Genomic DNA, 57,671 nt, shown 5'->3' on the forward strand with positions numbered 1-57,671 from the left:
CAAGCAGGCATCACGAAGCCCGCCACACCGCACACCCTCCGCCACTCGTTCGCGACGGCCTTGCTCCGCAGCGGTTACGACATTCGAACCGTGCAGGATCTGCTCGGCCATTCCGACGTCTCTACGACGATGATTTACACGCATGTGCTGAAAGTTGGCGGTGCCGGAGTGCGCTCACCGCTTGATGCGCTGCCGCCCCTCACTAGTGAGAGGTAGGGCAGCGCAAGTCAATCCTGGCGGATTCACTACCCCTGCGCGAAGGCCATCGGTGCCGCATCGAACGGCCGGTTGCGGAAAGTCCTCCCTGCGTCCGCTGATGGCCGGCAGCAGCCCGTCGTTGCCTGATGGATCCAACCCCTCCGCTGCTATAGTGCAGTCGGCTTCTGACGTTCAGTGCAGCCGTCTTCTGAAAACGACACAAGTTGATTGGAATTTAATCTATAAACATGTTAAAATACTTGTATAAAATTCTATGTTAAAAAAACGTACATGAATCAAAAAATTGGCTACGCTAGGGTTTCAACCGACGATCAGAACCTGCATTTGCAGAGAGATGCGTTGGCTGCTGCTGGTTGCGAGATCATTTACGAGGACAAGGCCAGTGGGAAGAATGCCGCTAGACCCGAACTTGATAACTGCTTAAAGGCTCTTAGACCTGGGGATACGTTGGTCGTTTGGAGGCTGGATAGGTTAGGCCGTAGTTTGGCAGACTTGGTGAGCGTTGTTACCCATCTGGTTGATGAGCGACGGATTGGATTTCTGAGCCTACAAGAACAGATTGAAACGAACAGTGCTTCTGGAAAGCTGGTTTTTCATGTGTTTGCTGCTTTGGCTGAATTTGAGCGAAATTTGATTAGCGAACGTACCAAGGCGGGATTGGAAGCCGCAAGAGCTCGCGGTCGCTTGGGTGGGCGGAAGCCAAAGTTACAGAAAAAGGATATCAGGGAGATTAGGGCATTACTCAAAGATGGTTCTATTCCTGTATCTGATGTTGCTAGGCGATATGGTGTATCTAGAACGACTATTTATAATCATGTAGGGGTGGTGAGTGTACAAAATTCTAGAGGGGATTAAGTGCTTAAACCCTGTCATACTACACAGACTTTATTGTATAAAATTGGTAAAGTTGCCCCGTCTTATGGAGATTGAATAATGGCTACTGCGGAACAACTAAAAGCGCTTTTAAAGAGTCACGCTGAACGTGACGATCAGCGTTTTTATTCTGTTGCCCTTCAGGTTGCTGCCAAAGAAGCTCGACAGGGGCATAATAAGCTTGCGAGCGATATTAAAAATCTTGTTGAGAAATCTCAGCGTTCTACTAATAAGCTGGGTCTAGCATCGTCTAGAACTATACCTTTTGCGCAACAGAATCAAAGTGAGTTAAAAGGTCTATTAGAGCTCACGCCACACAGCGTTCGCCTAAATGAGCTTGTTCTTTCTGATGACATACAAGAACGTATGGAGAAGGTGATATTAGAACAGCGTCAGAAGGATAAACTCAGTCAGTTTGGTTTGCAGCCGCGTAGAAAACTTCTTTTTACTGGTTCTCCTGGAACTGGTAAGACAATGTCTGCATCTATGTTGGCAACAGAGTTAAAATTACCTCTTTATACAATCGTCCTAGATAATCTTATTACTCGTTTTATGGGAGAGACTGCTGCAAAGTTGCGTTTGATCTTTGATCATATAAGGCAAACAAGAGCTGTTTATCTTTTTGACGAATTTGATGCTATAGGAACTCAACGAGGTGCACCCAATGATGTTGGGGAAATTCGTAGGGTGTTAAACTCATTTTTGTTGTTTGTAGAGCAAGATGCATCAGAGAGTATTATTGTTGCAGCTACAAACCATCCAGAGTTACTAGACCAAGCGCTTTATAGAAGATTTGATGACATCATTAAGTTTGAAAAACCAAAATTTGATCAAATATGCCTTCTTATTCAAAACCGTCTATCACTTTTCGATACCGATGATTTTGATTGGAGGATGGTTGCTGAAGCTGCAAATGGTTTGAGCTCTGCTGAGATTACCCGATCTTGTGAAGATGCAGCTAAAGAAGCTGTTTTGAATTTTAATGCAAAAATAACAAGTGAAACACTGTTAAAGGCCTTTTCTAGAAGGCAGTCAGGTAATAACAAATAAAAAGTATATAAGGGAATTATATGGTTTCTAAAAGGAAGCATTTAGATGTGGCTCGGTTTTTCATTGACGAACCTTTTAAATCTAAAAGGCCTGGTCGAAATTCAGGTGTTCCTGGTCGAGATAGAAACCAACATGGAAGTTATTTGGCTGGTTTATATCAGAATTTAATAAATGCTTACGAACAAAAAAGAAAACAACAAATTAATCCTATCACAGATGATTCTGGTATTTATGTTGAAATTATCGGAGTTGATGGATGCAAGCTCCCATTAGATAGTTTAGATAACAGAGATTTTAAACTCTGTTCTTGCCAAATGAGAGGAGATAGAGAGTTCGCGTTAATTTTTATACCTGAAGATAAACGTGATACATTCCTTAAAAAAATACAACAGTATTTAGACCCTCAGAAAGATGGAAAACCAAATAAGGAAGGCGTTTCTTTTCCTCGAAATCATACGTTAATAGATAGTATTTCCGAGATCAGGCTTGCAAATTTGGAGTCATTTTGGACAGATCCTATAGATTTATTTCCTGCAGATAGGAATCTTGATGTCTGGTGGGAATTATGGTTGAAAAGTAACACCGTAGACGACGTTAAAAAAATAGCAGAGTCTCTTGCTGAAAGAGTTGATGGTCGCTTAGGAAACACATCTCTTTCATTTTTCAATTCTTTTGTTGTTCTTATTAAAGCCTCAGTTAATAAACTTGAGAAAGCTCCTGAATTAATTTCAAATTTAGAAGAAATTCGGAAAGCGAAGGAGACACCAGTTCCCATCATTAGCTCTTCACCAAAAGAGCAACAAGAGTGGCTGAAGAGTATTTCTGATCGAGTATCTCTTTCAGATAATATAACAACCAGTGTGTCAATACTGGATACTGGTATTAATTACAATAACATGCTGTTAAGTAAAGTGTGCTGTGATGATTTTTCTGTTTCTTGGGATCCTGATTGGCCCAAATACGATCAATATCAAGCACTAGCGCCGTTTAATGAGCATGGTTCTTTGCAGGCAGGACTTGCAGCATTTGGGAATTTGATGGATGTCGTATTAGGAAATAGCGCTATCCAACTATCACATGTTATTGAGTCAGCAAGAATTTTACCTCCGCAAGGCAACAATGATCCCTTTTTATATGGGGCTATAACGGTAGGAACAGCATCCAAACTTGAAGTAGATAGGCCAGATATAAATAGAGTATATAGCCTTGCTGTTACGTCTGATCACGAAAGAGAAAGTGGCAGACCTTCTTCATGGTCTGCAGAAATTGATCAATTCACTTCTGGTATGCAAGATGGAAAGCGGAGACTTTTTGTTATTTCTGCCGGTAACAACTTAGATATTCGTCCTGACCAAGACTATTGGGATCAAGTCAATCTCGCGCAGATAGAAGATCCAGCTCAAGCATGGAATGCTATTACTGTTGGGGCATATACAGAAATGACCACAAATGATGATCCATATTTTGAAGGTTGGTCACCATTTGCAATGGCGGGTGATGTTGCTCCATCAAGTCGTTCTTCGGTGAATTGGGCGTGGAGAAAGCAAGCACCATTTAAGCCAGATGTAGTTGCCGAAGGTGGTAATCGACTTTTGTCACCTGATAAGACTGAACTCAGTAATGAAGATACTGTTGGATTATTAACAACATCAGGAAAAACTACCGGTCAGGTTTTTGAGCGGGGTAGTGATACAAGCGCTGCGTGTGCGTTAGTCTCGAGATGTGCGGCTCAGTTAACAGCCGAGTATCCTGAACTTTGGCCCGAGACTATACGAGGTTTGATAATTCACTCTGCGGAGTGGACTCCACGAATGATGGAACGATTTGGTTTATTAAGTGCAGTACATAGTCCTAAAGTAGCAAAAGAAACATTATTGCGTACGGTTGGGTATGGTGTAACAAACATTGACAGAGCTAGATATAGTGCTGACCATGCGCTTACTTTGATCGCTGAAGGCGAAATTCAGCCATTTATCAAATCCCAAGATGCTAATGCGTCATCTGATCCTAAACTAAATCAAATGAAACTTTATCAGTTACCTTGGCCTCTCGCGGAATTGCAAAATTTGCCGCCAGAGTTAGAAGTTAAACTCAAAGTTACTTTATCTTACTTCATAGAACCTAATCCTGGTAGGAGAGGTTATCGTACAAGATATAGCTATCAATCTCATGGTTTAAGGTTTGAAACTATCAGACCTGGTCAATCAATTGCTAACTTCCGTTCTTACATTAATGGTTTAGCAAATATGGATGATTACGATGGACCAGAAGGTGACAATGATGGGTGGTTTTTAGGGAGTCAACTTCGAACAAGAGGTTCAATTCATTCAGATCACTGGACTGGTAGTGCTCAAGATTTAGCTGATATGCATACTATAGCTATTTTTCCAGTAGGTGGATGGTGGAAATATAAAACTGCAGAAGAACGGTGGGAAAATAGAGTGCGGTTTAGCCTTCTTATTAGTATTGAAGTACCTGATGAGAGTGTTGACATTTACTCTGTAATAGAGAATCAGATTGAAGTTGCAATAGAAAATCAGGTCGCAATAGAAATTGTAACTTGAGTTACTAAAAGCCATTAGTTTAATTTCCCCTGTCTTATTTTAAGACAAGAAAATACTTCTAGGAGTTGAAGGCAAGGATGAAACTGCACAGTATTCGGATATCAAATTTTCAAAGTTTTGGTGCTGAACCAACAGAACTGACACTGGAAAATATTACCTATCTGATTGGCCCCAACGGGTCAGGCAAGACTGCTGCACTCCAGGCTTTGTGCCGACTGTTTGCATTTGATCCATCATTACGCCGTATTCAGCGCTCAGACTTCTATGTCCCGCACGATGAACAAGAAGCGCCCGAAGAAAGGCAGTTATGGATTGAGGCGGACTTCGTTTTTCCCGAGTTGGAGGGTGAAGAAGATAACTCAAGCGTTGCTCCCCATTTCAGTCACATGCGCCTTGATGATCCTGACGGAATTCCTCGGGTACGGTATCGCCTAAGTGCCACTATGGGCCTAGATGGAGATATTGATGAAGCTTTCGTGTATGTGCTTGAAGTTGGTCCGGACGGCTCACCTATAAATCCTGAAACAGTTCCTCGATCTGACCGAAATCACATACAAGTCCACTATCTGCCAGCCAGGAGAGATCCTACTGACCACATAGCATACGGAACGAGTGCGCTGCTTGGCCGCTTGCTACGTGCCGTGAACTGGGAAAATGAACGAGAAGAGGTCAAAGGGTTCACCGACCAGATTAGTGAGAGCCTGGCTGCTAATTCATCGGTTAATGCTTTTAGCTCCCACCTGAAGAAAATATGGGGCACCCTCCATAAAGGCAGCTACTTTACAGATCCCAAGATTACTTTTGTGGCATCTGAGATCGAGGCGTTGCTTCGTCATTTGTCCGTATCATTCTCGCCTGGACATGATGACAATCTTGTCGATTTTTCTCGACTCAGTGACGGTCAGAAGTCGATGCTCTATCTATCGTTGGTTCTCTCATCTCAAGCTGTTGGTCGTGCTGTCCTTGCCGGTGAGGACGACTCTTTTGACCCTGAAAAGTTGCGTCCGCCAGTCTTTACTTTAATAGCCCTTGAGGAACCAGAGAACAGCCTCTCACCTCACTATTTGGGAAGAATTGTTAACGCTCTTAACTCAATGACGAGTAACGAGGATGCTCAGGCCCTAGTCGCTACGCATGCTCCGTCGATGTTGCGACGTGTCGATCCGGAACATATTCGATATCTTCGACTTACTGAAACCCGGCAATCAAGAATTAAGAAAATCCAATTACCCGCTAAAACCGATGAAGCGCACAAATTTGTACGTGAGGCTGTCCAGGCATTTCCTGAGATCTACTTCTCTCGTTTGGTTGTGTTGGGTGAAGGGGATAGCGAAGAAATTGTATTACCGCGCCTTTTCCAAGCAAAGGGTGCGCCAGTTGATGAATCAGCGGTTACGATTGCTCCGCTTGGAGGTAGGCATGTAAACCATTTTTGGCGTCTGTTATCCGAACTGCAAATCCCATTTTTGACTCTTCTAGATTTAGATGTGGGCAGATATCAAGCGGGCTGGGGAAGAATAAAGTATGTAAATAACCAACTTGGTTTGTATCAACCTGAAAAGGTACTACCAACTACTTTTTCTTTATCAGATTGGAATGATGACAAAGTACCTGTTCGTACACATCATTTCTTTGAAAACGGCACTAAGAGTGTATTTTTAGAGCTGGAAACACGTGGTGTTTTTTTCTCATTTCCAATGGATTTAGATTTTTCAATGCTTCTTGCTTTCCCTAATGCGTACGGTGTTCAGCAGGAGGTTTCAGATGAGTCTACGATTAAAGCCGTTTTGGGTAAGAGCCATCATGGCTCATACCAATACAGCGGAGACGAGTTAAATCTTTTCTCTACGTATCACAAGCTTTTTAAACTGGGTAGTAAGCCCGCTGCGCATATAGATGCTCTTGCTCAACTGAGCAACGAGGAATTGCTGGCGAACATGCCAGGATCATTTGGACGACTTGCAGATGCCGTGATAGCCAAGCTTGCGGAGCTGCCCGAGTGATTGCTGTAGATGCATGGTTGCCTTCTGATGGGCTAACACTTGAACCCAATGCTCTGCTGGCTGCGAAGGAACAAGCGCGCTGTCTTGCACTGACTGCGGGGCCGGGAGCGGGCAAGACGGAAATGCTTGCACAGCGAGCTGACTTCCTCCTCCGAACCGGAACCTGCCGTTATCCGAAGAGAATACTCGCTATTTCTTTCAAAGTTGACGCCAGCAAAAACTTGAAGGAGCGAATCCAGCGACGCTGTGGACAAGAATTGGCTTCCCGTTTTGATAGCTACACATTTCATGCGTTTGCAAAGCGTATTATTGATCGCTTCCGAGTAGTGCTTACTGGTAATGATGCTCTGGATACGGATTATTCGATTGGCGAAAGAAAAGTCACAAGAAGGCAAATTACATTTCATGATCTTGTGCCGCTAGCAATTCAAATTCTCAAGGCCTCTGTTGTCGCAAGAAATGCCATACGCCAAACTTACAGCGATGTTTTCTTGGATGAATTCCAAGACTGCACGGATCAGCAATATGAACTCGTTAAGGTAGCTTTCCAAAGTACAAGCATTCGTCTTACCGCTGTCGGTGACACCAAGCAGAAAATCATGGGATGGGCAGGAGCTTTGGACGGAATTTTCCAAACGTTCGCTAAGGATTTTTCAGCCGTACCACTAAACATGTACCGAAACTTTCGTTCAAAACCACGCCTGCTTCGGATGCAGAACGAGATAATTCGTGTGCTTGATCCAGCTTCCGTTATGCCAGATCACCAACTTGCTGGTGAGGAGGGAGAGGTTTTCGCGTGGCAATTCGAGAATGCACAGGGGGAAGCTGAGTATTTGGCCGATTTGATTGCCGGGTGGATAAGAAATGAAAAGGTTCCGTTGTCCGAAATCGCCGTATTAGTGTCCAAACAACTAGATCTTTATGCCAACCACTTGATGACGGCATTGGAAGTTAGGGGAATACCGTACCGGAACGAGCAGGAGATGCAGGATATTACTGTTGAACCTGCCGCGAGGCTCGTTGTTGACTATTTGTCCTGCCTCTACGGCCAGCGAGAGCCCAAAGCTTGGGTTCGGCTTATGAATCAATTGATTCCCTTTGCTGATGATGAGGTGCAGTCTAGCGCTAGGCAAAGCTTCCAACGCTTCTTCAAGGAGCAGAGAAAAATCATCACCATGACCGAGCTGTTGGATGAGCCGTTTTCGGGATGGTGGGATTCTGTGTGTAGCTTTCTGAAGAAAATAGGAATGGAGACTCTTGTTGCTCTCTCGCCCGACTATGAGTCACATGCTAGGTTAGGTGAAGTTGTGAGAGATACCAAAGCGCGCATTGAAGAATTGCTTGAACTTACCCCCGATTTGCCTCAAGCCTTGACTCGTTTCTCTGATGATCAGGCTGTGCGTATTCTGACTATCCATAAGAGCAAAGGATTGGAGTTCGACTCAACGATAATTATGGCCGTTGAGAACGAAATATTCTTTGGGGATCAAGATGCTAATCGGTGTGCTTTCTTTGTTGGTGTATCCCGTGCCAAGCGTCGGCTTGTTGTTACATACGCAAAAGAGCGAGATAAGCCTGATAATTATTCAGGGATATGGCGAACGAATCGCTCTGCTCAGTTAGAATATTTTGGATATACATCTCCTTTTGTTAAGTGAGCCGATAGTAAGTTAGTTGAGCATCCAAACACCGCCCAAAAGGCGCTTTTTGATTATTTCCTACCACTCAAGAATCGTTCAGGTTGTAAGGTTCTATCTAAAAAGCATCAAAAAGCGACTTCTGAATATACAAGACATTTTTAAGAATGAAAACATCACCCAAAAGCCATCGAAAAGCCACTTTCTGATGAACTTGACGTTACTATCAGATTGATTAATATATGAATTGTAAACGGTAGCTGGCCCAAAACAGCATTTTTCCAAATCTAAGGCGTTTGCCTTCACTTCGTTAACCCTCAGGGGGACTGTCCCCTAGGGGCACTCCTCCGTCTAAAACCTATCTCCCCGGAGGAAAATCAGATGTTTATCATCATTGTGCTTGCAGCGTTTTGCTGCTGCCTGCGTTTGTGCATTCCGCAAGCGACCAGGCTTCCATATCGCGATCTGGCTGACAGCTATGTCGCGTTCCTGGCGCTCAATTCCGAGCGGCCAAACACAAGAGGGCCTCCCTCATCCGTCAGAACGAGTGCTGGATTTCCGGCTTACTCTATGCTCCACCCCGTCTCTGTCGCCGTAGGCGTAAACAGAGACGGGGGTAGAGCCCCCGACGGAAGCCTTGAGCCTCAAGGGCTCTAGGCTTTCGCACCGCGCACGAATGTGCGCGAATTATACCGCCTTCGGCGGTTAGCGCGCTTCGCGCTTTCCTTTCCAAAGAATGACACGACAGTACCAGCCGGATCTGCTGGCAGTTTGTTCCGTCGGAACAGACCAGCCAATGGAATGAGCAGTTCGCTCCATAGCAGTACAATTCGTAATTAATGACCGTGGACATCGGGTTTAACTGTCCTGTGTTTGGGCAAGATCCCAGCGTTGGCCTTAGCATGCAGAGCTAATTAAAAAACTGCGTTTCACTTACCACCGGATACGGACGGGCCAACAAAGTAACAATTTTGATTAACAGAGTTAGGGGGATCAATGCGTTCAGAGCGGACTAATCCGGATTCACGGAATTTTGGTCTTCGTAGTCGAGATATAAACAAGGCAGCCCTGAACGCTCTCAAGGAGGGGATGAAGAGTTTTCAGTCCATAGCCACTATTCATGACCGATGGAGCGTTTTTAGCGCTTGGATTAAGTCCGAACAGGGCATAAAGGACATGCGGGACATAGAAAAGGCTCATTTGGTCGCTTATGCGGCGCACCTTAATGATCGCTACGAGCGGGGAGAAATTGCGCCATCCACGGCGCAGAACTACCTGAGCGCAGTGAATCGGGTGATGGAGATTGCGCGTGGCGACCGACAGGTACGTGTAGATCCTGTCTCCGAGGGGGGAATTCCAAAGCGCTCAGGTATCGCCACTGGCGACCGAAGTGTTTCGGAAGCTTCCCATAATGCCGCAATGGGGGCAGCCTCCGAGCGCCTTGGGGCTTTGCTGGAACTACAGCGTAATTTCGGTCTGCGGTTCGAGGAATCGGCCAAGCTGGATGCAGCCAGAGCACTAAGAGAGGCCGATAAAACTGGCTCCGTGAGCATAAAAGATGGCACCAAAGGTGGCCGGGCGCGCACTGTTCCGATCACCAGTGATGCTCAAATTACGGCACTCCAGCGAGCCGCCGCCATACAGGATGGCCGCAGCATGATCCCCGCAGAGAAGAATTATCGTGAGTTTCGGCAAGAAGCCTACCGGGAGATCGGCCGCCATCCGGTGAACTTCCATGGCGAAAGGCACCACTACGCTCAAACGCGCTACAAAACTTTGATGCGTGCTGATTGCCCGGTAAAAGCAGGTGTTAAACATGGGCGAGAGCACTATGAATATTTAGCCAAAGAACTTGGAGTATCAATAGCTCACGCCAAAATGCTGGACAAAGAAATCAGATCTGAAGTGGCTTTGGAATTGGGTCATGGTCGCATCGATGTGACAAATAGTTATTTGGGGTAATTGATGGAAAAATGGGTAAGAGAAAGAAGCCATGTTTATGTGCGGCATGGAGGGAAGACGGCTCGGCGAGCTATGGTAAAAAGGCTAATTTCGGCTCTAAACGATATTGCCGCCAATGAAAAAGGAGTCAACGCACCATCACAAATTGGAAGAGCTCATATCCACCGGTATTACACAAGGCATCAAGGATTGAGTACCACGACATTGCGGGATCATTTTTATGCGTTCCGACTCTTGTGGGAATTACTTAACCGTCCTGGAGAGCCTCCGCGCCCAAAAAACACCGGCTCTGCTGATTAAAAGCCATCTACGCCTATGTCATATTCCTTAATAAGACCTTCCGTTCGCTGCTTTGTTTAAATGTGCCCAAAAAGGGCCAATACAGCGCGTGTCGATTCAGAAATGAGCTGTTAAATTTGAATCAACTTCAGCTCCGTGCTGAGTATGTGCGATAGCTGGTCGCCAAAAACAAACAGCATTTTATCAATTTATCCCGTAACCGGGGTTCACCGGTTATGCGGTGTAACCCCTTCAATTCCAACTAATTGGAGGTGTTTATGTACTTTTCTACGTTCGTTTTGATCATGATTGTTACCGTGGGCGTTATTGCTTTCGGGGCTACGATTGTCGCCAAACTACTAAATAAGGCTTCGATTCTGGCATATCGATCATTGATAAAAACGCGGCCTGTACGGGTCGTTAGCCCATTGGTAACTAATAGCAGTTCATTGTGTGGTGAATGGTTGAAAGCTACCTCCGGTAGCCATCAACCTAGAGTCTCCGATGCTGTCGAATGCGCTCCGCTTGAGGGGGAGCTGGTTGCAGAACGCGCTGTAATAGGTTCCACCAGGAAATTATTGTCAGCTCAAAGATGAGGGAGATTTTATGTATCGACTGATTCTGACAAACAAAAAAAAGCGAACGCGAGAGTATCAGCCTTCTGATGCTGGTTATAGGGCAGCTCTCAAAGCCACGCGCAAGTTTTTGGAACAAAATCCCCAGGGAAATGCAGTGCTTTACGGGCATGGTGTTTGTGAGTCCTTCACTATACGCAACATGCCTGAAGCCTAATCCCTAATTAAATAACCCAACCGGGTACTTTGCCCGGTTGGGCTAAGTCCCGGCTATTAAACTTTTGGAGAATTAATATGTTGGGACAAAATCAAACAGAGATCCATCAATTCGATGTGTGTGGCCGCGTGTATTATCGTGGGGTTAACTACACTGAAAAAGAAGGTGAGTTGGCTGTTGAAACAGTAGAAGCTACTTCTCATGATGAAGCTGAAGCGCTGTTTAAAAGCCTGCAGGATGAGTATGCTCGTGAGTGTAATCGGACTGTTGAGCGCATCGATATCACTTTCACTATTGACTTGACGATAGCTGAAAGCGACAACGATGAACCGTACTTAGTGATGTAATTACTAAGAAAAGCAAAGGGCCAGCTTGTCTGGCCCTTTGCTACTTCTGGTGATAGGAATCTACTGAATCGGTTTCATTATCCTGCTTGGCCGTTTGCTCATCCAAGAGGCTGAGCATCTCTGATGCCTTGCGTCTGGCCTCGGCTACAATTTCTGGCTTCTCATGCTCCAAGATCTGGTCTAGTGTTTTTGCCACTGGTAAATCTCGCTAGTTTAGTTAGACTCTAAGTATATAAGGTTTTACAAGAGAGGTTCAGTTCCGTGGATGCCTTTACTATTGCAATGTTAAGTTTGCTCGCATTTTTTACCATTGTGACGTTCGGAAGTTTGTATTTATACAACAAACACAATCAAAATCGCGCTGATCAATAAATATATGTGTATTAAACGGCTCTGTTATCTATGCTGAATAATTCAGCAACAAACTGGTATTTTTACTGTCTCAATTAGATGATCGGACATAGCGTTAATTTCCTCATCGTCTAGCTTCGGGGCAAACAGGGGCGTTCCCCAGAATTGAACCTGTGGATAGTCTGAAAGCCTAAATACTCCATGCGGCCATCGGTCCTCGTCACCCAACCACCGGCGTAAAGTCAGATCTATACCCCATCCATTCTTTAGCTCTATCCAGCAATGCGGATTGATTTGAGTCTTGCTATGCACTGTTTCAACAAACCCTACTCTGCACTGATGTGGAATGTCTGATTTGGCTAGAATGTGGCTGATCACGTAAGTCATCACATCACAACCGGCTTTTGAATCCTCCAGATTTAGCAAAGCCAGTTCCAGTTCTTCATGCCACAGACTCATTGTGCCTTCCTAAATAGCAATTGCTGGCCTTTTTCATAGATAACTGGATATGGTAAAGCTTTGCCATCCTGGAACACACTATTGGGCGGGAAATACATGACTGCCCACTCCGGCAGCGCTCGGCTCGTACTTTTGTAAAAATCGTCCATTGGAAATGATTTCACGTCGCTGACCTGGGAGAAAATCAATCGAGAATATTTGGTCGTGTTATTAGCGGCCAGATTAAAGCTATCAATATTACCACTGCCCACAAAGGCTGGTGTTTTCCAAGGATTAGGCATTGTAACGTTGTATGCAATTACGCAGTTTGAGCCATCACAGCCAAATTGTGGAGCCGTTACTGCCCACATAATTAAGGGATTTCCATCAATCTTAGGCGCTGTACTTTCCACTATTTTAGTTAAATCCAGGTTCATAGATTTCGCGGCTACCGCAACGGCATTATCAATTAGGTTTATGTAGTTGCTATAAGCATCTTCTGAGGATTTAGCCATTGATGCAGGCATCCAAGCCATCAAACTTGGCCTAGCGGATGGGTTATCCGGTGATGTAAGAATGCTTGCAGTGTTAAACATGAGAGTTTGCTGACCGTTCAATCCTCTTAATGGAGCATCAAGCGATGTGGCCAGGCTTGTGACATTTAGCGCTTTCATCAGTAGAGACTGTCTATATGAGTTCCGCCCATCTTCTGAGTCTCTCAGATCTTGGTCATAAATACCCCCAGCTCTTGCCAAGTTTAGCGCTCTGGACATCTCTGAATTATAGGATTTTGGGGTTGTAGCACAGCCTGCGAGCATAATGGCGGCGAACAAGGCTGTAGCTGAACTTACGGAAGTTGACATATTCATTTTCATTTAAAGCTCCTCTTTTAGAAATAGAGTGCCATTGGTTTGTGAAAATGCAACAAGGGTTAATTAAAACTTTTTAAAAATCATAAGTTTGTACTGACGTGACAAAGTTGCCGACATTATTCAATGATTAACTTTCACATGTGAAAGTTTTATTTGGGCTGCCCAAATTGGACAGTTTGGGAGTTCGGTTTGTACTCATTTGCTCGGTAGGCTTTCGGGTGACACGAAACCTATTGGAGCAACAGTATGAGAGTCTCTCCCCCTTACATTAGAACACTATCTGCCTCTTGTTTAATCATCTTCTCTGTCGTCGCCACTCATGCCTCGGCTGAAGGGCTTCAGTCCGAGATGGATAGACTATTCAACGAAATGAGTAATACAACTAGACCGGGTATTCATGAGACACAACGCCGTGGAGTTATTGCGGGTGGGCGTGTGACCACCAAAGCGCGTATTTTTGATGAAAACCTAGTTAGCTTTGTCCCTCCATCCTGGAAAGCTGGGTGTGGTGGCGTTGATCTATTCGGTGGTTCTTTATCGTTTGTGAATGCAGATCAGATTGTTCAACTGATGCGAGCTGTGGCAGCAAATGCAAAGGGCTATGCTTTTCAACTAGCTCTGGATAATGTTTTTCCTGATGGTGCCAAATGGATAGAAAACTTTCAGAAGAAAGTTCAGGCTTTGAACCAGCATTTAGGCAATTCTTGTCAGTTAGCTCAGGGTATTGTTAACGATTCACTAAGTGCTTTTGACACGAAACTAAAGAACGATACTCGTACAAAAGCATCGACCAAAGGTTTATTTGAAGACATGTTTTCTGCAACGCAGGAAACGGATGGACAAACGGCAATCAAGACGCTGAAAGACAACTCGCCACAGGCCTACCAAGAGATGATAGGTAATATTGTCTGGAAGCAACTCAAAAAGAATAGTGTAAGTTCATGGTTCCAGTACGGGGATAACAGCCTGCTTGAAGCCATGATGTCTATAACTGGTGCCGTTGTCATTGGTGATTTAATTAATGATCCAAATCTTGCTGGAGCAAACAACAGTACTAATCCCATCGTCACCTTACCGGGGAATCGAATTACCCTTGGAGATCTCATTTCAGGTGGCTCTGTTAAAGTTTATTCATGTGACAGTGATACGGTTAACTGTATTTCTGCTGGTTCTGAGCTGAAGAGTGTTCAGCTCAGGGGTATTGGCAATCAAATGTCAGATTTACTTCTTGGTTCTGATTCTTCACCTGGATTGATTTATAAATATGCAAACAATGTTGGGGCTTTAAGTTCTGCCGAGATAGCTTTTGTATCAAATCTCCCCAGTAGCTTTGGCTCACTTTTCCGAAATCTTTCCGCTGTTTCCAGTGATACAGCAGAGCAGTTTGCTCAGCAAGCACAGACCATCATAGCGCTAGATATAACCTACAGGTTTATTGAGGAGATATACCGGGCAACAACTATTGCGTTAGCTAACAGTGATAATGCCTATCAACAAAAAGCTGTTGATGTACTTGATGCTTCTCGGGCTGTTGTCAGACAAGAGTATGACCAATTAATTGTGAGGCACGGGAAGCTAAGTGATCTGATGGGGTATTACAACAGCTTACTTGATGTCACAAAGAAGCAGCGGCTTTTACTTGCGGCCCAAGCATCAGGGAAAAAGGAGTAACTAATGGATTTTAGTATTTATTCCGTCGGTGATGCCGCATTTCTAGAGCAAATAATGATTGCTGTAGCGATGGCTACAGGCACCGGTGATTTTGAACGAATGGTAAGTATTGGCCTTTTAATTGGCGCTCTTATCATCTCATTTCAGTCGTTATTCCAGGGAGCTAAATCCTGGGATTTACATCAAGTTTTTGCTTGTTGGCTCGTGTATGCCATTTCCTTTGGAGCCGGCGTTACGGTAACTATTGAGGACGCGTACAACGGACAAGTGCGAGTAGTGGATAACGTACCTGTTGGTCCAGCCGCCGCTGGTTCTATAATCTCAAGCGTTGGATTTGGTCTCACAAAACTCTTTGAGGTTGCATATAGCCCTGTCGCGAGTGTGACTGAATCAAAGTTCATGGATTCTTTAGAGTTATTATCAAAGCTCAGAAATCACGAAATGGAGTCAGCACTATGGACTGTCTGGAATGATTCCCTAGGAGGCGGTGCTGTTGATATGAAGAAAAGCCTGACTAACTACATATCAGAATGCACAGCAATTAAATTTTCATTAGGTGAGTCAAATGAGGATCAAATCAACACAGAGAATTGGCGTACAGCTCTCAGATTTGATTCACAAATATATGGGACCCGATTGTACCTGTCTCCATCTGGCCCGACAGATCCCAGTTGTACAGATGGCTGGATTCAGTTGAGCCAATCCTTTGAAACTGCCTTCAATTCTGGCCTTTCGCAACAAGCTCTTGGCTATTTGTTGTCTACCACTGATGCTTTGAATGCTACATCTGACGCTTTATATCGCCTGCAGGTTACGAATGTGGCCGCAGGTGATTTTATAAAAGCCAATTTTCTGCAACCTATCGTACAGCGTGGCTTTGCTCAGTACTACAGTGATATGAATGATCCGTACGCACAAATCATGCTCACTCAAGCTGAGTCTCAGCGAAATACGCAATATGCAGCCGAACAGTCTTTGTTTGTAAAATCGATTCAACCTCTTATGACCTTGGTAGAGGGGTTTGCCTATGCGATTACGCCCATAGCCGCATTTGTGATGGTGCTAGGTTCTAAAGGTTTGCTATTGGTCGGTAAGTATCTTCAAATGCTTATATGGGTACAACTTTGGTTGCCAATTATGTCGGTAATCAATCTATTCATTTACATAATGGGGCAGCAGGCGCTCGCAAAATATACCACAGGGAACTTATCCTCATTTGAAGGCGTTGCATATGCTGGGGCCGAAATTGAGCGTTGGATAGGGATAGGTGGAATGATGGCCGCAGCAACGCCAGTCCTATCGTTGATGTTAGTAACTGGCTCAGTATATGCCTTCAATAGTATTGCTCAACGAGTGGGGGCGAGTGATACAGTCAATGAAAAACTAATGTCTCCAGACTTAGTGGACCGTGGTTCTGTTTTGAGTCAACAACCACAATTTAATCAATCCCGGATTGCTGGAACAATGACCTCTGGAGGTGAGTCGTTAGTTGATAGTATTAACTTAGGGAGTACCGTAAGTAATGCACTTAGCAGTAGTTCTGCTGCTACTGCACAGGCTCAGAAAGGTTTCGCTAGCCAATTAAGTAATAGTGTGTTTTCTGGACATGGTTCAGAACAGACTTATTCACAACTACAATCATTAGGACAAACGTTGAGAGCGTCTGATTCAACTCAGGCTAAAAGTATTTTGTCCGCGGCGCAGAACTACGTTACTGATCGTGGGATAAATGCTTCTCACACGGATGCTGTGGCAGGAGCTATTGCTATGCGTGCTAGCGCTGGAGTGGATGCCGGAAAACTTGCTGCTGCTTTTACAGGACCGGTTGGTGCCGCTGTAAATGCCGCTAATCCGGTATCTATGAACGGTAGTTTAGATGTATCTGCGCAATCGCAGAGTCAGGATAGTAGACAGCAGCTTAGTTCTGATATTGACTCTTTATCTCGCGGACTCGGTTTTACAAAAGATGACAGTTCAGCATTAACGAGTGATTTGGCGCGGCAAGTGTCTACTGATAAAGGTCAACGTTTTACCCAGAGCTTAGGTGAAGAGCAGAGAAAGCAGCTCATGCAATCCAGTTCTGATCTTTTGTCTTCGCAACAAACCTACCAAGAGTTATCTCAGGCTCAGCAAACTATCGGGACTACTAGCAACAATAATATTATCGCGTTAGCTGACAAAGTTCTGAACAACTGGTCAGCCGGTAAGTCATTGTCAGATGGTGTTAGACAGTCATCGCCAGAGACAAGAGATTTTGCGCAAAGAAAAGCCCAGCATTACCAAGATTTAGGTATTGATTCCCAGAGGGCAATAGTTGGAGGGCAGTTGTTTGCTATGCTCAATTCCAACTCTCCATCTGAACAAGCAATTGCAGCCGGTGCAATAGCAAAGGCCACTGGTGGTAACAGTGGTATTGACTTTAATCAACCTGGTCATAGTGCAATGTTGGTAAAGGATGCTCCGCGCTATGTCTCGCCGGTTGAAAATTCGAGCGCACTTTCGGCACCGGAAAGAATGAGCAATGAACAAAAGCTTTTAGCTGAATCAGGCAGTATTGGATCTGAAAATTCTGTTCGTGACGCTCATGAAAAGGGTATCCAACAACTTGAGCAGAGTTATGGGACAAGCAGAAATGAATATCTTAATGACCGCTTGCCTGCGTTAAGAGCACAGATCATGGCATCCGATTTGGCCCCGTCAACATCCAGTGCTTTGTTTGCAGGTGCTGAGGGCGCAGGTCGTTTTGTACAGCAAGTTGTGGGTGGCGCAGGAGCCGCCAAAGAAGGGTTCGCAGAGAGTTTTGGGCAATCGATGTCTAAGTTAGCCCAGATGACTCCGGAACAACGAGATCAGTTTATTGAGGACACAAAGAAAGGGGACGATTACGTCAAGCAAGAGTATGGTCTTGGAGGCTTCCTGGCTGTAGGTGCTGCAAATCTGGGTAGGGATATCATTGGTGTGGGGATCAGTGGATTTGAAGCCGGTAAAGAATGGTTAACCGGTAATTCAGATCTTTCAGAGGCAGCACAGGGAATGTCTGTTAGAGAAAGAGGGATGTTTTTTGCTTCAGCATTAGCAAGTGCAAGCGAGGCTGGAGCTGGAAAGGCGGCTGAGTTTGTTCAGCAATATGGTGACGAATTCAGGCAGATAGCAATGGATACTGCAAGATATGATTATGGTTTGAATAGTCAGGCAGGAGCAGAATTGTTTGCTGCATCGTTGATGGGCGGCGATTCATCGCGCTCTGGAGAACTAAGAGAAAATCTCAGAGAAGAGGTTGGTGATAACGTATTGGCAGATAAAATGGCTGCGATTATTGAAAGTTCTGCGGGGGCAGGTAAAGACCAAGCGGGCGGATATTTAGCGCCTGTATCAAGGTATTTGTCCGTAGCCAAAGGAGGCCGTTAATGAGCAAACGAGCTAAATATAGACGCGCAATTAAAGAGCTTAAAGTGATGATATTACTGGGGGAAGGGAGATGGCTAAACGAAAAGCCAATCTCCTGTGGAAATAAAAAATTTATCGTCGATGGTTCGGTGTTGAACAATGTAATCAGAGAGCATCCGGAACTTAATAAACACATTTTGATAGGTTTTTTTTCGTCGCCTCAACGGTATCCGTTATTAAGATATAAAGATAGGCAGTTAACGTTAAGTCTATAATTAATAAAAACAAAGGCTCTCAGGAGCCTTTGTTTTTATTCAATCCATAGAAGCTTCCGGATACATCTACGTCACTTACCATTGGAGATCCTGTGGCAGGGTTGTATGTGACGTCTGCAAACAGATCTCGCCCAGATAATGTGTTCGTTTTACTCCCGGAATTACTGATTAGATAGGCTCTTCTACCAATCTTTAAAGATGCCAGCAGAGAAACTCCGACTACAAAAAATATGAGCGACCATAGGCCAAGAAGTTTGTACGAATAGAACAAACTTACGATTAAAAACAAAGAGAATAGCGCCTTTTTCATTTACGCCTCCTGATTAATATGTAACCGATTATAGATTATCGTTCAGAAATGCAAATCTTCATAGCACCATAAAATGATACTGTAAAAAAACACAGTATTTGGCGTTGCATTATCAAAAAGTCATGGTATTTATGATTGATGACAAAGTTAATCAGTGAATAAATCAGGTGTGTTATGGAGAAAGATATGAAGCATTTAGATCGTGAAACTGAAAAGCGATTAAACACAGTCGTTAAGGCAATCGGAACATTGTTTATTCTAAGCTTTCTTGCTCACTTGGTTATCTCGTCGTGGAGAGATGACCAATATGGATTTACCTTACTAGCGTTGATTGCAGGGAGCGCGTTAGTTTCAATCAATCTGGGCCGCAGAAAAAAAGGTAAGGAGGACTACTGATGTATGCCTTAGAGCCGTTAGAACGTGATGTTATTGGTAGCTTTGACAGGTTTGCCGTTCAATTGAGTGAAGAGAAGCCAGACCAAGATATTTATGAGTTCGATTTGACTCTGTGGACACTACTGAAGCTTTTATCAGCCAATGCGCCATCCCAGGTTAGCAATCATTTTTCTCTTCCAGAAGATCTTGTTAATAAATTGGCGTCAACTCCTGACAGTTATCTTTCACAATTAGCGAGTGGAGTTCTTCTGAGCTTTAAACTTGAAACAGATCAAATGGAAGTGATCGATACTCTTGCCGGTAGCTACGATTCTGTCATATGCCTTAAAAATGTTGTGGACGACTTTGACGCAGCGTACTGGCTATTGCTTAATAAGTTAGCTAGTAGAAACTTGGACATGGCGATGCAAATTTTTGGTGTATCTTCTGGTCTTGCTTCCTCAGTCGCCGCCTCCTCAAACAGCCAGTTAAGGTCGTTATCGCATAGGGTCGTTATTAGATTTTCATTGAGATTTGATATTGGCGTACTCGATCAATTCTTATCAGCATCTCTTGCCGATACAACGCCGATTTTATTAAAAAAGATTCAGCAATCTTTGGTGTGGAGATAATCATGAGTGAATGTTTTACATCTGGTTCGTTATCTCGCTGGGTAAAAGCAAGGCACATGGCATTGGCGGGTTATATCACAAAGATAATTATCCTAGAGACTGGTTTGACTTATAAGCAAGTTCGCAGGCTGTACGCTGAGCTTGAATATTGCGGATATGATGTGAAGGATAAGAAATCCAGGACATTCCGTGGTGGAGCGACGCTGATCCACAGTCAGACATCTAAAATTCAAGCATCGCTTTTAATGCAGCTCTATTCAAATCTTGGAGGGGAAAAAGTTAAGCGTTCTGTAGATATTAGCGCTCTGAATAAAGCGTTTAGGATGTATCACGCTATCCGTAAAGAAGTACCAGGTATGAAGGGAGGAAAATGGGAGCCCTTCGACATTACAGATGCCTGGTGTCTTGCCTCTGAACTGCGCAATGGAGAAGCAATGATTGAGCATTGCGAGCAATGCCAATGCACTTTTTTTACGTCAATTAATCAGCGAACATGTGTTGAATGCCCATTCTGCCGGGTCTCAAAAGCTGCCTGAATACATCCGCGTATGCCGCAAAAGGGCAAATAGCGATGCTAATTTTTATGAGAGAGCGACATAGCATTATCCAAACTAAAAAGCTGGAGAAATGCTATGTCCACTATGCCGCCCATCATGACGAGGTTTGTTGCCTCGCTCCTATGTTTAACCATCTCAGTTCTTCCGATACATTCTTATGCGGGTAATCAGGAACCTAACATCGGAGCTGTTGGTCGTGATGCCAAACAATTTGGTTTATCTATTGCGAACGGAGTTAAGCAAAACTCTGCTCAGGTTCAAGATGGTAAAATTTCTCTACCAGTCGGTAATGGTCAATCAACATCCATAAACATAAATGAACTGTTTCCTGGAGTTCAACCTGGTCAAAATACCGCAGAGTATTTCCCTGATGCAGCATCTCCAGAGGAGCTAGAACAGATATTTAGTGATGCTGATGCTATGGATCAGTTTGGTAATGAGGCAAAAGCCAATTTATTCCAAGACGCCAACAGCTCCAATCCCTCAATATCAGGTTCTGCATATCAAGTTCTCATGGATGCGGCCAATCGCTCACGCCCTGATTTCAGTAATGACCCGGTATTGAATCTAAGCAAAAAGACCTATGAGGATATGGACCTCATCGCAGGTGGCTTTGGGGATTGTTCTGCCGAAACAACCATTAATCAGAATACTATCAACGCCCACATTCCAGAGTATGAACGGTGTCAGCGTGTTGTAGATCAAAGCGCGGACTGTGAGGTTGTCCATGACTACGATGCCTCTGTGGTGAAGCACTATGATGGCCCATACAACCTCAAGTCCTGTGGTGACGGATGCACGGAGCTCTGGATTGGTAAGGTTGGGGACGATTACTGGGCTGGTAACTGTAAAATCTATGAAGAGTACACAAGAGTCCAGGTTAGTAACCCGGATGCTATCGTTTCCGCAACACTTGAATATGTTAAGTGGGATGATTACATGCAAGTGTGGGTCGGTAAGTCCGGCCAAGAAACTAAAGTGTGGTCTGGCCCAGATGGCAACTTCCCTCCAGAAACAGCCGGTAGATGTGAGCTCTCCACGAGTTGGGAGCGAAACCCTAATGTTGATGTCACTCCCTATTTTAAGAACGTGAAAGATGGTGATGTTGTTACATTCAAGATCCGTGTTTCAGTAACTGGTGAAGGTGAGGGTTTTGGCCGCATAAAACTCCGCTATGACCCATCGAAAGCCATTACCAAGGATGAGTGGGCTCCACAGAGCTGCATGGATTCAGCCAAAGGGGTTGTAGATGGTTTTGCCGAAGGCGAGATAACATGTATAGATGACCCGACTGATGCTACGGGCTGCACAGTCATCAACGGGGTCAAAGTTTGCGAATCCCAACTGAAACCGTCACCTTTCCCTGGCATTCCAAAGCTGTGCAAAAAGGTTCGAGTTAAAGCCGACTATGACTTTTATAAGGGGCAAATGGACTGCTGGACAGATCCTCAAGGTGAAACACACTGCCCTGTAAATACTGGTGGAAATCTCAACAGTTGCCAGATGTATGAGGATAATCCTCAGTGTGGATTTATTAGTTCTGAATGTATTGATGGAGCAGAGGGTTCCTCGGGTAAGTGTTATGTGTTTAAAGATACCTACGACTGCGGAACGGACATATCAATACCTACTTTAGAGAAAGAAACGACGTATCAATGTGGTGGACCCATTAGGTGTATGGGGGATGATTGTCTCGATATAACAAAGTCACAAAGCACTGATTTCGCTCGTGCATCTGCATTGTTGAATGCAGCTCAGTTCATGACTCAGGATATGAGTTGTACTGGTCAAAATTATGATGATAACCCCACTGGTGAAGAAAATGTGATGTGTTCAGCTTTTGCCGGTGAGGCTGGGGAATGCAAGATTGCTGTGGGTGGTGTCTCAGATTGTTGTGAAAAGCCGACGAATATTTCGTTTGCTGATTATCTCAATTTGATTATGGCCGTGCCTAAGCTAGACGGTGCCGTTATGGGACTCTCTGATGGCAGTGCCGTGAAAGGAGCATACCAAGTATTAAGAGACCCCGTAATGTCTGGCTGGACCGAAATAACACAGCCTTTTGCAAGTTATATAGAAAATATTAGTGGAGCGGTTGATAGTTTTCTCCAGCCTGTTCAACAGTTTGCCCAGGAGACTATTGGCGCATTAAAGGAGCAAATTACCAAGCTGACTTCTGAAGCTCTAGGAAATGCTTCTGCGACGGGAGCCGCTGGCGTACCTGCTGGGGCTCCTGAATCAATGACTGAACAAATCCTCGGCCAACAAGGTGCCGCCATGCTAAGCACCGTTATGACTGTTTACACAGTCTATGTAGTGTCGATGGTCATGATCCAAATGATTTGGAAGTGCGAGGAAAAGGAGTTCACCATGAATGCTAAAAGAGCACTAAATAGCTGCACATACGTTGGATCTTACTGCAAGTCCAAAGTACTGGGAGCATGTGTCGAGGAGCGAGAGTCCTATTGCTGTTTCAACTCGCCACTCTCTCGAATCATCCAAGAGCAAGTGCGGCCACAACTTGGCCTTAACTTTGGTGATGCGCGCACACCTCAATGCGGCGGAATTCCATTGGATCGAATAGCGGATATTGATTGGAGTAAGGTTAACCTAGACGAGTGGTTGGGTATACTTCAGCAAAATGGAAAACTTCCTGATCCCGCATCGTTAAACTTGGATGCTTTAACGGGAGCTGGAAGTGATTTTAATATTGATGGTACTCGACAAGACGCCTCAGAACGTATTATGGAGCGGCTGGAAGGGATTAATGTGGACAAAATTAGAAACGACAAAGCGCGTGAAATCTTTCCTGACTTGGATGGCAATGGTGGTTGATGTTTATCAATGAGAAACTTTCACATGTGAAAGTTTTTGTGTCGGAATAAATCGCCTAGGTGCCCAAATAGGGCACTTCCAGAGGCCATGTTTACGGGGGTTCACCCTCAAAATTTCTCCAGTAAATCAATGATGATGCTGGAGAAATTTATGCAGCAAACTTTAAATGAAAAAGATTACAGTCACCTGCAGATGATCTCTGTGTATGAGGTGACTGCCCTACTTAAAATCTCTGTGCCAACGCTTCAACGAATCCGCACAAACGACCCTTCATTTCCCAAACCATATAAAATCAGTGGCGATAAAACACTAAGATACAGGTTAGATCAGTTGGAGGCATGGCTTGATTCCCGCAGGGTAAGTAATGAAGCCATTTAGCCAACTACTTGCTCAGTATCAGGCGGATATCGAAGTAGAAAATAGTGATAAATCACAAGGCTTGAGTCGGGCTGAGTCTGAATTAATAGATGCCTCAGTAAGGATTAAATCAGATCCACCCTCGCCCAATGATTTCACTTTTATGCACTCAATCATGTGCCAAGTCGGTTTGCCTCGTTCAAGAGTAAATGGATCTGAGTTTGAGAGGCGTTGTGGTGCTGCTGGTCTATACATCCGAGCGGGTAAAATTTGGGATGGTAAGCAGTTTCTCCAACAGCCTGTTCCGTATGGTCCCATGCCAAGGCTTGTAATGGCATATCTGAATACTCAAGCGTTGCGTTCAAAATCACCCGAGATTGATGTCGGCAATAGCGCCAGTGCTTTCCTCAAACAACTGGGCAAGGAGTCATCAGGAGGAAAAAATGGGAGCTATACAAACTTCCGTAAACAGCTTTTGGCGTTATCTGCTTGTAGTATTACCCTTGGTTTTAGTACCGCTGATAAAGCGTTCACTTACGATGGTAAGCCCATCCAAAAATTTGAGGCTTGGATTGGTAACAGCGACAATCAAGGTGCTTTATGGCCTGGTGTTATTACATTTTCACACGAGTATTTTACTACGCTAAGCGAACATGCTGTACCGCTTGATTTAAGGGCTCTAAATCAGCTTAATAGCAGTGCTCTTGCGATGGATATTTATGCCATGCTTTCGGATCGTTTACATCGAATTAGCGGTAGGCCTGTCGTATTGTACTGGCGTAATTTGCGCGAGCAGTTTGGTCAAGAATATACCGGAGACGACGCTGACAGGAACTTTAAGAAGGTATTCCTTCCTGCTCTAAAGAGAGTCCTTACTGTTTATCCGGATGCAAAAGTTAAGAAAGTGACTGGCGGAATTCTGATGATGTCCAGCCCCCCACCGATTCCATACCGTAATTGACTTAATAACCGGCCAATGTGCCGGTTTTTTTATGTTATTGTTTTGCAAAGTTGTGGAAAACACTGTTGGTTTTGGATTTTATCCACGCATAATCGCCCCCCCTTTTTACGCATAATTACCCCCCCTGACTACTGACGAGCTGCGCATAATCACCCCCCACTTTCCACGCATAATTTCCCCCCCCCTAAACCTATAGGTATTGCCTTTAAAAAAATCCTATAAAGATACCTATAGTTGAACCATGTTCAGGCGTTAATAACTTTGTTCGCGCCCTAAAAGGGCAGATCCAGAGCCGAGGATTGGTAGCTGTCTCTCATAAACTAGGTCTATCAATAACTGGTGTGTAACGGGTAGGCTGATGACTGTAGACGTGAATGAAACCTTGAATGCCTTGAGAAGCGAAATTGCAGAAATGAAGCAATTACTGGCTCAGGTCGTTGAAAATACGGTGAGTGACGGCAGCAAATCAAACTTACCACCATCTGATAAAGAGTATCTTACCGTCGATGAGGCGGCGGCATACGTTGGAGCAAAACGCTCATACATCTACCGCCTGACGCATGAAAAGCGCTTATCGTTTACTAAGCCGGGTGGTAATCGGGTGCTAATTAAGCGCTCAGACCTTCAAGCATGGTTGGAAAAGAACAGAGTGAAGTCTGCTCATGAACTTCACCAAGACGTTACAAATTACATCACGAGTTTTCCTCGCGGCCGTAGGGCATCTTAAAGTGTTTTATTCAATACGGACTTTCCGCAGTGAGGACAGCAAGTTCCAGATTCTTGTACTTTATCTTCAAAAATATCTGGAAAGCCTCTCATTGCTGTTACCCGGCGACTTTCAAGGATATCAGCATAAATTTCCGTTGTTCTCAATTCTGAGTGTCCAAGAAGGCGAGAGAGAGAATAGATATCAACCCCACGGTTAAGCTGGGCCACAGCAAATGTATGTCTGCCTACGTGGAAAGTAACATGTTTTTGAACGCCTGCTAGCATTGCCCAGTGTAGCAAAGCAACGTTGGTGTAACTGCTATATTTTAACCCTTTAAATACTCGCTCCGCTTTATCTTGGCGCTCTCCCATAAGCTTGACGGCTGAGTCTGGTAGATCCAGGTAGACTAAGCTGTTTCCGGCATTCAGTAATTTAGCTTGTTTGAAAATAATTCTGTAGTGTCCATCCTGAAACTCTTCTATTTCTTTCCAAGTAAGCTTCTGAATATCGCTCCATCTCAAGCCAGTTGTGCAACTAAAAAGAAATGCTCGTTTAAGTACGTCATAGCGACATTCCGCTTTTGTCATAGCTCGAACTTCATCCAGAGTGAGGTAGGTTCGCTGGGTATTTTCTGCTTTGACACTTTTTACTCGCTGGACTGGGTTATCCCTGATGATGCCTTCCCGGAACGCTTCATTTAGTGCGGCTCTGACTTTGTTGAAGTAACTAGAGGCTGTGTTTTTCGCAAGTTTTGATTGCGATTTCGTTAGTGGTTCCTCTAAAAGGTATTTCCTAAACCCTTCTAGGAATTTTTTATCAATTTCTTCAAAAGTGAGCTCTGCTCTTCCGTGATAGCTCCGAAGATGTTTACCTGCTGAGATCCAAATAGAATAGTTTGAAGAGCTTCCAGACTCTTTACTGGCAGTTAACTTGTCGTAGTAATCGTAAAAGCTCGAAGCAAGTTTTACTCTGTCTTCCAGTTGGAACTTATTACTGTGAGATTCAACGAGCCTTGCTGACCGCGCAGCCTCAGCCTGACGCAACATTTCTTTATTGTGCTGACGCTCTGCTTGTGTCTTTGGGTTCTCGTAGAGATAGAGTTCTAAAGGTTCGTAGTCGCGCTTTGCTCGTTTTTTGCCATCCTCACCTTCAACAACTCCGTAATAGTACACTAGCCTAAGTTGCTGGAGCCCCTTCGAGTTAGGGTTACGCTTGTTTACTGATACCTTCATAATTGCTCCGCTTTGCTCCCGTTACTCCAAAATTTTAACTCGGGAGCAAATGTGGATCAATAATTAGCAAAACGGAGCAAAATCGTGAGAAGGGAAGTAAAACCTAACCATAAGAGAACTTTCTAAAATTGCCATAAATAACAATGGGTTGTTTTGATATGTTTTGAAAGGTTTTACTTCGTTTTTAATTTGATTTAGGAGATTTACTTCCCGATACAGAAACTGGAGAAAATACGGCCTAACAGGTCATCTGATGTAAATTCACCGGTGATCTCGCTCAGCTCTTGCTGTGCAAGGCGCAACTCCTCTGCAAGTAGCTCACCGGAGCGAGCAACGACCAATTGCTCATGACCTTGCGCTAAGTGCATTGCCGCTGCATCAAGGGCTTGTAGATGACGGCGACGAGCCAAAAAACCACCTTCGGTATTACTATTAAAACCCATCGTCTCTTTTAGGTGATCGCGCAACAAATCAATCCCTTTCTCTTCACGTGCAGATAGGCGAATTAATGGGTAACGAACATTTTCAACAAACTCAATTTTTTCACCTGTTTTATCCGCTTTATTGCGGATCACAGTAACAGGCAATGTTTCTGGCAGGCGTGCCATAAATTCAGGCCAAATCTCTTGAGGCTCTGTCGCATCCGTGGTGGTGCTATCAAGCATAAACAAAACTCGGTCTGCCTGTTCAATCTCTTTCCATGCTCGCTCAATACCAATACGTTCAACTTCATCACTCGCTTCACGTAAGCCCGCTGTATCAATCACGTGCAATGGCATACCATCAATATGAATATGCTCACGCAAAACATCACGTGTGGTTCCTGCAATATCAGTCACAATCGCTGCTTCACGACCTGCTAACGCATTCAATAAACTCGATTTCCCTGCATTAGGACGACCCGCAATCACCACTTTCATCCCCTCACGCAACAAGCTGCCTTGGCGAGCTTCTGAGCGCACTCGCTCTAAATCCGCTATCACGTCATCCAATTTGGCTTCAATTTTACCGTCAGAAAGAAAATCAATTTCTTCATCAGGGAAATCGATGGCAGCTTCGACATAAATACGCAATGTCGTCAATGCTTCGACCATTTGATGGATTTGTGCTGAAAATGCCCCTTGTAACGAGTTCATTGCCGAACGGGCGGCTTGCTCTGAACTTGCATCAATCAGATCTGCAATCGCCTCAGCTTGTGCTAAATCTAATTTGTCATTCAAAAATGCACGTTCAGAGAACTCACCTGGGTTAGCAATACGCACCCCATCAATCGTCAAAATACGTCTAAGTAATAAATCAAGAATGACAGGACCACCATGGCCTTGCAGTTCTAGAACATCTTCCCCTGTAAATGAGTTAGGGCCGGGGAAAAAAATGGCAATACCTTGGTCCAGTACGGTGTCATCGACGTCACGAAAAGGTAGGTAATCCGCATAACGCGGTTTTGGTAGCTTACCCAACACAGTTTGAGCAACTACAGCCGCTTTTGGGCCTGATACACGTAAAATACCGACCCCACCACGACCGGGAGGTGTTGCCTGTGCAACAATCGTATCGTTGGTTTGCATGATGTCTCTCTGTCATTCCTATAAAAAATTAAGGCGGTCATGAATGGCCGCCTTAATACTATATCCTGAAATAAGCTTCTTGCTTACCCAAGACCTCTATTATTTCTTCTCTTTTTTATCGCGGCTATGTAGACCACGTTTTTCCAGACCGCGGTAGATGATCTGCTGCTGGATAATGGTCACCAAGTTACTCACGATGTAGTACAGTACCAGACCAGAAGGGAACCACAGGAAGAAGATAGTAAAGACGACCGGCATATAGGTCATAATCTTCTGCTGCATAGGATCGGTCACGGCTGTTGGCGACATCTTCTGAATAACAAACATAGTCACACCCATCAACACTGGCAGGATGTAGTATGGGTCTTGTGCTGACAAGTCCTGAATCCAACCAAAGAATGGTGCATGACGTAGTTCAACAGAACCCATCAACATGTAATAAAGAGCAAGGAAGATTGGCATCTGGATAAGCAGCGGTAAACAACCACCTAGTGGGTTGACTTTCTCTGCTTTGTACAACGCCATCATTTCTTGGCTCATACGCTGTTTGTCATCACCAATACGCTCACGCATTGCCGCCAGTTTTGGTTGCAATAAACGCATTTTCGCCATTGAGGTGTACTGTGCTTTAGTCAGCGGGTACATAATACCACGGACAATAAAGGTAATGATGATGATAGCAATACCCCAGTTACCGACAAAACCGTGAATAAATTTCAACAGCTTGAACAGTGGCTGAGAGATAAACCATAACCAACCATAATCAACCGTTAAGTCTAAATGAGGTGCCACTTCAGCCATTTCTGACTGGATTTCAGGGCCTACCCATAGCGTCGATGAATAAGTACCAGCACCATTAGCAGCAATCGTTAATGGTTGGCTCTTATAACCGATAATCGCCTCTTTTTGACCAAGGTCGATGGTGTAGAACGTGCTATTTTCATTACTTGCAGGAACCCACGCGGTTGCAAAGTATTGTTGCAACATTGCCACCCAACCACCTTTAGTGGTGACATTGAGTTTTTTATCTTCGATATCACTAAAGCTATATTTTTTATAGTTAGATTCATCTGAAGAATAGGCTGCACCACGGTATGTATGTAATGCGAAGTTGCTGCTACCTGTATCACGTTCTTTTGGTAGTTGGATAGTTTGTTTTAACTGACCAAAGAAGGCAAGGTTCAAAGCTTGCGCTGTTGGGTTCTGAATATTGTATTCAACATCAACATTGTAGTGGCCGCGTTTCAACACATAGGTTTTTTGATAAACCACACCGTTTTTGTCGGTGAATGTCATCGGAACACGTAGCTCATCTTGGCCATCCGCAAGAATGAAACTTGATGATTCCACACTATAAACAGGGCGTTGACCATTGCTATTATCTGGGTTATCTGGACCATGTTGGCCAATCAGACCACTTTGTGCCTGATAGATAAAATCGGGTGTAGTTTCCAGTAAACGGAAGGGACTTTCCGAATGAAGGGTTGCAGGATAGGCTAACAAGTCAGCCTCATCGATATCACCACCACGAGTATTGATGCGTAAATCTAACACATCCGTTTTCACTGTGATTAGCTTACCTTGCCCACTGCTTGTAACAGCTTGGGAATCACTGCTTGGCATATCTGTTTGTTGTGTCGTTTGGACAGTTTTTAGATCCTGAGCAGCTTTATCGCTTTCCCAGGCCTGCCATACTAAGAACGAAACAAATAGCAAAGCGATGAGTAGAAGATTGCGTTGCGAATCCATCGTTATAATTCTCTATTATCATCGTTTTTTTTAGGCGGAACAGGATCGTCTCCACCAGCGTGTAAAGGGTGGCATTTTAATACGCGTTTCGCCGTTAACCAACTACCTTTTAACATTCCAAACCTGCGCAATGCCTCAATTCCATAATTTGAACAAGTTGGATTGAAACGGCAACGAGGCCCTAACAGTGGGCTAATTGCCAATTGGTATCCCCTAATCAACCCAATCAGGAGTTTTGAGCCAAGCGACAGTGTCGACGCCATAATTTACCCAATGTTTCCGTTATTTGTTGATTATCGAGATTAGCAACCCCTTTTCTTACCAATACCACAAAATCCATGGGAGGCAACTCATGTTGATGCAAACGAAAATATTCACGGGCTAATCGCTTAATACGATTTCGCTCATGAGCTCGTTTAACATTTTTTTTGGCGATGGTGAGACCGATGCGGGGATGCCCCAGCTCGTTTAGGCGACCAAGGATTGTTATCTCTGGGGAACTCGCCCTCTGCGGCTGCTTAAAGACATTATCGAAGTGCCTGGGAGTTAACAAACGTAACTCCCGGGTAAAAGCGAGCGTAACCACTTGAATAGAGGGCTAGCTTTATTACTTAGATGAAACGGTCAGACGAGCGCGGCCTTTAGCACGACGGCGAGCCAGAACCTGACGACCATTTTTAGTGGCCATACGAGCACGGAAACCGTGTGAACGGTTGCGTTTCAGTACGGACGGTTGAAAAGTGCGTTTCATAACGATTTCTACCTAACTTTAAAATTTATTACTGATTCAGTAAACGCGTTGGCAACCAGTGGAAACTGATTTACACCTGTGCCTCTATCGCAACAATATAGAAAGAGGCAGGATTGTAATAAAACATAGGGGGTCACGTCAATGAAATGACGCAATCAAACCACTTTATTTATAGCCTGGCTGACAGGTTTGCTGACATATGCTGCAACAGCGAATGAAGCGCCATTTTCATAACTTACCTCGAAATGGTCTATCGTGAAAATCACTTCAATGCAGTACACAGGGTGGAAGATTATACGGACTCCGCCTCAAAGCGCAAGGATCATCGGCCGATCTAAAAATATTTTTTGATCCTTAGAGAAAATTTTCCATAAATCGTCTAAAGTTATCCCCAGCTTTGTGGAAAAATAGCAAATGATCGAGATCAAACAAGAGGGTTCTCCTCTAATCGCGATGTCTTACCACAATTACCTGTGGATAAAAAGCATAAAAACTGTGTAAAAGAATGAAGATCTCTTGCCAATTTTACGGTATGATCTCTGGTCACGTTTCTGATCTGAGGATCGGAAAAATACGATGAGTAAAAATGAATCACTTTGACTTCTCTGGCGCTTGCATAAAAAAGCGACCAGTAAAAAATTCTTTGTTTAATCCGTACTTCTTTTGTTTCATTGATCTTGTTTAGGGGAGTCCACCGTGTCACTTTCGCTTTGGCAGCAATGTCTTGCCCGATTGCAGGATGAACTACCTGCCACAGAATTCAGTATGTGGATACGCCCTCTTCAAGCTGAATTAAACGATAATACACTGGCACTTTATGCCCCGAATCGTTTTGTCCTTGATTGGGTTAGAGATAAGTACATCAATAACATCAACGAGTTATTGAATGACTTTTGTGGTACTGATGCGCCAGCTCTGCGTTTTGAGGTGGGGAGCAAACCCATCACCGTTTCTCCTACCAATACTCAGGCTCGCCATACCCATGAAGCGCCAGCTATCGCCGTTCCGTCGGCGCCAGTGAAGCCAAGCTGGGATAACTCAACCAAAGCGCAACCTGATGTTGCCTATCGCTCCAATGTTAACCCCAAACACACCTTTGATAACTTTGTTGAAGGTAAATCAAACCAACTCGCTCGTGCTGCTGCGAGGCAAGTTGCCGAAAATCCAGGGGGAGCATACAACCCATTATTCCTTTATGGGGGAACGGGCTTAGGTAAAACACACTTATTACATGCTGTAGGCAACAGCATCATGCAGCACAAAGCCAATGCGCGTGTCGTATATATGCATTCTGAACGTTTTGTGCAAGATATGGTCAAAGCTTTACAAAACAATGCGATTGAAGAGTTTAAACGCTATTACCGCTCTGTTGATGCACTGCTGATTGATGATATCCAATTTTTTGCGAATAAAGAGCGTTCTCAAGAAGAGTTTTTCCATACCTTCAATGCGCTGTTGGAAGGCAACCAACAAATTATTTTGACTTCCGATCGCTACCCTAAAGAGATCAATGGGGTTGAAGATCGTTTAAAATCGCGTTTTGGTTGGGGTTTAACGGTCGCCATTGAACCACCTGAATTAGAAACCCGTGTAGCGATTTTGATGAAGAAAGCCGATGAAAATGAGATCCAGCTTCCGGGCGAGGTGGCTTTTTTTATCGCTAAACGCCTACGCTCCAATGTGCGTGAACTGGAAGGTGCGTTAAACCGTGTTATTGCCAATGCAAACTTTACTGGTCGCGCTATCACCATTGACTTTGTGCGTGAAGCGCTGCGAGATTTGCTAGCACTACAAGAAAAACTGGTAACTATCGATAACATTCAGAAAACTGTGGCTGAATATTACAAAATAAAAGTTGCGGATTTACTTTCTAAACGTCGTTCTCGCTCTGTCGCCCGTCCGCGCCAGATGGCGATGGCGTTGGCGAAAGAACTGACCAATCATAGTTTGCCTGAAATCGGGGATGCCTTTGGTGGCCGTGATCATACAACGGTATTGCATGCTTGCCGTAAAATTGAACAATTGCGGGAAGAAAGCCATGACATCAAAGAGGATTTTTCTAACTTAATCAGAACATTATCATCTTAATTGCTATGAAATTTACTATTGAACGCGAGCAGTTATTAAAACCGTTGCAACAGGTTAGTGGTCCATTAGGTGGGCGTCCAACGCTACCTATTTTAGGTAATCTTCTTTTACAAGTTAAAGAAGGCGCTTTGCTATTAACCGGAACCGACTTAGAAATGGAGATGATGGCCCATGTTCCTTTAACGCAGGAGCATGACGTTGGAGCAACCACCGTTCCAGCACGCAAGTTTTTTGATATCTGGCGTGGGCTTCCTGAAGGTTCTGAAATTCGTGTAGAACTCGATGATGACAGGCTGCTTGTTCGCTCAGGGCGTAGCCGTTTTTCACTATCGACATTACCAGCCACAGATTTCCCGAATTTAGATGATTGGCAAAGTGAGGTGGAGTTTTCGCTTCCACAGTCAATCCTCAAACGCTTAATCGAAGCCACTCAGTTTTCAATGGCTCATCAAGATGTCCGTTATTACCTCAACGGCATGCTATTTGAAACCGAAGGCCAGTTATTAAGAACCGTTTCAACCGATGGGCACCGCCTTGCTGTATGTGCGATGGATATCGGGCAAGATTTACCTTCACATTCGGTCATCGTGCCACGCAAAGGGGTCATTGAGTTAATGCGCCTCTTGGATGGCGGTGATACCCCTGTCCAATTGCAGATAGGCAGTAATAATATTCGTGCCCATGTGGGTGATTTTATTTTCACCTCAAAACTGGTTGATGGCAGGTTCCCTGATTATCGTCGTGTTCTGCCGAAAAACCCGGATAAGACATTAGAAGCTCGTTGTGAGCTGCTCAAGCAAGCATTTTCACGCGCGGCCATCTTATCGAATGAAAAATTCCGTGGCGTTCGCTTATATTTCAGTGAAAATCAGTTACGCATTACGGCAAACAACCCAGAGCAAGAAGAAGCGGAAGAGATTGTTGATGTGAATTATCAGGGTACTGAAATGGAAATAGGCTTTAACGTTAGCTATATCCTTGATGTGCTCAATGCCCTGAAGAGTGAAAACGTCACTCTGTTTTTAACCGATGCTGTGTCGAGTGTTCAAATTGAAGACTCCGCAAGTAGCGCGGCTGTTTACGTTGTTATGCCAATGCGTTTGTAATCGTTTTATGATCCTTTCGCGTTTATTGATCCGCGATTTTCGTAACATTGAAGATGCCGATCTCGCTTTAGCTAATGGGTTCAATTTTTTAATTGGCCCCAATGGGAGCGGCAAAACCAGTGTGCTTGAAGCGATATACACCTTGGGACATGGTCGTGCTTTTCGTAGTATCCAAGCGAACCGCGTGATCCGTCACGAACAGGCTCAATTTATCCTACATGGGAAATTAGGCCATCTGGATGCATCGCGCAAAGCATTGTCGTTAGGGTTGAGTAAAAACCGTGAGGGTGACAGTAAAGTCAGAATTGATGGCACAGACGGCCATAAAATTGCAGAACTGGCAAAATTACTGCCAATGCAATTAATTACCCCAGAAGGGTTTACCTTACTAAACGGTGGCCCTAAGTATCGACGTGCATTTATCGACTGGGGCTGTTTTCATAACGAACCGTTGTTTTTTTCCGTTTGGTCAGACTTAAAACGGTTATTAAAGCAACGCAATGCTGCATTACGGCAGGTCAGTCGCTATGAACAAATACGCCATTGGGATCAGCAATTAGCTCCGCTTGCAGAGCAAATCAGCCAATGGCGTAGTGAATATATTGCAGGTATTGCGGAAAATATTGAGCAAACCTGCCAACAATTTTTGCCTGAATTTGTATTATCGGTCTCTTTTCAACGCGGTTGGGATAAAGAAATCGATTATTCAGAGCTATTAGAACGCCAATTTGAGCGTGATAAAATGTTAACCTATACCGCCTCTGGGCCACATAAAGCTGATTTGCGGATCAGGGCGAATGGAACCCCTGTGGAAGATATGCTTTCACGCGGTCAATTGAAACTTTTAATGTGCGCATTAAGGTTAGCGCAGGGTGAGTTTTTCACCCAACAGAGCGGGCAAAGATGCCTGTATCTACTGGATGATTTTGCCTCAGAACTTGATTCGGGACGCCGTCAATTATTGGCTGCTCGGCTTAAGGCTACGCAAGCTCAAGTGTTTGTTAGTGCAATAACACCTGAGCAAGTTAAAGACATGATTGATGTAAATAGCAAGATGTTTAGCGTAGAACATGGCAAAATAGAAGTTAAACCACAGGAATAAATATAGCGGGAAACGTTGATGTCGAATACATATGACTCCTCAAGTATCAAGGTATTAAAAGGGCTGGATGCCGTGCGTAAGCGCCCAGGCATGTATATCGGTGATACCGACGATGGTACAGGTCTTCATCACATGGTCTTCGAGGTTGTCGACAACGCTATCGACGAAGCCCTCGCCGGTTTTTGTGACGACATCGTGATCACAATCCATGCTGATAACTCAGTCTCTGTTCAAGATGATGGTCGTGGTATTCCAACAGGTATCCATGAGGAAGAAGGGGTATCAGCAGCAGAAGTTATCATGACGGTACTGCATGCGGGCGGGAAATTTGACGATAACTCCTATAAAGTCTCCGGCGGTCTACACGGAGTTGGGGTTTCTGTTGTTAACGCCTTATCCGAAAAATTAGAGCTCACTATCCGCCGTGATGGTAAAGTTCATGAACAAACTTATTGCCACGGTGAGCCACAAGGCCCACTAACTGTTGTTGGTGAAACCGATCAAACCGGAACTCGCGTCCGTTTTTGGCCAAGCTTAGACACCTTCAAAGGCGTCACTGAATTTGAATACGACGTTTTAGCTAAGCGTCTGCGCGAACTGTCATTCTTAAACTCTGGTGTCTCAATCAGACTGATTGATAAACGTGATGGCAAAGAAGACCATTTCCACTATGAAGGTGGAATTAAAGCGTTCGTTGAGTATTTAAGCCGCAATAAAACCCCAATTCACCCATCTGTATTCTACTTCTCAACTGAGAAAGATGGTATTGGTGTTGAAATCGCCATGCAGTGGAACGATGGCTTCCAAGAAAACGTTTATTGCTACACCAATAATATTCCACAGCGTGATGGGGGTACTCACCTTGCAGGCTTCCGTGCCTCAATGACACGTACACTCAACAACTACATGGATAAAGAAGGCTATCAGAAAAAAGCTAAAGTCAGTGCAACCGGTGACGATGCCCGTGAAGGCTTGATTGCAGTTATCTCTGTTAAGGTGCCTGATCCTAAGTTTTCATCACAAACAAAAGAAAAACTCGTTTCTTCTGAGGTGAAAACAGCCGTTGAAACCATGATGAATGAACGGTTTGTTGAGTATCTATTAGAGAACCCAACTGACGCAAAAATTGTTGTTGGTAAAATTATTGATGCAGCGCGTGCGCGTGAGGCAGCACGTAAAGCACGTGAAATGACTCGCCGTAAAGGCGCCTTAGATCTGGCGGGTTTGCCGGGCAAACTGGCAGACTGCCAAGAGCGCGACCCAGCACTTTCTGAACTCTACCTTGTGGAAGGGGACTCCGCGGGCGGCTCTGCAAAACAAGGCCGTAACCGCAAGAACCAAGCTATTTTGCCTCTAAAAGGTAAAATTCTTAACGTTGAGAAAGCGCGTTTCGATAAGATGCTCTCCTCACAAGAGGTCGCTACGTTGATCACCGCTTTAGGCTGCGGTATTGGGCGTGATGAATATAACCCAGATAAACTGCGTTATCATAGCATTATTATCATGACGGATGCTGACGTCGATGGTTCGCATATCCGTACGCTGTTATTGACCTTCTTCTATCGCCAAATGCCTGAAATTGTTGAGCGTGGTCATGTTTATATCGCTCAGCCTCCACTGTACAAAGTGAAAAAAGGTAAGCAAGAGCAATACATCAAAGATGATGATGCGATGGATGAGTATCTCATTTCTATTGCACTTGATGGAGCCGCGCTACATCTAAGTGCTGATGCACCGGCGATGAAAGGCGAAGAGCTAGAAAAACTGGTTGTTGAATACAATGCTGCACACAAGATCATTCGTCGTCTTGAGCGTCTCTATCCGCAAGCATTACTGAATAGCTTGGTGTATCACTCTACCTTGACGGAAGAAGCACTGAAAAGCAGTGAACAAGTCGAAGAGTGGACTAAAGGCTTAGTTCAACGCTTAGAAGACAATGAGCAGCTTGGTAGTACTTACAGCTATACCATCAAGGAAAATCGCGAACGTCAGCTATTTGAACCGACCATTCGTATCCGTACTCATGGCGTCGATACTGACTACAATCTCGACTTTGATTTTGTTCACGGTAGCGAATACCGCCGCATCACCCATTTAGGTGACATGATTGCCGACCTAATTGAAGAAGGTGCTTATATCGAACGTGGTGAACGCCGCCAGAATATCAAAAACTTCGAGGAAGCGCTGGCGTGGTTAAGCCGTGAGTCACGTCGTGGCCTATCGGTACAACGTTATAAAGGTCTTGGTGAGATGAACCCTGAGCAACTTTGGGAAACCACTATGAACCCTGATACACGTCGTATGATGCGCGTCACCGTAAAAGATGCTATCGCAACCGACTTGCTGTTCACCACTTTGATGGGTGATGCCGTTGAACCTCGTCGTGCCTTTATCGAAGAGAATGCTCTGAAAGCGGCAAATATTGATATCTAATTTGCGGCGAGAAAAAACCGTTATCAGCTTGAAAACCCTGTGTGAAAACATAGGGTTTTCTTTTATCCATGACTTAACATAACGCTAGTTTACAGTTTTTTACCCCTTGTATATTGATTAAACTCTCTTTTTTTATGTTATAAACGCTTAATACATACCTAATTAACTTAATTAAAAATAATACCCAATTAAATCTTTAAATTAGATATAACCAATCATTATCACTATGCGTTTATTTATCACTTTAATTTACTTTTTGCTGATTTCCGCTATACCCGCACTATTGGGTGGTGATATTAGTTTACTTTCCAAGCTCGCGATCACCGTAACGGGCGCATTAGTTATGTTGCTTTGTGCGGGGATCTACCGCACGCTGGCTGGGAAAATCATCACGGTATTTGTTACCTTTTTATGGGCGCTCAACCTCTCCGTTTCATTTTTCTTTTATCAAAAACACGATATCCGCTTTTCCTCGTCGATTGCCGAAACATTTATCAACACCAATAGCAGTGAAACTGTAGGCATGCTCTCCTACAACAAATACTATGTTCTATTTTATATTATTGTTTTCGCTGTTTATTTTTTGAGTATTCGTCAAGGTGCTAAATACCTCAATCGCAAAGTCACTTGGGCAAGCTTGGGGTTATTTTGTGGTTATCTTGTGTTGATCCCAACCTATTATTCCGCGTTATTCGCGAAACAAGATAGCTATCTACTTTTAGGGGAACAATATCTCTCTCACACCCCTTTTTATAACGCGTCTGCACTGATCAGAAATTTATATGAAAATAGAGGCATTCGGAAGATATCCAGTTATACTGTTCAATATCAATACGATAAAAAAGAAACTGCTGCCGATGTTTATGTCTTGATCATTGGCGAATCGGTACGCCGAGACCACCTAAGCCTTTATGGTTATCAATACGATACAACACCCAATTTAAACCGCCGTAAACCACAAATGCTGCTGTTTAATCAGGCCTATTCGCCTGCACCAGTCACCATACTATCGGTGCCAGTGTCTCTCTCAAACATTAGCTTTTCACAGATGCAGGATAAGCAGCACTATGCTGATAACATTATTGCCTTAGCTAACCATGCGGGCTTTGATACCTATTGGATCAGCAATCAAGGTAAAACCAATAAAAAAACCAGCGTTATCTCCACCATTGCTAGCATGGCAAAACACAAGAAATGGAATGAGTTTGTCGGTTACGATGAAGAGATTTTAGACTATTTCGACCAAGCCATTAGCGATGATCCGCAGAATGGGAAAAAGAAAAAACTGATTGTATTACATACCTATGGTAGTCATGAACCATCCTGTAATCGCTTCCCTGAAGACCAATACCAAGAATTTAGCAAGCAAGAGGATGATAACTGTTATGATAGTTCGATTGCCTATACCGATAAATTTATCGATAAGATCTTGCAAAAATTAGATGGTAAGGCTGCAACCGTCATGTATTTTTCTGATCATGCCTTACAGCGATTAGACAGTGACCGTAACATTCACTACCACCATGGTGTCAATAGCCCACGCAAAGAGGCCTATGAAATTCCCCTGTTTATATGGTACAGCCAGAGTGCGTCCAAACCTGTATTGAACGAAACCGCCCTCAATCAGCCCTATTCTACCGCGAATAATTATTGGCTAATGAGTGATTGGTTAGGAATACAACAGCGCTCCTCTAAAGCCTGTTTATCTCCACTACGCGAGTGCTATCAGCCACAGAAAACGATCACCATGATTGATGGTAATCGGAACTTATTGGAGCTCAATACGCTCCCCTCAGAACAGACATCACCACAATAATCAGGCAATGGCTCGCTCTAAAATCATTGGAGCGAGTGCATCACTCTTGGTTATCCGTAAACCGTTCAGGGAAATCTTTAATAGAAATATCAACGGCATTCTTTGCCAGACTGTCAAGAAAACCAAATAGCTGCTCAGCGTCTTGTTCCGTTAAATCTGCCGCCAAGTAATCATTCCACTTATTTAATTTATCATTCAGCTCCTCAACAATTTGCTCCCCAACCGCCGTTAGCGAGATATGGTAAGCACGCTTGTCAATTAAGCTACTCTTCTTTTCGACCCATCCTTGCTCAAGGAATTTACTGATCCCGCGCGTTGTCACCGACTTATCAATCACCATTGCACGCGAGATTTGCTCAAGCGTCGATTCATCATATTGCTGAATATGAAGTAACATCAAACACTCAATCGCATTGATCCCATAAGGCTCCCCCATCCATTTCATATAGCGATGGGCTGCACGGCTAATTATCCCAAAAACACGCGCTTGGTCTGTCCGCATAAATACCCCATTAGTTGATTTTATCAACTAATTAGTTAATAATCTGTTATCCATTTAGTTGATAATATCAACTAATCTTACTATTCACACGCAGATATTACCCATATTCAATACTTTATGTCACAAAATAATGCTTTGTTGCAGCGTTTAGGTTTTAATTCAGATCGCTTACGCTTTGCCACAATCACTGCTTGCGCCTCAATTATTGCGCTGTTTGTTGCTCAATATTTTCAGCTTGTCCATCCACAATGGGCAGCGATGACTGTGTGGGCATCTGCTCAGCCTTGGCGTGAAAACTTACTCGAAAAGAGTTGGTGGCGTTTTGCCGGTACTGTCAGTGGTGTACTCGCTGGGGTACTACTCATCTACCTGCATTTTATCCACCCGCTACTGTTTATCTTTGGGCTTGCCATATGGCTAGGGGCGTGTAGCGGTATTGGGCAACTCCAAAAAGGATTTGTGGCTTATGGTACGTTACTCGCTGGTTATTCTGCCGTGATGGTAAGCATGCTTAGCGTACATGACTCAAACAATATCTTTTTGGTGGCTTGGGATAGGCTATGGACTATCTTGGTCGGCGTTCTCTCTGCTGTGATTTTTAATTATCTATTCACGCCAAAGCGAGACCAAGCACCTATAACTGTTTTAAAAAACCAGATAAATCAACAGTTTTATACTATTTTACATCGAGCCTTACATAAGAAAGAAGCGATTAAACCAGATGATATTCATCATCTCTGGCAGCAAATCGCAAGCTATGATGAGCAGTTAGAAGCAAACCGTATTGGTTGGCGCTACCATCGAAAACAGGTGACTCAAGCACGGCAACGATTAATTGCCCAAAGCCAAATATTACTGCATTTAACGCAATTTAAATCGATTGCCGCATTCCCCTTTCCAGACCAAGAGCCGTCAGAAAGAGAGTGGAAACACTTATTATCACTTTGCCCAAATGGCCCCTTAAAAAATCTTTTGGTCACGCTCTATTACGCAATTAAAGGCACTTCGATAAAGCGTGAAAGCCGAGTCGATAAGCTCAAATTACATCAAGACAAGATTTCGGCATGGCATGCATTTTCGCGGTCATTTATCACCATTGGTGTGGTTGGGGTGCTTTGGCTATTAACACAATGGCAGACACTGGCTTATCTCACTTTAGGCCTTTCAGTGATGCTAACCATATTTGCTTCATTTGATTACCCCGATAAGTTCATGAAAAATGTTTTCACGGGGCAATTTTTGGGGGCTATTGCCGCTTTAATTTGCAGTTGGTGCCTGTGGCCTTTTGCAAGCTCATCATGGCAAATGACCTTGTTAATTATCCCTGTCATCATTAGCGGCATTATTATTTTTGCTCATAGCCGATTAATATTTATTGCTTTTGATTACATAATGGTTTCACTGATCTTACTGCAACCTAGCTACCCATTTTCAATTTCTTTTACAACCAGTGTGGGGAATGCGATTGCGATTGTCTGTGGACCTCTTGTGGCTATGATTGCCTTTATGTGGATTTATCCAACTAACCCCCAAAAACGTTACCAACATCTGCTTCAACTTTCTGATCAACAATTTAAGCAAGGGGTTGCACAGCTTATTCAAGGCCATAAACCATCAACAACGCGCCTAATGCATCGTTTATTAAATGGGTTAATACTTGCCAAAAAAAGCGAGCAGTCTTTCTCTGCTACACTTGATTTCTTCGAGGTAAGGCAAGGTATCTGGTTGATTTTAGTTATACTGCATAAACAATTTATGCATCAACCCTCAAAAAAACGCGCTCTAAATGCATTAGTTTTTCGCTTACAACACGACAAAATCGATGCAAACAAGCTAGAGCGAATCATTCAGCGATTAAGTAATAACCACGATAATCCAAAGAGGCTAATGCTATTACAGGACTATTTGAACAGACTGGCGGAGCAGAAAAGAAGATAAAAAACTGCACCTCCACGTTGGATGTGAGGTGCAGATTAATATGTCTATATGGCTTATAGTAGGATGTTTAGCATACGACGTAGTGGCTCGGCAGCACCCCACAACAGTTGGTCACCGACGGTGAAGGCAGACAGATATTCTGGCCCCATATTCAGTTTACGCAGGCGGCCCACAGGGGTACTCAATGTGCCAGTCACCGCAGCAGGTGTCAGCTCACGCATGGTAATTTCACGATCATTCGGGACGACTTTCACCCATTCATTGTGAGAAGCCAGCAACTGTTCAACTTCATTGAGCGGGATATCTTTTTTCAGTTTTAATGTGAATGCTTGGCTATGGCAACGTAATGCACCAATACGTACACATAAACCATCAACAGGGATAATATTACTACCTGTTGCCAAAATTTTGTTAGTTTCCGCTTGGCCCTTCCACTCTTCACGGCTTTGGCCATTTTCTAGCGCTTTATCAATCCATGGGATCAGACTGCCTGCCAAAGGTACCCCGAACGCATCGGTTGGCATGGTGCCGCTACGAGTAAAGTCGGTCACTTTTTTCTCAATATCTAAAATGGCCGATGCAGGATCTTGTAGCTCTTTAGCCACTTGATTATGTAATGCACCCATTTGCATTAATAGTTCACGCATATTGCGCGCGCCAGCCCCTGAAGCTGCCTGATATGTTGCGACAGAAGCCCATTCAACGAGGTTATTGGTAAACAAGCCGCCTAGCGACATTAGCATCAAACTGACCGTACAGTTACCACCAACGAAGGTCTTAATGCCTTTATTCAGTCCATCTTGGATATGTTGTTGGTTGACGGGGTCGAGAATGATGATCGCATCATCTTTCATACGTAAGGCTGATGCCGCATCAATCCAATAGCCTTCCCAGCCTGATGCACGTAATTTAGGGTAAATATCATTCGTATAATCACCGCCTTGGCAACTAATAATGATATCTAGCGCTTTTAATGCATCGATGTCATTCGCATCTTGCAGCGTTCCGCGATGCCCACCATAAGTTGGCGCTTCAGCGCCATGTTGCGAGGTGGTAAAAAATACAGGATGAATTGCATTAAAATCACCTTCTTCTACCATTCTCTGCATCAAAACTGAACCGACCATACCTCGCCAGCCGATAAATCCTACATTTTTCATTATGTTCACCCTGTCTGTTTAAAATTCTCCCCCCGAATAAATGCTCTGCTCCATCCGAAAACAGGTTTTGCTCTCAGCAGAAACAAAAAATTTATTGGGTACATTAAAGCTGACAAAATATGAACCAGTGTGCAAGTGAATTTATTCACTAATAGTAAGAAGATTAGAAATGTGCCTAATGATCCCCCTATCTTGGCGCTTATACCCTACGCGCAAAAGGCTAAACGTAGAGGGGCTAATGAAAAAAAACCATCGCGACACAGGACTGCCGCGATGGCGCAGGAAAACTGAAGTCAAGAAAATCAATCACTAACAGTTCCTAGATAAGCTTAACGTTTCTTTCTACAACCCTGTACCGCCTTAAAACGTGGATTCGTTTTGCAAATCACATAAACACGACCACGCCGACGAACGACTTGGCAATCAGGGTGGCGCTGTTTAGCGGTTTTTAATGAACTCAAGACTTTCACGTTTATTTCTCCTCTTTTGATAGGAAGCGAGCAAAACGTTTCTGGAACTGCGCGGTTTTCCCTTCTTGTGAAATCATTTTTTGTTTACCGGTATAAAACGGGTGTGACTGTGAAGAGACATCCAAAGTGACATATGGAAAGCGTTCACCTTCAAACTCTATTGTTTTTTCCGTTTTAATCGTTGAACCAACTTTAAAATAAGCATCAGCACTGGTGTCGTGAAACACGACGGTTCGATATTGAGGATGGATCCCTGATTTCATCATAACGCCTCTAATTGTTATGTTATAATATAACAATATACACTTTTAAATAGCGATGCAATCCTTTTATTGAAAAGGAACACTAAAAAATTATTAAATATTTGTTTTTATTGTGGAAATGAATGTTTTTACTATAAAACGCACTGATTTTATAGGGAGCTATAATCTTTATTTGATATTTAGACCAACTATTAGTTGATAGTTTTATTAATCATCAAAACAACTAATAGAGTAAATCAATGAACGTAGAATCAATTACTTCTCAGCATACTGTCGCTAAACAGATAAAACCTTCTTTCACTGACACGCTACTAGGTTCGATTAAGAGTATACAAAATAAGATAAAATCTTCTGCCCCCAAAGTACATGCCACACTCAGTGGTGAAAAGAAAATAGAAAGCAGGATCCCCGGCAAAACGTTCCAATTGGCTATGGAGTACCAAAAGACCTTTCCGCCACACCACAACGTGCATACTTCAAACTTAGATAGCCTTTTATCAATGGAAAATGACCCGAAAAAATCCATTATTGATTATTTTGACAGAGTCATTGTGATTGGTGATAGCTTGTCTGACTCAGAAAAGAGGATGTATCACAAGTCAAAAGGGCTTATCCCCCGCTCCTCTCAATACTATAAAGGTAAGTTTACTAATGGCAGCGTATGGACCGAATTTCTGACAATGCCAAGCATCATGCAAAGCGTGGCATTCCATAAAGGGATATCTCACGACCCGAAAGTGACGCTTATTAATAGGGCGGAAGGTGGGGCACCTTGTGCATCTTATTCAACGTCATCCCCTAAATTTAGGTTTCTCTCTAATATGGAAAAACAGATAAAAGGATTAAATTTTACCGAAAAAGATTTAGTCATTGTTTTTATCGGTGCCAATGATTATCTCACTTATCATAAAACAGACGTGAATTTCGTCGTTTTGAGTCAAAAAAAATCAATTGAGAAGATGGTGCAAAAAGGCGCTAGGCAAATTTTAGTCATGGGGATACCCGACCTTTCTCAACCCCCTTACGCCAAAAAGGTCGCAGAGAAAAACCCCAAATACCGGCAGGAAATGCAACGTATTTCTATTGAACATAATCATAAACTTAGACAACTCGTTGAGCTTATGAATTTACAGCAACCTTGTCGGATCATGTTCTTTGATGTCAATAACACCATGGATAACATTATGAATGTCGTCAATAACATAAATGCCAGAAAGCCGGGATCTTATGAGGTAAACAAGGCTTTTTCACATGGGTACATCTTCGGGAACGCCCCCTTAGAAATCGACCCTCACTATGTATTTGTTGACGAGGTACATCCAACCCAAGAAATCCATCATATTATTGCGATGGAATTGCATCATTTTATTTATAAAAACTTTAATCCACAGAACAAATCAATATTAATCAGCGAACCTTAAACCATCTAAAAAAACAACAGGAGGCTCGTTTGTCCATACAACTAGCCTCTTATTGCCCTCCCTACACTGCCACGGCAAAATCTGCGCTTTCTTTAACATGAACAAAAACAATGTCTAGCAGCAAAGCCGCATTATCTGACTAAAAACTTTTATATAATCAGCCTCAAACGCTACCATTTATGACTTATCAAAGTGATACTAAGCGTATTAGATAATTGTCACCATTAAGGAGATACCTATGTATTACGGCTTTGATATGGGCGGTACAAAAATTGAACTTGCTGTGTTTGATGAATCACTCAACCCCATTTGGCAAAAACGCGTACCAACACCAAAAGATGATTATCAAGCTCTCCTTAATGCTTTTCGTCATCTTACTGAAGAAGCTGATACTCAATTTAACGGTCAAGGAAAGGTGGGAGTTGGCATACCCGGTATTGTCAACCACGAGAAAGGAACGGTATTTACTACAAATGTACCCGCCGCTAAATATCAGCCTTTGGTCTATGACTTAGCCGATACCTTACAACGCCCAGTCAAAGTAGAGAACGATGCTAACTGTTTTGCGCTTTCAGAAGCTTGGGCGCCTGAGTTTAAAAATTACCCAACGGTACTTGGTCTGATATTAGGCACTGGCGTTGGTGGCGGCTTTGTCACCCACGGTAAAGTCCTTCCCGGTAAAAATGGCATTGCTGGCGAAATTGGTCATATGAATGTGACCTTACAGGGCGCTCGTTTACTTGGAAACCAAGTTCCGGAAGTCATGTGCGGTTGTGGTAAACCTGCTTGCTTTGAAACCTATTTGTCCGGCCCAGGTTTTGAACGCATCTATACCTCATTTACAGGTGAACAAAAATCAGCGATTGAAATTATCCAGCTTTACTACCAAGGCGACCGCAATGCAAAACAGCATGTTGAACGCTATATCGATTTATTAGGGATGTTTTTAGGCCAAGTATTGACCATACTAGACCCTGATTTAGTGGTGATTGGTGGCGGATTATCGCAATTTGATGGTATTTACCAACTTCTGCCTGATGTTTTGCCTCAGTATTTGTATGGTATCGCGAATCTCCCTGCCATTGAAAAAGCACGATATGGTGACTCCGGTGGTGCAAGAGGTGCTGCGTGTTTAAACTTACTTGATTAATTCTATTTAAATTTTTTCATACTAAAAAACTGAAGCAGCGCTAAATACACCGTGTCTCTTTTCGTTGTTTCAGTTTTTAAATAGTGAGATCGGGAACCAAAACACCATAAAATGCCCCATATTTTAATGGGCACAAAGAGATTCGCCAATTCACATCTGGCATGACTATTTTTAGCATCCCTTCGACAAACACCCCCAGTCTATCAATAGACAGATAGATTTATTGAACGCCAATTAATGGCAATAGCCTATTCTTTATCAAATGATTATTGTCACTGTTAAAAATGGTGTGTTTATTTTTTATCAAAGCTCAACTTATTAATGCTACATATTGTTTTTATTGATATTTTTATTTACCAGTGTCAATAAAAAAATCTTCAATTAATGATTAAACTCATTTAACTTAAGATTCAAAAATAAATTAAACATACGGTTAATTATAATATAGCCTCCCTTTTAACCAGTCAGAAATTATCTTAAATAATCGAATAACATCATAAGCATTCGCAATTTAACTAAGTGAAAACAGTCCATCATATTAACGAAGCTGGTGAGCTATCATCAACATATAAGGGTAAGCTGTCTAACTATTAGACAATGAAATAGGGCTAGCGACATGCCTATTTTTTATTAGTTGATTGATTAAATCACTTTACCATCGCTTACTAGTTGTGAACTATAAATACGACAAAATAATAATAAAGACATTATAATTGATTTTTTGCCAACTTCATCACAAAAAAATAATTATGATTCATGATTAAATTAAATCATGAACTATATGTTCACATATTGCTAGGAGTCATTAAGTTTATTAGTCGCCTTAGCAGACCTTATCGGTTATCAGATAAGCCAGTCTTTTAAACTCTAAACGCATAATATCACTTATCAGATATTTTTAAAATATCAATTGATGTAGTGGCTGTGATTATCATGGCAAAAGATAACTCCGATATTACTAAACAATCTCTCTATTTCATATGATTAATTAAATCGTATGAAATAAAGCATCGCATTACATTAATGAGGTATATCATGGATTTTAATCAATCTCCTTTAGCTATAAATAGTGCAAACAAAAAACAATCTAGTTTTGATTTGATTGTACAAAGTAGTTGTCGTTCCGTTATGCAACAGCCATTAGTGAATTTCACTAATAATCCGTCATTAATTAGCTTACAGCAAGATGTCAATTCTGCATTAGGCACAGCAAAAGAAAATGCAAAATATTATCTTGATACGATACAACCAATGATAATTAGGAATATTTCCAGCATTAGTGCTTACTATACAATTCATAATTCAATAGCATCCCAAGTTCCGGCGGGAAAAAGTATTTCTGATTGGCTAAATATTTTAGGTGCGATTAGAGATCAATCAAACAAATATGCAAGTGAGGCGAATGTAACTAGCACACTCTTATCACAATTTAGCCATAAGCTAGATAATAGTGTAGCGAGTTTCTATGATGTTGTTGATAGATTAAACACCGCGATACTAGGTGATAACGGTGCGCTGTCTCAAAATAGAAATAATATACTCAATATACAAACACAAATAGCTGCTGATCAAGCCGGTATAACGATTAGTGCTTTAGGTATTGCTGGAGGGTTCTTTTCTATTATTGTGGGGGCTGTGGGTTCCCTCGTTACCGGAGGGGCGGCAGTAAGCATGGTGATTGGAGGGGCGGTGGCAATAGCAACAGGTCTTGCTGGTGTTATAGGTGCGGTACTTAAACTTCAGGGTGACCTTAGATTGAAAGAGAAGTTATTAATTGAAGATGCTAATTTGAAAAATGAGGTTAGAGTCGCTCAAGCATGTTCAACGGGAAATGCGCAACTGGCAACTTGTATATCACAAGCAGCTCAAGCTTCACTTGAAATGTCAAATGCATGGCAGTTTCTCTCTAATGATATAGATAACCTTATTAGTGACCTAAATATGGGAATTATCAATACGGATAATGTTAGAGAATTATTCTTATCTAGTGCTAATAACCAAGTTAAAATCGTATTAAAAGATACTGATACAATTAAATCGCAAATGAGTGGTGTTGAATATGTCATCAACCCTAAAAAGTTAACTTATGATTTAATTAATGTTAATTAAAAATCAGCACTAAAAATAGCATAGGAAGTTAATAACATGAAGTAAAATTAACTCAATCATAAGGTGAAGGTATGAACATTTTAAATTATAAAAGCCTAATGTTTAATTATCTTGGTATATTAAGCAAGTATAATAATTCACAATGGAACTTGCCCTTTTATGCCCAAAAAATAATCATCGCAATTAATAATTCAATGCTTGTATGCGAGAAAGTTATTGAGGCTTCATCAGCTCAAATCCAAAATTGGATTAATGAACTTAAATCAATATCCAATTTTATAAATATGAATGACATATCTAGTTGTCGTGAAGCATTCTCTAAAATGCAACTTGACTCATCTAATGTCATTAATGATATATCGTTACAAATAAGTGTCCTGCAAGACTGTGTTAGTACTATAGAAGACGTCATGTCAACATCTCAAATTTTCTATGGTGATCCGGAAATTAACGCATTAAATGAATTTAAAAATGACGTAATTGGTTTTTTTAATATTGAAATGAACTTTCAAGTATATCTACTTGTAATATTATCGGATTGCAAAGCGCTAAATAATCTCTTTAGCATAAGTATACAACCATACAACTATGAACAATATAATTCGATGTTAGTTGTTAAGGTGCAAACCGAAGCCTCATTTGTAAAAGTAAAGGAGTTAAGATTGTCACTTTAGGATATAGGGATTAAAGGCGCTTATTGCAAAAAGTGCATTGGTGTGACGTTATTGCTCATTATTTAGGAAAATAACCATGTCACTGAATGATTTTAAATGGAAGTATTTTGCTCCCTCTATCACCCTTTGTGTATACGTAGCTATGATTCAATATCTCTGAGCTATGCCGATGTTAGTGATATTTTGGCTGAACGAGGAATTTTTCATCATTCAGCCACTTATTGCTATTTTATCGAATAGACTCCGATAGAACATGTCAAATATATCAAGCAAACCTAACTCAGTTATGGCGTAATGACGCGTACGTATCTGTAAACTATTTTCATAATGCTAGTTAAGTTAAAGGTCACAAATTGTAGGTAAAAATTGCAATGCCTGGTGTGAATTGACGAATATCTAGCTGACCATGGAAATGGGCTGCTTTACTGTGTTTTTGAATCTATAGCACGCCTTTAATCTCACTTTTTTCTTTTATTAATAACCATTTTATTGTTTATCACTAGAAAAAGATAATTTAAAAAATAATATTTTTATATTGATGCATTTTTCAGAGTTTTTTAATTCTACGGTTTCAATAAGTTATAACATAATCTTACATATTGCTGTTATGATTCATTATCTTTTATTAACAATTAATGGCAAAATAACTCCTATCTAGCCCGTTTTTATCAGTCATTGATGATACTTAGAAAAATTTCATAAATAACTCATGAAAATCAGCCAGATAATAAAGACTAGTCCGATACTGAAAATCATTGAAATTGATATGATTAAGTTAACGGTAATGGTAATAACAAAATTGAAACTCTAAATATTATAGAGAGAACATTTATGAGTTTGTTTCTACAAAACTGTCTGACCTTCCCCGTCATTATTTTTAGCGGCCTACTTATTATTGTTATGTTTTATTGGTTATGTGCCGCTTTTGGATTATTAGATATTGATTTATTTAATGTTGATACATCCGTTGATGGTGGCGGCTTTGATGCTACAGGGTTTGCTGGCTGGCTCACAAAACTCGGGCTTGCAGGTATTCCAGTCACGATTATTCTGACCTTATTTACACTATTTGGCTGGTTATTAAGTTACTTTAGTGTTCATTGGTTTATTCGTTTTATTGATATTACACTACTACGCTACCTTGTCGGCTTCACTGTATTCTTCGTTATATCCTTTATTTCAATCCACTTAACCGCCCTATGTTTAAAACCATTACGTGAGAAATTGGCTAAATCTAATACGCCAAAAACAGCCCAACGATTAATGGGTAAACTCGCCACCGTACGTTCAGGAGAAGTCACCGAACATAAAGGCGAAGCCATACTAGAAGATGGTGGTGCAGGGTTAATTCTGCAAATTCGTGCCGCTGCTACTGAAAATATTACGCGAGGTGACCGCGTTGTTATCATTAGTTATGACCCCGTGTCACACAGCTACAATGTGGTGACGGAAGACGAATTTCGCCAGTAATAAACACTATTTTGAACCTTTAACGACGACATTATCGAAACCCATGGAGAGAAAATATGGAATTGGCTGACCTAATGCCCTTTTTAACCATTATTGGGGGCATCATCATAGTCATACTTGGCTTTTTTGGGCTATTTAAAGCCTTCTATATCAAGGTCCCACAAGGAACTGCATTGATTGTTAACGACATGTCGTCGCAACCAAAAGTTCACTTTACTGGTGCTTTAGTTTATCCCGTCATCTACAAAAAAGAGTTTATGAGAATTTCTCTCTTAACTTTGGAAGTTGACCGCCGCGGTAAAGATGGCCTGATTTGCCAAGACAACTTACGTGCAGATATTACTGTCGCTTTCTATTTACGTGTTAATGAGACCACTGAAGACGTACTCAAAGTGGCTAAAGCCATTGGGGTCGACCGCGCATCCGATCATCAAGCCGTCAGTACCTTATTTAGCGCTAAGTTTTCAGAAGCACTCAAAACGGTTGGTAAGCAGTTTGAACTCTCTAAGCTATTTGAAGATAGGCAGAACTTCCGTGATCGTATCGTGGATGTTATCGGTAAAGATCTCAATGGTTATGCACTTGAAGATGTGGCCATTGACTACCTTGAACAAACGCCAAAAGCCGCTCTTGATCCAAATAATATCTTCGACTCCGAAGGTATCCGTAAAATCACTGAAATCACCGCTATCCATAATATTGAAACTAACCAGAAAGAGCGCGACCAAGAACTGGCTATTCAAAAGAAAAATGTGGAAACCCGTGAAGCAAGCCTAGCCCTTGAACGCCAACAAGCGGATGCAGAAGCTCGCCAAAAACGTGAGATTGAAAATATTCGTGCTCGTGAGCAAGCCGAAACATTACGCGTACAAGAAGAAGAGCGCTTAAAAGCAGAGCAAGCACGTATTCAAACTCAGCAAGAAATTGAAATTCGTGAAGAAAATCGCATGCGTGAAGTTGAAGTTGCTCAGCAGAACCGGACCCGCGCAGTTGCTATTGAACAGGAACGCGTTAATCGTGCTCGTGACCTCGAAATCGTAGCCCGCGAACGTGAGGTTGAACTACAACGTATTGAAAAAGAAAAAGCGTTGGAAGAAGAACGCAAAAATATTTCTAACGTGATCCGTGAACGCGTTATCGTTGAAAAAAGCGTTGCCCAAGAAGAAGAGCGTATCAAAGAGGTACGTGAAGTATCAGAAGCCGATCGCTTAAGACAAGTGACCGTTATCAACGCTCAAGCAGAAGCGGAAGAGTCTTTAGTTCGCCAAGTGAAGAAAGCCGAAGCCGATGAAGCGAGTGCAAAACACAGAGCCGAAGAAATCAGCACCATGGCACAAGCGGAACTTGAAGCTTCAGCAAAACAAGCAGAAGCCAAAAAACGCTTAGCAGAAGGGATTGAAGCTGAACATGCTGCACTCGGCCTCGCAGAAGCACGAGTACGTCAAGCCACAGCCGAAGCGGAAGAAAAAGAGGGATTAGTCCTAGCGAATATCACCGCTGAGAAACTCCTAGCAGAAGCGCGTGGATTAAAAGAAAAAGGCTTAACTGAAGCACAAGTGTTGGAAGCAAAAGCGCTTGCTGAACAACAACAAGGCTTTGCTGAAGCGAAAGTCCTCGAAGAAAAACTGGCCGCTCAAGCACGCGGTGAAGAGCAACAAGCCAATGCGAAAGAAAAACTGGGCTTGGCGGATGCGAAAGTGCTTGAAGAGAAACTGGCTGCCCAAGCTCGAGGGGAAGGTCAATTAGGTGCCGCACAAGCCGAAGTGATCCGTCAACGTCTGAAAGCAGAAGCGGATGGCTTGACCGATAAATTCAAATCCATGGATCACCTCAGCGATACTGCCCGTGCTCATGAAGAGTTCCGTATGCGTCTTGAGAAAGAGTTTGAGCAAGCTATGGCATCAATTGACGCAAATAAAGAGATTGCTCGTGAGCAAGCCGATGTATTGGCTGCTGCATTAACCAAAACCAATATCGAAATTGTGGGCGGTGACGGTAGCTTCTTTAATACCTTCTCTAAAGCGCTTAGCTTAGGTAAAGCCGTTGATGGCTTTATGGATAAAAGCAGCTTTGCTAAAGAGAGTGTCGAAAAGCTGATCAACCGTAAAGACGATAAGAAAATCGATATTGCAGCTTTACTGAAAAACCCTGAGGTTCAAGATTTGATTAACAGCTTTATGGCTGCAAAAGGTGCAAACCCGCAGGTTAAAACCGTCTCGGCAAAACCTGAAGCACCAACGGATGATCAGCTCTAATGGGGTATGCTCTAACGTGTTTAAATTATATTACTGGCTCGGTATGGCACTCATACCATAGCGAATAATCATTTAACGGTAAACGAGCATCCTAGTTCAAAGGCATACATATCGGGTATGCCTTCAACTTTTGTCTTTTGTTATAGCCAAGGAAACCAACGACGCATGTCAATTCAGGATACGAGTCACGAGCAAAACATACTGGATAGTGCTGTTGCGCAAGGCGGCGCATATGAAATATTACGCAAACGCCTTACAGAACAAGGGCAACAGCTTCATCAAAAAGCAGCGCAACTCAATGACAGTCGTTTACAAGAGTTCGGTCAAAGCCAAATGGATATTATTGGCCGTATTCGTATTCGCACAGAAAATAATTGCCAAGCAAGGGATATTGTCCGAGTTGGTGAATGGCTTCTATTTGGCTATAACGTTTTCCTTGGCCTCAAAAGAGAAACACAAATTGAAGATGTGTTTTCTCTGTATCGACTGATTGATAACCAAGGTGAGTTTGATGTTGAAGCGGTCTCCTATGACGGCACCTTCCTCAGTGATACGCGCTTTATCCAAGATTTTACTGAGCTTTACACCTATTACAAAAACACCCAATTACTACAGTTAGTTGAACGTGATGGTAAGCTATTAGCTAGCTTTCAAATTGGTGAACGTATCACCGATGTGCGGGTTTTCCGCTGGTCTATCTCCAGTGATAAAAGCAAAATCGATTATATCGACAACCGCGGTGAACGCGACATCGCCCTTCCCCCTGCCTATGACTTTGAATGGGTGAAAACAACCCGTGAAAACACGGTTAATGGTCGTTTTCCGCATATCAATATTTTAGATACTGTTTTCGTTGAAACTATTGGTGGCGACCTCACCATAAAATGCGAAAATAACACAGAAGATGGCCTCGGCATTTATCGCGAAGCGGTGTTAGATAAAAACCAATCCCTAGATGATGCCCAAATTGAATATGCCCAAACAGGCAGCCTGATCTTACTGAAAATATTACCCTATCGCGAAGAGAACTGGCGCTATCTCGTCTACAATACACTGACTCAAACAGCTCAACGCATTGATGCGATTGGTCAGGCATGTGTACAGCTTCCCGAAGACCACGGCATTATTTTCCCAGGTGGATATTACTTACAAAATGGTGAGTATAAAACCTTTGATCAACCTATGGATGGCATGCGTTTTCGTCGCTTGCGCCGTTCCCCAAACGGTGAGGATGTCCTGTATGTCTTCTATTCGCCAAACCAAGGTCGTATCGCCCTCTTTAATTATAATTTGATTGAGCGAAAACTGGCGATTCCGCTGATCGGGCATGGTTATGCCATGCTTGAAGATGGGAAAATGGTTCTCTTTGAAGGTGAAGGTGACGAAGCCACTCGAGTTCACCCGATGCAAGTTTGGCAAACCCCTTTCTATTCAGAAGAATTTGCCGATCAACAGCCTGCGCGAGGGGGCTTTTTTGGTCGCATTGGTAACGCTGATCTTGTACGTGGCATCTCAGAAATTCTGCATATTGCTAAAGAAATTGAAGGTAATCAGGTTTCCGTTGCCCGCTATGAACAACTCAGCCAACAACCGAAAAACCTACTTGATATTTATTATTGGTTTAATGACGAGCAATGTTTAGGTATCGGTAAATTACTCAAAGAGATCACACAAACCAGTGAATTGGTCTTAGATGAGTATGAAAAAGTCGAGAGTATCCGCCAGCAATCAGCAAAATCGATGAATGAAGCGGTTAATCGGCAAAAGACACTGATGTCTTTAACATTACCTGAAAGCTGGAATGATATTCAGCAGTTTGTTGATGGGTTAAATGCACTCAGTGCCCAACGTGGTCACCTGATCTCCTTACGCGAATTCCGCTATATGGATTTAACGAAACTCGCGCAGATGGAAGAAGAAATTACGCAAGCACAGCAGTATGTTTCTCAAACTACCGCGACTTTCCTAGCGAGCGATAAAGCACTACAACCATTTAAAACGCAACTTTCTCAGTTTGAAGAGCAAATGGAGAGTGCTCAAAATAGTGCGCAGCTCGATATTCCAATGAATGGCATGGAAAAAATGTCTGCCGACTTGGATATGCTATCGAATCTAATGGCTTCGCTAAAATTTGATGATGTGACTCAACAAACCAACATCATTGATGCAATTTCACAAATTTATGCCCAATTAAACCAGTCACGCGCTCGTTTACAACAAAAACGTAAATCACAAAGTGCTGTCGAGACTGTGGCTCAGTTTGGCGCACAATTCCGCCTATTTAGCCAAGGCATTACAAATGCCCTATCACTCTCCACGGATCCTGAACGCTGCGATGACCAGCTATCTAGGCTATTAGTCCAATTAGAAGAGTTAGAAAGCCAATTCAGCAGCCACGATGAGTTCCTAGAAGATATTCTCGCCAAACGCGAAGAGCTGCTAGAAACCTTTGAGTCGCACAAGCAAGCCTTATTAGATGAACGCCAACGCCGTTCACAAAACTTACAAACAGCAGCCGACCGCCTGTTAGATAGTTTGCAACGCCGCACTGCACGTTTACAGTCTCAAGATGAATTAAACGCCTTTTTTGCGTCTGATCCATTGGCAACAAAAACGCGTGAAATCATTGAAAAACTAAGAGAAATCAATGATAACGTCAAAGCGGATGATATTGATGCTAGATTAAAAGCAGCGCGCGACCAATCTATTCGCACACTACGCGATAAAACAGATATTTACGAAGATGGCGGTAATATAATTAAATTAGGGCCTCGCCATCGCTTTAGTGTTAACACCCAAGAGCTTGATTTAACCATCTTGCCGAAAGATAACCAACTTTGGTTATATCTGACGGGTACCGATTTCCAAGAGCCTATTGATAACCCTCAATTAGCTGAGTTACAACCTTATTGGTCAGCGGCACTTGAATCCGAGTCAGACGATGTTTATCGGGCTGAATACCTTGCATATTCAATTATCTACGCTGCAAGTAAGCGCCAAGATGGCCTTGATTATAATATGCTTAAGTCCGCGTTATCGGTGCCTGAGAAATTAGAGAAAATCGTACGCGACTTTGCAGCCCCACGTTATAAAGAGGGCTATGAGAAAGGTATTCACGATCACGATGCCATCGCTATTTTGAAAAAACTCCTGCCTGTCGGAGAGAGTGCTGATTTACTGCGTTATAACCCAACATCGCGAGCAATTGCTGCGATTTTCTGGGAACAAGTACAAAATAATGAATATCCGGCTTTATGGCCAGAGCGCGCCAGAACCGCAATGAATATTCATCAGCTATTCCATAATGATGATGCTTTGCTCGATTTGCAGGCGGAAATCGAAGCAGACATTAGCCTATTTTTACAAGAGCACCCGATACCTTGTGAAAGTTACCAACAAACTCAAGCCGCAGAGTATCTTAGCTTTGCGCTGGCGAGAACGCCTATTGAATTAGTTTACAGTAAATATGCTAGAGACCTTGTTGCCGCCTTGCAAACTCGGTTAGAAGACGCCCATATGTGGATAGACTTCAACCGTTCCCAACAAAACCTTGCAGGCCGCTATGCTCAGCGTTGGGCATTGATTCAAAACTGGTTACAAGGGCTATGTTCAGTGCCTGAATTTGCCCATCTTACGCCTTATATTCCGGGTGCAATCGCCATTATTATTTTAGACAAAGTCGCATCAGCACGTTATAGCGAAGCTGATCTGTACTTCAAAGTTAATGGGTTATTAGGCGAACATCCAACGATAGAAAATCAAACCCTCTCGTTGAGCTTAGATAACTATTTCAGTCGCATGCGTTTTCAAAGAAAACGGTTTATTCCCGCATTCCGTGAATATCAAGCGTTACGCCAACGTATTGTCATTGAAGAGCGCCGTCGTTTGAAGCTACATGAGTTTAAAGCGCACCCTCTTAGCTCCTTTGTTCGTAATAAACTGATCAACGACGTCTATTTACCGATTATTGGTGACAATATGGCGAAGCAAATCGGTGCATTAGGGGAAGGTAAACGTACCGATTTGATGGGGCTACTTTTGATGATCTCCCCGCCTGGTTACGGTAAAACCACATTGATGGAATATGTTGCTGACCGCTTAGGCCTCATTTTCATGAAAATTAACGGGCCTGCGTTAGGTCATGACGTGTTATCACTCGACCCAGACCAAGCACCAAATGCAACTGCACGTCAGGAGCTAGAAAAACTCAATTTAGCCTTAGAGATGGGGAATAACGTGATGCTCTATGTGGATGATATTCAGCATACGCATCCTGAGTTTTTACAGAAATTTATTTCTCTGTGTGACGGAACAAGGCGCATTGAAGGGGTTTGGAAAGGAAAAACGAAAACCTATGACATGCGTGGTAAAAAATTCTGTGTTGTTATGGCAGGTAACCCATATACCGAATCAGGTGAAGTGTTCCGCATACCGGACATGCTCGCCAACCGCGCTGATATCTATAACCTAGGGGAAGTGCTTGGCGGCATGGATGATGCCTTCGCATTAAGCTACATTGAAAACAGTCTCACCTCAAACCCTGTACTTGCGCCGCTTGCTCTACGTGATCTCAATGACCTCTACCTTTTCGTTGATAAAGCAATGGGTAAATCAGTCTCAACTAATGCTTTGAGCTACCCCTATTCAGATGCAGAAATCAGTGAAATTGTCGCTGTCATTAAGCGCCTAATCACGCTACGCGATGTCGTACTCAAAGTGAATCAGCAATATATTGCCAGTGCAGCACAGTCCGATAAATACCGCACCGAGCCAGCCTTCCGTTTGCAAGGTAGCTATCGAAATATGAATAAACTGAGTGAAAAAGTGTCCTCTGTCATGAATGAAGAGGAGCTTGAACGTTTATTGGATGATCACTACCTCGGTGAAGCACAATTACTCACCACAGGAGCAGAAGAAAATTTACTCAAATTAGCTGAAATTCGCGGTAAGCTCACGGA

General features: G+C 43.0%; 44 protein-coding genes (1 of these 44 running past the window's edge). 32 read left to right on the forward strand and 12 right to left on the reverse strand.

Annotation, left to right across the window (positions count from 1 at the left end):
- From PR675_RS13955 to PR675_RS13995, 9 genes are all read left to right on the forward strand, one after another.
- Positions 1 to 216 (forward strand): tyrosine-type recombinase/integrase (locus PR675_RS13955; RefSeq protein ID WP_021243024.1); only part of this gene is annotated, 216 nt, incomplete at its 5' end.
- Positions 217 to 489: 273 nt separating this feature from the next.
- Positions 490 to 1,074, forward strand: coding sequence for a recombinase family protein (locus PR675_RS13960; RefSeq protein ID WP_001072145.1), 585 nt, complete (start codon positions 490 to 492; stop codon positions 1,072 to 1,074).
- Between the two features lie 78 nt (positions 1,075 to 1,152).
- A complete protein-coding gene (locus PR675_RS13965) occupies positions 1,153 to 2,142 on the forward strand; it encodes an AAA family ATPase (protein ID WP_000179436.1) in 990 nt (329 codons plus the stop codon).
- A gap of 20 nt (positions 2,143 to 2,162) precedes the next feature.
- Positions 2,163 to 4,706: a S8 family peptidase gene (locus PR675_RS13970; RefSeq protein ID WP_001536280.1), complete on the forward strand. Its 2,544-nt coding sequence runs from the start codon at positions 2,163 to 2,165 to the stop codon at positions 4,704 to 4,706.
- A 77-nt stretch (positions 4,707 to 4,783) separates the two neighbouring features.
- Positions 4,784 to 6,709, forward strand: a complete 1,926-nt coding sequence (locus tag PR675_RS13975) for an ATP-dependent nuclease (RefSeq protein WP_272582767.1) — start codon at positions 4,784 to 4,786, stop codon at positions 6,707 to 6,709.
- A complete protein-coding gene (locus PR675_RS13980; RefSeq protein WP_000562220.1) occupies positions 6,706 to 8,367 on the forward strand; it encodes a UvrD-helicase domain-containing protein in 1,662 nt (553 codons plus the stop codon). The genes PR675_RS13975 and PR675_RS13980 overlap by 4 nt, the downstream gene beginning before the upstream one ends.
- 975 nt (positions 8,368 to 9,342) lie before the next feature.
- The gene (locus PR675_RS13985; protein WP_272582768.1) at positions 9,343 to 10,308 is read left to right on the forward strand and encodes an integrase domain-containing protein; all 966 of its coding nucleotides are present in this window, start codon (positions 9,343 to 9,345) and stop codon (positions 10,306 to 10,308) included.
- A 3-nt stretch (positions 10,309 to 10,311) separates the two neighbouring features.
- On the forward strand, positions 10,312 to 10,608 hold the full coding sequence (locus PR675_RS13990; RefSeq protein ID WP_022742851.1) for a hypothetical protein: 297 nt from the start codon (positions 10,312 to 10,314) through the stop codon (positions 10,606 to 10,608).
- An 848-nt stretch (positions 10,609 to 11,456) separates the two neighbouring features.
- Positions 11,457 to 11,726: a hypothetical protein gene (locus PR675_RS13995; RefSeq protein ID WP_000901446.1), complete on the forward strand. Its 270-nt coding sequence runs from the start codon at positions 11,457 to 11,459 to the stop codon at positions 11,724 to 11,726.
- Positions 11,727 to 12,140: 414 nt separating this feature from the next.
- Here the strand turns inward: PR675_RS13995 and PR675_RS14000 are convergent, their stop codons facing one another.
- Positions 12,141 to 12,536 carry a hypothetical protein gene (locus PR675_RS14000; protein WP_000060800.1) on the reverse strand — a complete coding sequence of 132 codons (396 nt, stop codon included), beginning with the start codon at positions 12,534 to 12,536 and terminating at the stop codon, positions 12,141 to 12,143.
- Complete coding sequence (locus PR675_RS14005) at positions 12,533 to 13,390, reverse strand: hypothetical protein (RefSeq protein WP_000783473.1); 858 nt, start codon at positions 13,388 to 13,390, stop codon at positions 12,533 to 12,535. Before PR675_RS14005 ends, PR675_RS14000 begins: the two co-directional genes overlap by 4 nt.
- 345 nt (positions 13,391 to 13,735) lie before the next feature.
- On the opposite strand from PR675_RS14005, the gene PR675_RS14010 reads away from it, so the two are divergent.
- The 10 genes from PR675_RS14010 to PR675_RS14055 all read left to right on the forward strand — a co-directional run bounded on the left by PR675_RS14010 (position 13,736) and on the right by PR675_RS14055 (position 25,474).
- Complete coding sequence (locus PR675_RS14010) at positions 13,736 to 15,058, forward strand: conjugal transfer protein TraH (protein WP_243757284.1); 1,323 nt, start codon at positions 13,736 to 13,738, stop codon at positions 15,056 to 15,058.
- Positions 15,059 to 15,061: 3 nt separating this feature from the next.
- Positions 15,062 to 18,466 (forward strand): conjugal transfer protein TraG N-terminal domain-containing protein, encoded by a 3,405-nt coding sequence (locus tag PR675_RS14015; RefSeq protein WP_272582769.1) that lies wholly within the window; start codon positions 15,062 to 15,064, stop codon positions 18,464 to 18,466.
- Positions 18,466 to 18,720, forward strand: a complete 255-nt coding sequence (locus PR675_RS14020) for a hypothetical protein (protein ID WP_272582770.1) — start codon at positions 18,466 to 18,468, stop codon at positions 18,718 to 18,720. The genes PR675_RS14015 and PR675_RS14020 overlap by 1 nt, the downstream gene beginning before the upstream one ends.
- Positions 18,721 to 19,216: 496 nt before the next feature.
- Positions 19,217 to 19,426 carry a hypothetical protein gene (locus tag PR675_RS14025; protein ID WP_000681268.1) on the forward strand — a complete coding sequence of 70 codons (210 nt, stop codon included), beginning with the start codon at positions 19,217 to 19,219 and terminating at the stop codon, positions 19,424 to 19,426.
- On the forward strand, positions 19,426 to 20,037 hold the full coding sequence (locus PR675_RS14030; protein WP_272582771.1) for a hypothetical protein: 612 nt from the start codon (positions 19,426 to 19,428) through the stop codon (positions 20,035 to 20,037). The genes PR675_RS14025 and PR675_RS14030 overlap by 1 nt, the downstream gene beginning before the upstream one ends.
- 2 nt (positions 20,038 to 20,039) lie before the next feature.
- Complete coding sequence (locus PR675_RS14035) at positions 20,040 to 20,573, forward strand: FlhC family transcriptional regulator (protein WP_001287663.1); 534 nt, start codon at positions 20,040 to 20,042, stop codon at positions 20,571 to 20,573.
- Between the two features lie 96 nt (positions 20,574 to 20,669).
- On the forward strand, positions 20,670 to 23,429 hold the full coding sequence (gene traN / locus PR675_RS14040; protein WP_000106056.1) for a conjugal transfer mating pair stabilization protein TraN: 2,760 nt from the start codon (positions 20,670 to 20,672) through the stop codon (positions 23,427 to 23,429).
- 150 nt (positions 23,430 to 23,579) lie between these two features.
- Positions 23,580 to 23,807: a helix-turn-helix transcriptional regulator gene (locus PR675_RS14045; protein ID WP_001187968.1), complete on the forward strand. Its 228-nt coding sequence runs from the start codon at positions 23,580 to 23,582 to the stop codon at positions 23,805 to 23,807.
- Positions 23,794 to 24,747, forward strand: coding sequence for a replication protein RepA (locus tag PR675_RS14050; RefSeq protein ID WP_000802150.1), 954 nt, complete (start codon positions 23,794 to 23,796; stop codon positions 24,745 to 24,747). The genes PR675_RS14045 and PR675_RS14050 overlap by 14 nt, the downstream gene beginning before the upstream one ends.
- Positions 24,748 to 25,105: 358 nt before the next feature.
- A complete protein-coding gene (locus PR675_RS14055; protein ID WP_000215270.1) occupies positions 25,106 to 25,474 on the forward strand; it encodes a helix-turn-helix domain-containing protein in 369 nt (122 codons plus the stop codon).
- Here PR675_RS14055 and PR675_RS14060 read toward each other — a convergent pair.
- From PR675_RS14060 to rpmH, 6 genes are all read right to left on the reverse strand, one after another.
- Positions 25,471 to 26,688, reverse strand: a complete 1,218-nt coding sequence (locus PR675_RS14060; protein WP_000868887.1) for a site-specific integrase — start codon at positions 26,686 to 26,688, stop codon at positions 25,471 to 25,473. The two genes, PR675_RS14055 and PR675_RS14060, sit on opposite strands and share 4 nt — an antisense overlap.
- Positions 26,689 to 26,891: 203 nt before the next feature.
- Positions 26,892 to 28,256 (reverse strand): tRNA uridine-5-carboxymethylaminomethyl(34) synthesis GTPase MnmE, encoded by a 1,365-nt coding sequence (gene mnmE / locus PR675_RS14065; RefSeq protein WP_061064543.1) that lies wholly within the window; start codon positions 28,254 to 28,256, stop codon positions 26,892 to 26,894.
- Positions 28,257 to 28,355: 99 nt separating this feature from the next.
- Positions 28,356 to 30,005: a membrane protein insertase YidC gene (gene yidC / locus PR675_RS14070; protein ID WP_004924116.1), complete on the reverse strand. Its 1,650-nt coding sequence runs from the start codon at positions 30,003 to 30,005 to the stop codon at positions 28,356 to 28,358.
- 2 nt (positions 30,006 to 30,007) lie between these two features.
- Positions 30,008 to 30,268, reverse strand: coding sequence for a membrane protein insertion efficiency factor YidD (gene yidD / locus PR675_RS14075; protein ID WP_014657163.1), 261 nt, complete (start codon positions 30,266 to 30,268; stop codon positions 30,008 to 30,010).
- Positions 30,232 to 30,591: a ribonuclease P protein component gene (gene rnpA / locus PR675_RS14080; protein ID WP_004924110.1), complete on the reverse strand. Its 360-nt coding sequence runs from the start codon at positions 30,589 to 30,591 to the stop codon at positions 30,232 to 30,234. Before rnpA ends, yidD begins: the two co-directional genes overlap by 37 nt.
- Before the next feature lie 21 nt (positions 30,592 to 30,612).
- On the reverse strand, positions 30,613 to 30,756 hold the full coding sequence (gene rpmH / locus PR675_RS14085) for a 50S ribosomal protein L34 (protein WP_004906236.1): 144 nt from the start codon (positions 30,754 to 30,756) through the stop codon (positions 30,613 to 30,615).
- Positions 30,757 to 31,452: 696 nt separating this feature from the next.
- On the opposite strand from rpmH, the gene dnaA reads away from it, so the two are divergent.
- The 5 genes from dnaA (at position 31,453) to PR675_RS14110 (ending at position 39,301) form a co-directional block, all read left to right on the forward strand.
- Positions 31,453 to 32,844: a chromosomal replication initiator protein DnaA gene (dnaA, locus tag PR675_RS14090; protein ID WP_004924106.1), complete on the forward strand. Its 1,392-nt coding sequence runs from the start codon at positions 31,453 to 31,455 to the stop codon at positions 32,842 to 32,844.
- A 5-nt stretch (positions 32,845 to 32,849) separates the two neighbouring features.
- The gene (dnaN, locus tag PR675_RS14095; RefSeq protein ID WP_040132615.1) at positions 32,850 to 33,950 is read left to right on the forward strand and encodes a DNA polymerase III subunit beta; all 1,101 of its coding nucleotides are present in this window, start codon (positions 32,850 to 32,852) and stop codon (positions 33,948 to 33,950) included.
- A 7-nt stretch (positions 33,951 to 33,957) separates the two neighbouring features.
- Positions 33,958 to 35,052, forward strand: a complete 1,095-nt coding sequence (gene recF / locus PR675_RS14100; RefSeq protein ID WP_004924099.1) for a DNA replication/repair protein RecF — start codon at positions 33,958 to 33,960, stop codon at positions 35,050 to 35,052.
- Positions 35,053 to 35,070: 18 nt separating this feature from the next.
- A complete protein-coding gene (gene gyrB, locus PR675_RS14105) occupies positions 35,071 to 37,485 on the forward strand; it encodes a DNA topoisomerase (ATP-hydrolyzing) subunit B (RefSeq protein WP_004924097.1) in 2,415 nt (804 codons plus the stop codon).
- A 226-nt stretch (positions 37,486 to 37,711) separates the two neighbouring features.
- Positions 37,712 to 39,301, forward strand: coding sequence for a phosphoethanolamine transferase (locus PR675_RS14110; RefSeq protein WP_040132616.1), 1,590 nt, complete (start codon positions 37,712 to 37,714; stop codon positions 39,299 to 39,301).
- 40 nt (positions 39,302 to 39,341) lie between these two features.
- Here the strand turns inward: PR675_RS14110 and PR675_RS14115 are convergent, their stop codons facing one another.
- Positions 39,342 to 39,803 (reverse strand): MarR family winged helix-turn-helix transcriptional regulator, encoded by a 462-nt coding sequence (locus PR675_RS14115; RefSeq protein ID WP_004924091.1) that lies wholly within the window; start codon positions 39,801 to 39,803, stop codon positions 39,342 to 39,344.
- Positions 39,804 to 39,920: 117 nt separating this feature from the next.
- Between PR675_RS14115 and PR675_RS14120 the strand changes: the two genes are divergently transcribed.
- The gene (locus PR675_RS14120; protein WP_040132617.1) at positions 39,921 to 41,741 is read left to right on the forward strand and encodes an FUSC family protein; all 1,821 of its coding nucleotides are present in this window, start codon (positions 39,921 to 39,923) and stop codon (positions 41,739 to 41,741) included.
- A gap of 53 nt (positions 41,742 to 41,794) precedes the next feature.
- Here PR675_RS14120 and asd read toward each other — a convergent pair whose 3' ends face one another.
- The 3 genes from asd to PR675_RS14135 form a co-directional block, all read right to left on the reverse strand.
- Complete coding sequence (gene asd, locus PR675_RS14125; protein ID WP_004924086.1) at positions 41,795 to 42,901, reverse strand: aspartate-semialdehyde dehydrogenase; 1,107 nt, start codon at positions 42,899 to 42,901, stop codon at positions 41,795 to 41,797.
- 329 nt (positions 42,902 to 43,230) lie between these two features.
- A complete protein-coding gene (gene ykgO, locus PR675_RS14130) occupies positions 43,231 to 43,371 on the reverse strand; it encodes a type B 50S ribosomal protein L36 (protein WP_014657160.1) in 141 nt (46 codons plus the stop codon).
- 2 nt (positions 43,372 to 43,373) lie between these two features.
- A complete protein-coding gene (locus tag PR675_RS14135) occupies positions 43,374 to 43,634 on the reverse strand; it encodes a type B 50S ribosomal protein L31 (RefSeq protein ID WP_014657159.1) in 261 nt (86 codons plus the stop codon).
- A 239-nt stretch (positions 43,635 to 43,873) separates the two neighbouring features.
- On the opposite strand from PR675_RS14135, the gene PR675_RS14140 reads away from it, so the two are divergent.
- The 7 genes from PR675_RS14140 to PR675_RS14170 all read left to right on the forward strand — a co-directional run.
- A complete protein-coding gene (locus PR675_RS14140; RefSeq protein WP_052038343.1) occupies positions 43,874 to 45,055 on the forward strand; it encodes an SGNH/GDSL hydrolase family protein in 1,182 nt (393 codons plus the stop codon).
- Between the two features lie 238 nt (positions 45,056 to 45,293).
- Positions 45,294 to 46,205, forward strand: a complete 912-nt coding sequence (gene nagK / locus PR675_RS14145) for an N-acetylglucosamine kinase (protein ID WP_004924069.1) — start codon at positions 45,294 to 45,296, stop codon at positions 46,203 to 46,205.
- 1,035 nt (positions 46,206 to 47,240) lie between these two features.
- Positions 47,241 to 48,314, forward strand: coding sequence for an HBL/NHE enterotoxin family protein (locus PR675_RS14150; RefSeq protein WP_014657156.1), 1,074 nt, complete (start codon positions 47,241 to 47,243; stop codon positions 48,312 to 48,314).
- Between the two features lie 71 nt (positions 48,315 to 48,385).
- Entirely contained in the window at positions 48,386 to 48,988 is a 603-nt protein-coding gene (locus PR675_RS14155) for a hypothetical protein (RefSeq protein WP_004924062.1), read from the forward strand.
- Between the two features lie 831 nt (positions 48,989 to 49,819).
- Positions 49,820 to 50,458 carry an OB-fold-containig protein gene (locus PR675_RS14160; protein WP_040132618.1) on the forward strand — a complete coding sequence of 213 codons (639 nt, stop codon included), beginning with the start codon at positions 49,820 to 49,822 and terminating at the stop codon, positions 50,456 to 50,458.
- A 56-nt stretch (positions 50,459 to 50,514) separates the two neighbouring features.
- Positions 50,515 to 52,713: a flotillin family protein gene (locus tag PR675_RS14165; RefSeq protein ID WP_004924051.1), complete on the forward strand. Its 2,199-nt coding sequence runs from the start codon at positions 50,515 to 50,517 to the stop codon at positions 52,711 to 52,713.
- Positions 52,714 to 52,878: 165 nt separating this feature from the next.
- Positions 52,879 to 57,671 carry the 5' portion of a DNA repair ATPase gene (locus tag PR675_RS14170; RefSeq protein ID WP_040132619.1) on the forward strand. It continues 148 nt past the right edge of the window, so the window shows 4,793 of its 4,941 coding nt (coding positions 1–4,793); the start codon lies at positions 52,879 to 52,881; its stop codon lies off the right edge, out of view.

Origin of the sequence: Providencia sp. PROV261, assembly GCF_028477945.1 — a bacterium.
Taxonomy (GTDB): domain Bacteria; phylum Pseudomonadota; class Gammaproteobacteria; order Enterobacterales; family Enterobacteriaceae; genus Providencia; species Providencia stuartii.

What these genes read in the sequence shown, in the direction of transcription:
- PR675_RS13960 (WP_001072145.1), top strand. Translation starts at nt 490, where the DNA reads ATGAATCAAAAAATTGGCTACGCTAGGGTTTCAACCGACGATCAGAAC.
- PR675_RS13965 (WP_000179436.1), top strand. Translation starts at nt 1,153, where the DNA reads ATGGCTACTGCGGAACAACTAAAAGCGCTTTTAAAGAGTCACGCTGAA.
- PR675_RS13970 (WP_001536280.1), top strand. Translation starts at nt 2,163, where the DNA reads ATGGTTTCTAAAAGGAAGCATTTAGATGTGGCTCGGTTTTTCATTGAC.
- PR675_RS13975 (WP_272582767.1), top strand. Translation starts at nt 4,784, where the DNA reads ATGAAACTGCACAGTATTCGGATATCAAATTTTCAAAGTTTTGGTGCT.
- PR675_RS13985 (WP_272582768.1), top strand. Translation starts at nt 9,343, where the DNA reads ATGCGTTCAGAGCGGACTAATCCGGATTCACGGAATTTTGGTCTTCGT.
- PR675_RS13990 (WP_022742851.1), top strand. Translation starts at nt 10,312, where the DNA reads ATGGAAAAATGGGTAAGAGAAAGAAGCCATGTTTATGTGCGGCATGGA.
- PR675_RS13995 (WP_000901446.1), top strand. Translation starts at nt 11,457, where the DNA reads ATGTTGGGACAAAATCAAACAGAGATCCATCAATTCGATGTGTGTGGC.
- PR675_RS14000 (WP_000060800.1), bottom strand. Translation starts at nt 12,536, where the DNA reads ATGAGTCTGTGGCATGAAGAACTGGAACTGGCTTTGCTAAATCTGGAG.
- PR675_RS14005 (WP_000783473.1), bottom strand. Translation starts at nt 13,390, where the DNA reads ATGAAAATGAATATGTCAACTTCCGTAAGTTCAGCTACAGCCTTGTTC.
- PR675_RS14010 (WP_243757284.1), top strand. Translation starts at nt 13,736, where the DNA reads ATGGATAGACTATTCAACGAAATGAGTAATACAACTAGACCGGGTATT.
- PR675_RS14015 (WP_272582769.1), top strand. Translation starts at nt 15,062, where the DNA reads ATGGATTTTAGTATTTATTCCGTCGGTGATGCCGCATTTCTAGAGCAA.
- PR675_RS14020 (WP_272582770.1), top strand. Translation starts at nt 18,466, where the DNA reads ATGAGCAAACGAGCTAAATATAGACGCGCAATTAAAGAGCTTAAAGTG.
- PR675_RS14025 (WP_000681268.1), top strand. Translation starts at nt 19,217, where the DNA reads ATGAAGCATTTAGATCGTGAAACTGAAAAGCGATTAAACACAGTCGTT.
- PR675_RS14030 (WP_272582771.1), top strand. Translation starts at nt 19,426, where the DNA reads ATGTATGCCTTAGAGCCGTTAGAACGTGATGTTATTGGTAGCTTTGAC.
- PR675_RS14035 (WP_001287663.1), top strand. Translation starts at nt 20,040, where the DNA reads ATGAGTGAATGTTTTACATCTGGTTCGTTATCTCGCTGGGTAAAAGCA.
- traN (WP_000106056.1), top strand. Translation starts at nt 20,670, where the DNA reads ATGTCCACTATGCCGCCCATCATGACGAGGTTTGTTGCCTCGCTCCTA.
- PR675_RS14045 (WP_001187968.1), top strand. Translation starts at nt 23,580, where the DNA reads ATGCAGCAAACTTTAAATGAAAAAGATTACAGTCACCTGCAGATGATC.
- PR675_RS14050 (WP_000802150.1), top strand. Translation starts at nt 23,794, where the DNA reads ATGAAGCCATTTAGCCAACTACTTGCTCAGTATCAGGCGGATATCGAA.
- PR675_RS14055 (WP_000215270.1), top strand. Translation starts at nt 25,106, where the DNA reads ATGACTGTAGACGTGAATGAAACCTTGAATGCCTTGAGAAGCGAAATT.
- PR675_RS14060 (WP_000868887.1), bottom strand. Translation starts at nt 26,688, where the DNA reads ATGAAGGTATCAGTAAACAAGCGTAACCCTAACTCGAAGGGGCTCCAG.
- mnmE (WP_061064543.1), bottom strand. Translation starts at nt 28,256, where the DNA reads ATGCAAACCAACGATACGATTGTTGCACAGGCAACACCTCCCGGTCGT.
- yidC (WP_004924116.1), bottom strand. Translation starts at nt 30,005, where the DNA reads ATGGATTCGCAACGCAATCTTCTACTCATCGCTTTGCTATTTGTTTCG.
- yidD (WP_014657163.1), bottom strand. Translation starts at nt 30,268, where the DNA reads ATGGCGTCGACACTGTCGCTTGGCTCAAAACTCCTGATTGGGTTGATT.
- rpmH (WP_004906236.1), bottom strand. Translation starts at nt 30,756, where the DNA reads ATGAAACGCACTTTTCAACCGTCCGTACTGAAACGCAACCGTTCACAC.
- dnaN (WP_040132615.1), top strand. Translation starts at nt 32,850, where the DNA reads ATGAAATTTACTATTGAACGCGAGCAGTTATTAAAACCGTTGCAACAG.
- recF (WP_004924099.1), top strand. Translation starts at nt 33,958, where the DNA reads ATGATCCTTTCGCGTTTATTGATCCGCGATTTTCGTAACATTGAAGAT.
- gyrB (WP_004924097.1), top strand. Translation starts at nt 35,071, where the DNA reads ATGTCGAATACATATGACTCCTCAAGTATCAAGGTATTAAAAGGGCTG.
- PR675_RS14110 (WP_040132616.1), top strand. Translation starts at nt 37,712, where the DNA reads ATGCGTTTATTTATCACTTTAATTTACTTTTTGCTGATTTCCGCTATA.
- PR675_RS14115 (WP_004924091.1), bottom strand. Translation starts at nt 39,803, where the DNA reads ATGCGGACAGACCAAGCGCGTGTTTTTGGGATAATTAGCCGTGCAGCC.
- PR675_RS14120 (WP_040132617.1), top strand. Translation starts at nt 39,921, where the DNA reads ATGTCACAAAATAATGCTTTGTTGCAGCGTTTAGGTTTTAATTCAGAT.
- asd (WP_004924086.1), bottom strand. Translation starts at nt 42,901, where the DNA reads ATGAAAAATGTAGGATTTATCGGCTGGCGAGGTATGGTCGGTTCAGTT.
- PR675_RS14135 (WP_014657159.1), bottom strand. Translation starts at nt 43,634, where the DNA reads ATGAAATCAGGGATCCATCCTCAATATCGAACCGTCGTGTTTCACGAC.
- PR675_RS14140 (WP_052038343.1), top strand. Translation starts at nt 43,874, where the DNA reads ATGAACGTAGAATCAATTACTTCTCAGCATACTGTCGCTAAACAGATA.
- nagK (WP_004924069.1), top strand. Translation starts at nt 45,294, where the DNA reads ATGTATTACGGCTTTGATATGGGCGGTACAAAAATTGAACTTGCTGTG.
- PR675_RS14150 (WP_014657156.1), top strand. Translation starts at nt 47,241, where the DNA reads ATGGATTTTAATCAATCTCCTTTAGCTATAAATAGTGCAAACAAAAAA.
- PR675_RS14155 (WP_004924062.1), top strand. Translation starts at nt 48,386, where the DNA reads ATGAACATTTTAAATTATAAAAGCCTAATGTTTAATTATCTTGGTATA.
- PR675_RS14160 (WP_040132618.1), top strand. Translation starts at nt 49,820, where the DNA reads ATGAGTTTGTTTCTACAAAACTGTCTGACCTTCCCCGTCATTATTTTT.
- PR675_RS14165 (WP_004924051.1), top strand. Translation starts at nt 50,515, where the DNA reads ATGGAATTGGCTGACCTAATGCCCTTTTTAACCATTATTGGGGGCATC.